Source organism: Amycolatopsis sp. NPDC041971, assembly GCF_055588925.1.
This window is the reverse complement of sequence record NZ_JBVJCE010000001.1, coordinates 215,513-270,315: the sequence shown is the minus strand read 5'-3', so window position 1 is coordinate 270,315 and position 54,803 is coordinate 215,513. Positions and strand designations below refer to the sequence as shown.

Annotated in this window: 57 protein-coding genes, 2 tRNA genes and 1 pseudogene (1 of these 60 cut by a window edge); 20 read left to right on the top strand and 40 right to left on the bottom strand. The window is 68.6% G+C overall.

The annotated features are described in order from the left end of the window. Positions 1 to 29: 29 nt before the first annotated feature. A complete protein-coding gene (locus ACZ6DT_RS01355; protein ID WP_007032561.1) occupies positions 30 to 215 on the bottom strand; it encodes a DUF3073 domain-containing protein in 186 nt (61 codons plus the stop codon). A gap of 207 nt (positions 216 to 422) precedes the next feature. On the opposite strand from ACZ6DT_RS01355, the gene ACZ6DT_RS01350 reads away from it, so the two are divergent. Further along, entirely contained in the window at positions 423 to 1,322 is a 900-nt protein-coding gene (locus ACZ6DT_RS01350; protein WP_465586942.1) for a DUF8083 family protein, read from the top strand. On the opposite strand, the gene ACZ6DT_RS01345 is transcribed toward ACZ6DT_RS01350, so the two are convergent. The 3 genes from ACZ6DT_RS01345 to ygfZ form a co-directional block, all read right to left on the bottom strand. Beyond that, a complete protein-coding gene (locus tag ACZ6DT_RS01345; RefSeq protein WP_465586940.1) occupies positions 1,319 to 2,266 on the bottom strand; it encodes an asparaginase in 948 nt (315 codons plus the stop codon). The two genes, ACZ6DT_RS01350 and ACZ6DT_RS01345, sit on opposite strands and share 4 nt — an antisense overlap. After that, complete coding sequence (locus tag ACZ6DT_RS01340) at positions 2,263 to 2,829, bottom strand: RsiG family protein (RefSeq protein WP_465586937.1); 567 nt, start codon at positions 2,827 to 2,829, stop codon at positions 2,263 to 2,265. Before ACZ6DT_RS01340 ends, ACZ6DT_RS01345 begins: the two co-directional genes overlap by 4 nt. A gap of 603 nt (positions 2,830 to 3,432) precedes the next feature. Further along, complete coding sequence (gene ygfZ / locus ACZ6DT_RS01335) at positions 3,433 to 4,560, bottom strand: CAF17-like 4Fe-4S cluster assembly/insertion protein YgfZ (RefSeq protein WP_465586934.1); 1,128 nt, start codon at positions 4,558 to 4,560, stop codon at positions 3,433 to 3,435. A 30-nt stretch (positions 4,561 to 4,590) separates the two neighbouring features. On the opposite strand from ygfZ, the gene ACZ6DT_RS01330 reads away from it, so the two are divergent. Further along, entirely contained in the window at positions 4,591 to 5,445 is an 855-nt protein-coding gene (locus tag ACZ6DT_RS01330) for an aminodeoxychorismate lyase (protein ID WP_465586931.1), read from the top strand. Here ACZ6DT_RS01330 and ACZ6DT_RS01325 read toward each other — a convergent pair. From ACZ6DT_RS01325 to ACZ6DT_RS01280, 10 genes are all read right to left on the bottom strand, one after another. Continuing rightward, positions 5,438 to 5,701, bottom strand: a complete 264-nt coding sequence (locus tag ACZ6DT_RS01325; protein WP_465586928.1) for a hypothetical protein — start codon at positions 5,699 to 5,701, stop codon at positions 5,438 to 5,440. The genes ACZ6DT_RS01330 and ACZ6DT_RS01325 overlap by 8 nt on opposite strands. A 158-nt stretch (positions 5,702 to 5,859) precedes the next feature. Continuing rightward, entirely contained in the window at positions 5,860 to 6,273 is a 414-nt protein-coding gene (locus ACZ6DT_RS01320; RefSeq protein ID WP_465586926.1) for a hypothetical protein, read from the bottom strand. After that, complete coding sequence (locus ACZ6DT_RS01315; protein ID WP_465586923.1) at positions 6,261 to 7,133, bottom strand: 5-oxoprolinase subunit C family protein; 873 nt, start codon at positions 7,131 to 7,133, stop codon at positions 6,261 to 6,263. Before ACZ6DT_RS01315 ends, ACZ6DT_RS01320 begins: the two co-directional genes overlap by 13 nt. Next, positions 7,130 to 7,741: a 5-oxoprolinase subunit PxpB gene (gene pxpB, locus ACZ6DT_RS01310; RefSeq protein WP_465586920.1), complete on the bottom strand. Its 612-nt coding sequence runs from the start codon at positions 7,739 to 7,741 to the stop codon at positions 7,130 to 7,132. The genes ACZ6DT_RS01315 and pxpB overlap by 4 nt, the downstream gene beginning before the upstream one ends. Before the next feature lie 10 nt (positions 7,742 to 7,751). Further along, the gene (locus ACZ6DT_RS01305) at positions 7,752 to 8,375 is read right to left on the bottom strand and encodes a heme-binding beta-barrel domain-containing protein (protein WP_034312615.1); all 624 of its coding nucleotides are present in this window, start codon (positions 8,373 to 8,375) and stop codon (positions 7,752 to 7,754) included. Positions 8,376 to 8,697: 322 nt separating this feature from the next. After that, the gene (locus ACZ6DT_RS01300; RefSeq protein WP_465586917.1) at positions 8,698 to 9,018 is read right to left on the bottom strand and encodes a DUF1416 domain-containing protein; all 321 of its coding nucleotides are present in this window, start codon (positions 9,016 to 9,018) and stop codon (positions 8,698 to 8,700) included. Continuing rightward, positions 9,018 to 9,854, bottom strand: coding sequence for a sulfurtransferase (locus ACZ6DT_RS01295; protein WP_465586914.1), 837 nt, complete (start codon positions 9,852 to 9,854; stop codon positions 9,018 to 9,020). Before ACZ6DT_RS01295 ends, ACZ6DT_RS01300 begins: the two co-directional genes overlap by 1 nt. Before the next feature lie 21 nt (positions 9,855 to 9,875). Next, positions 9,876 to 10,310, bottom strand: coding sequence for a DUF4395 domain-containing protein (locus ACZ6DT_RS01290; RefSeq protein WP_465586912.1), 435 nt, complete (start codon positions 10,308 to 10,310; stop codon positions 9,876 to 9,878). A gap of 242 nt (positions 10,311 to 10,552) precedes the next feature. Then, positions 10,553 to 10,975: a TlpA family protein disulfide reductase gene (locus tag ACZ6DT_RS01285; protein ID WP_465586909.1), complete on the bottom strand. Its 423-nt coding sequence runs from the start codon at positions 10,973 to 10,975 to the stop codon at positions 10,553 to 10,555. A gap of 37 nt (positions 10,976 to 11,012) precedes the next feature. Then, positions 11,013 to 11,906, bottom strand: coding sequence for an LmeA family phospholipid-binding protein (locus ACZ6DT_RS01280; protein ID WP_465586906.1), 894 nt, complete (start codon positions 11,904 to 11,906; stop codon positions 11,013 to 11,015). A gap of 143 nt (positions 11,907 to 12,049) precedes the next feature. Here ACZ6DT_RS01280 and ACZ6DT_RS01275 point away from each other — a divergent pair, with 143 nt between their 5' ends. From ACZ6DT_RS01275 to pstB, 6 genes are all read left to right on the top strand, one after another. Continuing rightward, positions 12,050 to 12,799, top strand: a complete 750-nt coding sequence (locus tag ACZ6DT_RS01275; protein ID WP_465586903.1) for a response regulator transcription factor — start codon at positions 12,050 to 12,052, stop codon at positions 12,797 to 12,799. Between the two features lie 66 nt (positions 12,800 to 12,865). After that, a complete protein-coding gene (gene mshD, locus ACZ6DT_RS01270; RefSeq protein WP_465586900.1) occupies positions 12,866 to 13,741 on the top strand; it encodes a mycothiol synthase in 876 nt (291 codons plus the stop codon). Between the two features lie 229 nt (positions 13,742 to 13,970). Continuing rightward, positions 13,971 to 15,098, top strand: coding sequence for a phosphate ABC transporter substrate-binding protein PstS (gene pstS, locus ACZ6DT_RS01265; RefSeq protein WP_465586897.1), 1,128 nt, complete (start codon positions 13,971 to 13,973; stop codon positions 15,096 to 15,098). A 212-nt stretch (positions 15,099 to 15,310) separates the two neighbouring features. Next, complete coding sequence (gene pstC, locus ACZ6DT_RS01260; protein ID WP_465588763.1) at positions 15,311 to 16,228, top strand: phosphate ABC transporter permease subunit PstC; 918 nt, start codon at positions 15,311 to 15,313, stop codon at positions 16,226 to 16,228. Between the two features lie 2 nt (positions 16,229 to 16,230). Next, positions 16,231 to 17,148, top strand: a complete 918-nt coding sequence (gene pstA / locus ACZ6DT_RS01255) for a phosphate ABC transporter permease PstA (RefSeq protein WP_465586894.1) — start codon at positions 16,231 to 16,233, stop codon at positions 17,146 to 17,148. Positions 17,149 to 17,158: 10 nt separating this feature from the next. Further along, entirely contained in the window at positions 17,159 to 17,935 is a 777-nt protein-coding gene (gene pstB, locus ACZ6DT_RS01250) for a phosphate ABC transporter ATP-binding protein PstB (RefSeq protein ID WP_465586891.1), read from the top strand. 700 nt (positions 17,936 to 18,635) lie between these two features. Here pstB and phoU read toward each other — a convergent pair. From phoU to dusB, 6 genes are all read right to left on the bottom strand, one after another. Continuing rightward, positions 18,636 to 19,298: a phosphate signaling complex protein PhoU gene (gene phoU / locus ACZ6DT_RS01245; RefSeq protein WP_125679662.1), complete on the bottom strand. Its 663-nt coding sequence runs from the start codon at positions 19,296 to 19,298 to the stop codon at positions 18,636 to 18,638. A gap of 80 nt (positions 19,299 to 19,378) precedes the next feature. Continuing rightward, positions 19,379 to 20,782, bottom strand: coding sequence for an LCP family protein (locus ACZ6DT_RS01240; protein ID WP_465588760.1), 1,404 nt, complete (start codon positions 20,780 to 20,782; stop codon positions 19,379 to 19,381). An 811-nt stretch (positions 20,783 to 21,593) separates the two neighbouring features. Then, entirely contained in the window at positions 21,594 to 22,322 is a 729-nt protein-coding gene (locus tag ACZ6DT_RS01235) for a GGDEF domain-containing protein (protein ID WP_465586888.1), read from the bottom strand. A gap of 65 nt (positions 22,323 to 22,387) precedes the next feature. Then, entirely contained in the window at positions 22,388 to 22,999 is a 612-nt protein-coding gene (gene idi, locus ACZ6DT_RS01230; protein WP_465586886.1) for an isopentenyl-diphosphate Delta-isomerase, read from the bottom strand. A 58-nt stretch (positions 23,000 to 23,057) separates the two neighbouring features. Continuing rightward, positions 23,058 to 23,891: an alpha/beta fold hydrolase gene (locus tag ACZ6DT_RS01225; RefSeq protein ID WP_465586883.1), complete on the bottom strand. Its 834-nt coding sequence runs from the start codon at positions 23,889 to 23,891 to the stop codon at positions 23,058 to 23,060. Positions 23,892 to 23,914: 23 nt separating this feature from the next. Next, positions 23,915 to 25,060 (bottom strand): tRNA dihydrouridine synthase DusB, encoded by a 1,146-nt coding sequence (gene dusB / locus ACZ6DT_RS01220; protein ID WP_465586881.1) that lies wholly within the window; start codon positions 25,058 to 25,060, stop codon positions 23,915 to 23,917. A 927-nt stretch (positions 25,061 to 25,987) separates the two neighbouring features. Between dusB and ACZ6DT_RS01215 the strand changes: the two genes are divergently transcribed. Both ACZ6DT_RS01215 and ACZ6DT_RS01210 read left to right on the top strand, forming a co-directional pair. Further along, positions 25,988 to 27,964, top strand: a complete 1,977-nt coding sequence (locus tag ACZ6DT_RS01215) for a DUF2339 domain-containing protein (RefSeq protein WP_465586878.1) — start codon at positions 25,988 to 25,990, stop codon at positions 27,962 to 27,964. A gap of 43 nt (positions 27,965 to 28,007) precedes the next feature. Continuing rightward, positions 28,008 to 28,409: a TIGR03667 family PPOX class F420-dependent oxidoreductase gene (locus ACZ6DT_RS01210; RefSeq protein WP_465586876.1), complete on the top strand. Its 402-nt coding sequence runs from the start codon at positions 28,008 to 28,010 to the stop codon at positions 28,407 to 28,409. A gap of 9 nt (positions 28,410 to 28,418) precedes the next feature. On the opposite strand, the gene ACZ6DT_RS01205 is transcribed toward ACZ6DT_RS01210, so the two are convergent. Then, a complete protein-coding gene (locus ACZ6DT_RS01205) occupies positions 28,419 to 28,970 on the bottom strand; it encodes a superoxide dismutase (RefSeq protein ID WP_465586874.1) in 552 nt (183 codons plus the stop codon). A gap of 123 nt (positions 28,971 to 29,093) precedes the next feature. Here ACZ6DT_RS01205 and ACZ6DT_RS01200 point away from each other — a divergent pair, with 123 nt between their 5' ends. The 4 genes from ACZ6DT_RS01200 to helR all read left to right on the top strand — a co-directional run bounded on the left by ACZ6DT_RS01200 (position 29,094) and on the right by helR (position 34,811). Further along, complete coding sequence (locus ACZ6DT_RS01200) at positions 29,094 to 30,068, top strand: DMT family transporter (RefSeq protein ID WP_465586871.1); 975 nt, start codon at positions 29,094 to 29,096, stop codon at positions 30,066 to 30,068. After that, positions 30,013 to 30,477 carry a DUF6328 family protein gene (locus ACZ6DT_RS01195; RefSeq protein ID WP_465586868.1) on the top strand — a complete coding sequence of 155 codons (465 nt, stop codon included), beginning with the start codon at positions 30,013 to 30,015 and terminating at the stop codon, positions 30,475 to 30,477. The genes ACZ6DT_RS01200 and ACZ6DT_RS01195 overlap by 56 nt, the downstream gene beginning before the upstream one ends. A 118-nt stretch (positions 30,478 to 30,595) precedes the next feature. Next, on the top strand, positions 30,596 to 32,410 hold the full coding sequence (locus ACZ6DT_RS01190) for a LamG-like jellyroll fold domain-containing protein (protein ID WP_465586865.1): 1,815 nt from the start codon (positions 30,596 to 30,598) through the stop codon (positions 32,408 to 32,410). 178 nt (positions 32,411 to 32,588) lie between these two features. Further along, positions 32,589 to 34,811 (top strand): RNA polymerase recycling motor ATPase HelR, encoded by a 2,223-nt coding sequence (helR, locus tag ACZ6DT_RS01185; RefSeq protein WP_465586862.1) that lies wholly within the window; start codon positions 32,589 to 32,591, stop codon positions 34,809 to 34,811. A gap of 163 nt (positions 34,812 to 34,974) precedes the next feature. On the opposite strand, the gene ACZ6DT_RS01180 is transcribed toward helR, so the two are convergent. The 9 genes and pseudogenes from ACZ6DT_RS01180 to ACZ6DT_RS01140 form a co-directional block, all read right to left on the bottom strand. Then, positions 34,975 to 35,469 carry an Lrp/AsnC family transcriptional regulator gene (locus tag ACZ6DT_RS01180; protein WP_034314503.1) on the bottom strand — a complete coding sequence of 165 codons (495 nt, stop codon included), beginning with the start codon at positions 35,467 to 35,469 and terminating at the stop codon, positions 34,975 to 34,977. Positions 35,470 to 35,637: 168 nt separating this feature from the next. Next, entirely contained in the window at positions 35,638 to 36,981 is a 1,344-nt protein-coding gene (gene lysA / locus ACZ6DT_RS01175) for a diaminopimelate decarboxylase (RefSeq protein WP_465586859.1), read from the bottom strand. A gap of 141 nt (positions 36,982 to 37,122) precedes the next feature. Further along, on the bottom strand, positions 37,123 to 37,281 hold the full coding sequence (locus ACZ6DT_RS01170) for a DUF6307 family protein (protein WP_465586857.1): 159 nt from the start codon (positions 37,279 to 37,281) through the stop codon (positions 37,123 to 37,125). 9 nt (positions 37,282 to 37,290) lie between these two features. Next, positions 37,291 to 37,470 carry an RGCVC family protein gene (locus ACZ6DT_RS01165; RefSeq protein ID WP_240596787.1) on the bottom strand — a complete coding sequence of 60 codons (180 nt, stop codon included), beginning with the start codon at positions 37,468 to 37,470 and terminating at the stop codon, positions 37,291 to 37,293. After that, positions 37,467 to 38,492 carry a fatty acid desaturase family protein gene (locus ACZ6DT_RS01160; protein ID WP_465586854.1) on the bottom strand — a complete coding sequence of 342 codons (1,026 nt, stop codon included), beginning with the start codon at positions 38,490 to 38,492 and terminating at the stop codon, positions 37,467 to 37,469. Before ACZ6DT_RS01160 ends, ACZ6DT_RS01165 begins: the two co-directional genes overlap by 4 nt. Continuing rightward, positions 38,489 to 39,340 carry a dihydrodipicolinate synthase family protein gene (locus ACZ6DT_RS01155; RefSeq protein ID WP_465586851.1) on the bottom strand — a complete coding sequence of 284 codons (852 nt, stop codon included), beginning with the start codon at positions 39,338 to 39,340 and terminating at the stop codon, positions 38,489 to 38,491. Before ACZ6DT_RS01155 ends, ACZ6DT_RS01160 begins: the two co-directional genes overlap by 4 nt. 289 nt (positions 39,341 to 39,629) lie before the next feature. Continuing rightward, a pseudogene (locus tag ACZ6DT_RS01150) lies at positions 39,630 to 39,872 on the bottom strand (dihydrodipicolinate synthase family protein); the annotation flags it as partial. A gap of 66 nt (positions 39,873 to 39,938) precedes the next feature. Further along, complete coding sequence (locus ACZ6DT_RS01145; RefSeq protein ID WP_465586849.1) at positions 39,939 to 40,409, bottom strand: heme-degrading domain-containing protein; 471 nt, start codon at positions 40,407 to 40,409, stop codon at positions 39,939 to 39,941. A 33-nt stretch (positions 40,410 to 40,442) separates the two neighbouring features. Continuing rightward, positions 40,443 to 41,672 (bottom strand): M20 metallopeptidase family protein, encoded by a 1,230-nt coding sequence (locus ACZ6DT_RS01140; protein WP_465586847.1) that lies wholly within the window; start codon positions 41,670 to 41,672, stop codon positions 40,443 to 40,445. Positions 41,673 to 41,748: 76 nt separating this feature from the next. Between ACZ6DT_RS01140 and ACZ6DT_RS01135 the strand changes: the two genes are divergently transcribed. From ACZ6DT_RS01135 to ACZ6DT_RS01125, 3 genes are all read left to right on the top strand, one after another. Further along, positions 41,749 to 42,231 carry a tRNA adenosine deaminase-associated protein gene (locus tag ACZ6DT_RS01135; protein WP_465586844.1) on the top strand — a complete coding sequence of 161 codons (483 nt, stop codon included), beginning with the start codon at positions 41,749 to 41,751 and terminating at the stop codon, positions 42,229 to 42,231. Between the two features lie 23 nt (positions 42,232 to 42,254). After that, positions 42,255 to 42,707 (top strand): nucleoside deaminase, encoded by a 453-nt coding sequence (locus ACZ6DT_RS01130; RefSeq protein ID WP_465588758.1) that lies wholly within the window; start codon positions 42,255 to 42,257, stop codon positions 42,705 to 42,707. Between the two features lie 84 nt (positions 42,708 to 42,791). Next, a complete protein-coding gene (locus ACZ6DT_RS01125; RefSeq protein ID WP_034314526.1) occupies positions 42,792 to 42,998 on the top strand; it encodes a CsbD family protein in 207 nt (68 codons plus the stop codon). Positions 42,999 to 43,044: 46 nt separating this feature from the next. Here the strand turns inward: ACZ6DT_RS01125 and ACZ6DT_RS01120 are convergent. Both ACZ6DT_RS01120 and ACZ6DT_RS01115 read right to left on the bottom strand, forming a co-directional pair. Then, positions 43,045 to 43,132: transfer RNA gene (locus tag ACZ6DT_RS01120), tRNA-Ser, on the bottom strand. A gap of 42 nt (positions 43,133 to 43,174) precedes the next feature. Continuing rightward, positions 43,175 to 43,720, bottom strand: coding sequence for a DUF305 domain-containing protein (locus ACZ6DT_RS01115; protein ID WP_465586841.1), 546 nt, complete (start codon positions 43,718 to 43,720; stop codon positions 43,175 to 43,177). 94 nt (positions 43,721 to 43,814) lie between these two features. Between ACZ6DT_RS01115 and ACZ6DT_RS01110 the strand changes: the two genes are divergently transcribed. Next, positions 43,815 to 44,312 (top strand): limonene-1,2-epoxide hydrolase family protein, encoded by a 498-nt coding sequence (locus ACZ6DT_RS01110; protein WP_465586839.1) that lies wholly within the window; start codon positions 43,815 to 43,817, stop codon positions 44,310 to 44,312. A gap of 95 nt (positions 44,313 to 44,407) precedes the next feature. On the opposite strand, the gene ACZ6DT_RS01105 is transcribed toward ACZ6DT_RS01110, so the two are convergent. Then, the gene (locus ACZ6DT_RS01105; protein WP_465586836.1) at positions 44,408 to 44,593 is read right to left on the bottom strand and encodes a hypothetical protein; all 186 of its coding nucleotides are present in this window, start codon (positions 44,591 to 44,593) and stop codon (positions 44,408 to 44,410) included. A 125-nt stretch (positions 44,594 to 44,718) separates the two neighbouring features. Further along, entirely contained in the window at positions 44,719 to 46,047 is a 1,329-nt protein-coding gene (locus ACZ6DT_RS01100) for a BNR-4 repeat-containing protein (RefSeq protein ID WP_465586833.1), read from the bottom strand. A gap of 215 nt (positions 46,048 to 46,262) precedes the next feature. On the opposite strand from ACZ6DT_RS01100, the gene ACZ6DT_RS01095 reads away from it, so the two are divergent. Next, positions 46,263 to 48,707 carry an endonuclease/exonuclease/phosphatase family protein gene (locus tag ACZ6DT_RS01095; protein WP_465588755.1) on the top strand — a complete coding sequence of 815 codons (2,445 nt, stop codon included), beginning with the start codon at positions 46,263 to 46,265 and terminating at the stop codon, positions 48,705 to 48,707. Between the two features lie 336 nt (positions 48,708 to 49,043). Here the strand turns inward: ACZ6DT_RS01095 and ACZ6DT_RS01090 are convergent, their stop codons facing one another. The 6 genes from ACZ6DT_RS01090 to ACZ6DT_RS01065 form a co-directional block, all read right to left on the bottom strand. Beyond that, positions 49,044 to 49,415: a hypothetical protein gene (locus ACZ6DT_RS01090; protein ID WP_465586831.1), complete on the bottom strand. Its 372-nt coding sequence runs from the start codon at positions 49,413 to 49,415 to the stop codon at positions 49,044 to 49,046. Beyond that, positions 49,408 to 52,149, bottom strand: coding sequence for an FtsK/SpoIIIE domain-containing protein (locus ACZ6DT_RS01085; protein WP_465586828.1), 2,742 nt, complete (start codon positions 52,147 to 52,149; stop codon positions 49,408 to 49,410). The genes ACZ6DT_RS01090 and ACZ6DT_RS01085 overlap by 8 nt, the downstream gene beginning before the upstream one ends. 15 nt (positions 52,150 to 52,164) lie before the next feature. Next, positions 52,165 to 52,410 (bottom strand): hypothetical protein, encoded by a 246-nt coding sequence (locus ACZ6DT_RS01080; protein ID WP_125784931.1) that lies wholly within the window; start codon positions 52,408 to 52,410, stop codon positions 52,165 to 52,167. A gap of 3 nt (positions 52,411 to 52,413) precedes the next feature. Next, complete coding sequence (locus ACZ6DT_RS01075; protein WP_005167132.1) at positions 52,414 to 52,674, bottom strand: hypothetical protein; 261 nt, start codon at positions 52,672 to 52,674, stop codon at positions 52,414 to 52,416. A 140-nt stretch (positions 52,675 to 52,814) separates the two neighbouring features. Continuing rightward, positions 52,815 to 52,899 (bottom strand) — tRNA-Ser (locus tag ACZ6DT_RS01070). Positions 52,900 to 52,970: 71 nt separating this feature from the next. Next, positions 52,971 to 53,717 carry a PP2C family protein-serine/threonine phosphatase gene (locus ACZ6DT_RS01065; protein ID WP_465586825.1) on the bottom strand — a complete coding sequence of 249 codons (747 nt, stop codon included), beginning with the start codon at positions 53,715 to 53,717 and terminating at the stop codon, positions 52,971 to 52,973. Positions 53,718 to 53,794: 77 nt separating this feature from the next. Here ACZ6DT_RS01065 and ACZ6DT_RS01060 point away from each other — a divergent pair, with 77 nt between their 5' ends. Further along, positions 53,795 to 54,803: the 5' portion of an N-6 DNA methylase gene (locus ACZ6DT_RS01060; protein WP_465586822.1), read on the top strand. It continues 647 nt past the right edge of the window; the window shows 1,009 of its 1,656 coding nt (coding positions 1-1,009); its start codon is at positions 53,795 to 53,797; its stop codon lies beyond the right edge, outside the window.

Genomic DNA, 54,803 nt, shown 5'->3' with positions numbered 1-54,803 from the left:
CGGATCCACCCTCGCGTGTCACGCGTTGCTCAGCGGCGGTATTCGTCGTACCCGTCGTACGGGTCGTCGTCATACCGCTTGTCGTCCTCGTGCCTGTCTTCCGAGGAACTACTGGACAGCTCGCGCTGCAAAGCATCGAAGTCGGTTTCGTGCGAGCTGTACTTGAGCTCGCGCGCCACCTTCGTCTGCTTGGCCTTAGCCCGGCCGCGCCCCATGGCTCGACCCCCTCGCACAGGGGCGGGGCGGCCGGGGGAATCGGCGGCCCCGCATCGTCTCGACAATTATTTCCTGCTGACACCGTACCGTGTCCGGGGGGTTGGATGCGACGTGGCACGGTGTGCCGGTGGCGACAGTGTTCATCGAACGCCGGTTACCGGCCGGTCGGTGGCGATAGTCGCAGGTCGGCGTGCCACGATGCTGGTGTGCCCCGTCCGTTCGCGGCTTATCTCCGCGTCTATGAGCCCCTGCTCGCGCTGGGGGATCCACCGGACGAACGCCTGCTCGAGGCCGTCGAAGCGGCCCGGCTCGATCGTTCGGCAGCGGGTGAGCGCGAGCAGGCACTGTGGCTCAAGTCACAGCACGTCGGACGGTTGTTGCCCGCCGAACTCGCGGACGGCAGGCCCGCACCCAGTCTCGTCACCGACGTTCTCGTCATGGATCCCGAAGACGTGCCCGAGGGCGAGCACGGCGATGCGGGGCCGGGACCGCTGATCTGCCCGATGGAGATTCGCGCCCGCTCGGCCGCGGCGCTGGTGACCTTCCTCGGCGACGCGCATCCGGCGCTGAAGAACGCGGTGCTCGACGCGGGTGGCGCGTCACTCGACACGATCCGTGCGCGGGCGAAGTCCGCCATCGGCGACTTGTCGGCTTCGGCTTCGCACACGCTCTCGACGACGTGGACCGTCCCGCTCCCGTGGTTCGTGCTGTTCGATCCAGGGATGCGCCGGGTCAAACTGGGCAAGGGCCGCGACGACCCCGAGCGCGAAGTGTCGTGGCGGGTGTCCATCGCGGACGCGCGGCATCGCGCCCGCGAGGTCGGAGACCTGCTCGAGGCGACTTTCGGCGACTCAGCGCCCGGCCGGTTGCTGCTCGAAACGCGACGCTGGCTTGACAGCTTCCACCCCGGCTCCGCGGTCGAACTCGACTACGGCGGTCTCGTACAGCTCTTCGCCGACCCGATCCTGCAGGCCGACACGACCGCCGAAGAAGTGCACGACATCCTCGACGCGCTTCGCACCGGCAACGTCGACGAGCTGGCGGAACTGTTCGCCGACCTGCGGGACTTCTGGGGCGACCTGGCCGCGCGGGAACGCGCGAATTAGCCGAAGAGGCCGGTGACGACCCTCAGCTCGCCGACCGGTTTCCCGCCGCCCAGGACCGCGTCGCGCGCGAGGTCCCCGGCTTCGTCGCCAGGGTCGATGCCGAGGTGGCGCAGGGTCGCGAGCAGCAGCGGGATCCGGGCGCGGGCGGCGCCGTCGTCGATCTTCAGCGCCAGCGCCGTGCCGTCCGGGAGGGCGAACGCGTGCACTCCCTCGGCGCCGCCCTTCGAAAGCAGGCCCTCGACGTTCCGCATCAGCACGGTGTCCTCGCGGCCGGTACCCGCGACATGCCACGGATGCGCGCGGACGGCGTCCGCGACGCGGCGGTCCGGCCCGCCCATCGCGGTGACCAGCCTGCCGAACGACCGGGCGAGGCCGGTGAGGGAGAACGCGAACAGCGGGGCACCGCAGCCGTCGACGCCGACCGTTTCGATCGTCTCACCGGTGAGGTCGGCGACCGTGGCCTGGATGATCTTTTGCAGCGGATGGGTCGCGGCCGCGTAGTCCTTGGTCGGCCAGCCGAGCTGGGTACAGGTCATGAGCATGGCGGCGTGTTTGCCGGAGCAGTTCATCGCGGCACGGCGTTTCCCGGCCGAGGCCACGGCCAGCATGCTCGGCTCGTGCAGTGGGAAGGCGGGTGGGCAGGCCAGCGCGTCCTCGGTCAGCCTCGCGTGGGAAAGCATCGACAAGGCGCCTTCGACGTGGCCGGGTTCGCCGTTGTGCGAGCCGCAGCCCAGCGCGAGTTCTTCGTCGCCGATGGTGAGGCCTGCGCGGAGCATCCCGACGGCTTGCAAGGGTTTGTTGGACGAGCGCGGGTAGACCGGCCGCTCGATGTCGCCCGCGGCGAACCGCACCGACCCGTCCGGGGCGGTGATCACGAGCGCGCCGCGGTGCGTGCTCTCCACGAAACCGGACCGGACGACCTCGACCAGGACGGGATTCGTCACTCGGAGCCGCCGCGTTCGGTGTCGAGCAGGTCGTCGACCGATGCCGTGCCCTTGCGGTAACGGGTCGCGATCTCGGCGTTGATCGTGTCCATCACGCCCTGCACCTCGCGGCGGTACGAAGAGACCGAGACCTCTTCGTCGGCGTACCGGTTGAGGGCGTTGACCAGCTTCTCGTCCGACAGCGTGCTGACGTCGGAAAGATCGGTGTCGCCGATGAGCGCCTCGGCGAACCGCCGATGCTCGCCGGCGCGCGACGGCTCCAGCCGCTGATGCCTGCCCGAACCCGTGGCCGGGCCGATCGCGTTGTCCGCCAGGATCGCGGCCAGCCGCTCGACGACGCTGCTCTCGTCGCCGCCCGAACTCCGGCGCTTCTGCTCGGCCCGCACGATGTCGATCCGCGCGTGCAACAGACGCCGCAGATACGACAGGTCGGTCTCCTCCTGCGCGGCCTCGTCACGGCGCTCGCGCAACACGGAAAGGGTCAGCTCGCCGAGGTCGCTGAGATACCCAGGGCCGAGCACGCGGTCGATACGACGGCGACCACCAGGCCGGACTTCGATCACCCGCGTAGCTTATCGCGCTCCAGCGAAAATGTTCCGCAGGGAGAGATACCACAAGGTTCTCCGCCCCTCCCGACACCCTCCGCCGCCGCGCTGCTCTTTCGGTTTCTTCCAGAGCGCGCCCCCCACCCGTCCCGGGGGCGGCCCCTGGTCCAGTCTACCGGGGGTGGGGGCGGAAAAGTGCTGGTCGGCGAGGTTGTCCACAGGTGGATGAGGTTGTGGACAACTTGTGGATGGGTTCGGCGGGCGGGCGAGGTGGGAAGTACATGAAGGCCCCCTTCATCGCGTCTAGCGCGATGAAGGGGGCCTTCATGTACCTGGGCCGCGAGTGAACGCCGAGGTTCCAGCGTTCGGCGGCCTTCCCGTTGTGACCAGTGAGGCCGCTGTGATCGGTGAGGTCAAAGTTACGCGCCGCAAGTCCGTGAAGGCCTCCTTGAGGGACCCAGAGTCCCTCAAGGAGGCCTTCACGGACCATGTCGCCAGAGCCGCAAGGCAGCGAAGGACCCCTCCCTACCCTCAAGGGAGGCAAGGAGGCCTTCACGGAACCGAGCGGGACCGGGACCGAACCCGACAGAACGCAACGCACCAGGACAGACCGGAGCCCGCTCAGCCCCGCAGCCGTTGAGCCGCTTCCCGGCCGGGAGCCGGAGCCTCGCCCGGCACGGAGTCCGGGTCGATGGCCGCCTGCACGACGCGGTCCTCGGCGCCGACCAGCAGTTCCGCGCCCGGCTGCGTGGAGCGCTTGACCAGCGCCAGCGCGATCGGACCCAGTTCGTGGTGCTGCACCACGCTGCCGACGCGGCCGACCGTCCGCTCGCCCAGCATCACCGGGTCGCCGGTTTCCGGCGTGATCTCCGGCGAACCGTCCAGGTGCAGCAGCGCCATGTACCGCGGCGGCCGCCCGACGTTGTGGACCTTCGCGACGGTCTCCTGCCCGCGGTAGCAGCCCTTCGCCACGTGCGCGGCGGAGTCGACCCAGTTCACCTCGTGCGGGATCGTGCGCTCGTCGGTGTCCAGGCCCAAGCGCGGGCGCAGCGATTCGACCCGCAGCGCGTCGAACGCCCAGCTGCCCGCCGGGCGGGCGCCCGCGTCGGTCAGGCGGCGCCACCAGTCGGCGAGTTCGGCGCGGGGCACGGCGAGGTCGACGCTGTGCCGTCCGGGCCACGGCATGCGTCGCGCGAAACCGCCGGGGATCGGCGCGACCGAGTACGGGTCCGAGCTCAAAGAAACATCCACGGCGGCCAGGACGCGGTCCGCGTCGGGGCCGAGGACGGTCAGCAGCGCCAGTTCGGCCGAGACGTCGCGGATGTCCACTGCTGCCCAGAACTTCATCGCTTCGAGGTAGTCACGCAGGGTCTGCTCGCCGCCGGACGGCAGCGCGCTGGTGGCCACCGCGCCCCTGTCGCTGTCCAGCCACACCGTGCCGTTCGCGTGCGCGACGACCATGTGGGTGTCGACGCGGCCATGGCTGTCCAGGACGAGCGCCTCGGTGCCGGTGCCTTCGGCGAGCCCGGTCACGTGTTGCGAGATCACCAAATGCAGCCAGGACAACCGTTCTTCGCCGGTCACGGCCAGGATCTCGCGGTGCGAACGGTCGATCACGACCGCGCCGCGCGCCGCCGTCCGTTGCTCGGCGAAGGGGTCTCCCCAATGCCACGGGACACCCTCTTCGGGATGCCCGTCGGGAGCCGCGATCGGTCCGGAAAGGTCGAGCAGGGGGGAGCGGTAGGGCATGAAACCCATGCTAGTGAGTACCGTGTCCCCATGCGCGTGCTTGCCTTTCTCGACGGAACCCTGGCCGACCCCGAAGCCGCTCACCTGCGGGTGGATGACCTCGGGCTGCTCCGTGGTGATGGCGTGTTCGAGACGATCCTCGTCGTCGACGGGCGTCCTCGTGAGCTCCGCCCGCATCTCGAGCGGCTGGCCCGTTCCGCGGCGATGCTCGACCTGCCGGAGCCGGACCTCGCGGACTGGGAGCGCGCCGCGCAGACCGTCATCGACAACTGGTCCGGCCCGGCCGAAATCGCGCTGAAGCTGGTGTACACCAGGGGAATCGACGGCGATCCGGAAGCGAAGCCGTTCGGGTTCGCGCTCGGTGTCGAGATCGACGAGAAGGTCCAGCGCGCCCGCGTCGAAGGTGTCGCGGCGATCACCCTCGAACGCGGTATCGAGCCCGACCTCGCCGAGCGCGCGCCATGGCTGCTGCTGGGCGCGAAGTCGATTTCGTACGGCGTCAACATGGCCGCGTTGCGGGAGGCGGGCCGCCGCGGCGCGAGCGATGTGATCTTCACCGCCGCCGACGGTTCGGTCTTCGAGGGGCCGACTTCGACGGTCGTCCTCGCGAAGGACAGGACGCTCTACACGCCGCCGGCGACCATCGGCATCCTGCCCGGCACGACGCAGGCGGCGCTGTTCCGGGGCGCCGAGCGGGTGGGCTGGTCGGTCAAGGTCGACCCGCTCAAGGTCTCGGATCTCACCCAGGGCGAGGGGCTGTTCCTCGCCTCGTCGGTCCGCAAGCTGACCAGGGTGCACACGCTCGACGGCGTCGCGCTCACCGACTCCAGCGCGATCCACGCCGAACTGGCCGCCGCGTACGAGAGCGAGTACGCGATCAGCTGAGCGTCGCGCGCGGCCTGGCGATGGTCCGCAGGACCTCGTCCCGGTGCTTCGCCGCCGTCATCCACGCGGGTAGCCGCGCGATCGAGGTCAGGCCGGGACGGTCCCCGAGCCCGCGTTCACGCAGCTTCGCCGCGACGAACCGTTCGATCAGGTCGAGATGCCGGGCGTGAAACGCCGAGAGGGTGTGCCCACCGCAGCAGTCGGCGCGCAGCCACAGAGGTTCGCGGAAGAACGGGTCGATCGGACGATTCCACATCCTGCGGTCCGGGCGGGGAGGATCACGTACCAGGGCGCAGGTCAGCCGTTCGGGGGTGACCGAGGCACGGCCGGCGCAGCGCGGACAGACGACGAGGATCGGCTCGTCCGCGAGGTCGTCGATCCGGGTCTGCGGGTCGCGGAACCGCGAGTACGCGATCAGCTGAGCGGGCTGATGATCAGCAGGTGCGGCAGGATCGCTTCTTCGCGGTAGGCCGCGATCTTGTGGTGCCCGTCGAGGATCACCGCCGCGCCGGTGGTCTCCAGCACGACGGCGACCGGCCGGTGCCCGCTCTTGATCGCCGTCCGGTAGTAGCCGACCCGGGAGGCGTCGGCGGGCGGCCAGTCGGCGCTCGGGGTCAGGTAGCGGTCCTCGGCGAGTCGTTCGGGTCCGGTGACCTCGTATTCGCCGTCGGCGAAGAGATCGAGAAGCGGGCGGAGCGTGTCGCCGAGCGGACGCCGCATCTGACCGGTGGCCAGCGCGATCCGCAGCGACTGCGGGAGTTCGGGTTGGACGGGGACCGAAGTTGTGTCGATGACACCCGTGCCACCGGCGACCGTTACCTGTTCCACATCTTCGTGGACGAGTGAAAGCGGAGAAGGGTTCCGGCTCGGGCCTGTGCGAGTGCCGGGAGTGACGCCTGTCTCACCACGGCCGCCACCGGGTAACCACCGGTAGTTGGATGATCCGCCAAGAACACCACCGGCAACCCGCTCGGCGGCACCTGGACGGCCCCGGTCAACAGGCCTTCGCTCGGCAATTCCCGCTCCGCGTATTCGTCCCCGCGAGTCAACGCGGGCCCGTCGAGCCGGAGCCCGACACGGTTCGATTCCGCCGTCACCGTCCAGGTCTTCGCGAGCCCGGCCGCCAGGTTTTCGAACCAGTGCGCGCGCGGCCCCGGATCGGCCAGTACGACCAGCTCCGCCGGAGCCATCGTGGGCAGTACGACGTCGGCGCCTCCGGACACGGAGGGCGCGCCGAGAGAGAGGACGTCGCCCGCCTTCAGTGGCGCGGGCCCGATCTCCGAAAGGACGTCCCGCGACCGGCTGCCGAGTTCCGCCTCGACCGTGATCCCGCCGGAAACCGCCAGATAGCACCGCAAACCGGTGGCGGGTGCGCCGATCGCCACGACCTGGCCCGCGGCCAGCCACACCGGCGCGTGCGAGCCGACGGCGTGTCCGTCGACCTCGACGGTGACGGCGGGGCCGGTCACCGCGACGGTGCAGGACGCCGACGCGCGCAGTCGCAGTCCGCCGAACAGGCACTCGACGCCCGCGGCGTCCTCGGCGTTGCCGACGAGCCGGTTGGCCAGTTTCAGCGCCGGGACGTCCAGCGCGCCGGACGGCGGGACGCCGAGATGCGCGTAGCCGGGCCTGCCGAGATCTTGGAGCAGCGCGAGCGGGCCGGTCTCGACCACTTCGAGCGCCCTCATCCGGCACTCCGGAACCGCACCCGGTCGCCGGGCGCCAGCAGCGCGGGCGGGTCGGCGCGCGGATCGAACAGGACGGTCCGGGTGTGGCCGATCAGCCGCCAGCCACCGGGCGAGACGCGCGGGTAGACGCCGGTGAACTCACCCGCGATCCCGACCGAACCCGGCGGCACGCGAGTGCGCGGAGTCGACAGCCGCGCCTGCCGGAGCGGCTCGGGAAGCCCGGTCAGGTAACCGAATCCGGGCGCGAACCCGGTGAACGCCACGGTGTAGACGGCGCCGGTGTGCAACCGCACGACGTCCTCGGTGGACACTCCGGCGTCCCGTGCGACGAGTTCGAGATCCTCGCCGTCGTAGGTGACGTCGAGAGTGAGCTCCCGGGGCTCGCCTTCGGGCGGATGTTCGAGATCGGCGCCCGCCAGCAGGTCACGGGCGGCCGCGAGGGCGCCGGAACCCGGGGTTTCCACCACGAGCAGACTGCGGGCGCCGGGGACGAGTTCGGCGATCCCGGGCGGGCGCGCGGACGAGATCGTGGCGTGTGCCGCGATCGTCTGTGCCAGGGAATCGCAGTCCAGCAGGGCGGCGTGCTCGCCGTAGGCACGCCACCGCACGGGAAGAGGCTCAGCCCACCACGCGACGCAGCAGCGCCGACGTGTGCGGCTGGAGTTCCTGGCCCATCATGGCGCGTTCCTCGACGTAGCCGAGTTCGCCGTTGACGATGCCGTAGAGCCGCTGCGACGCCGTGACGTCCTTGGCCGTCGACGTGCGGACGACCGCGTCGGTGCCCAGCTCCCAGGCGGGGACCGAGGCCTTGCCACGCGGCTTGCCGTAGAAGAGTTCCACGATGCCGGTGTTGTGGGTCAGCAGCAGTTCGATCGTGTCGTCCGCCTGCGGACGCCAGAACCCGGATTCCCGCGCGGCCGGACGGATGACCTTGCCGTCCTCGTCGAGCAGCCACGCGCGGGCCTCGTGCGTGAGGAACGGGCGGCCGTCGTGCGCGATGGTCAGCTGCATGCCGAACCGGTACGGGCCGTCGATGGTCGGGTAGTCGACCTCGCCCTCGCCGCGCCAGACGCCGACGAGCGGCAGAAGCGCCAGGCAGGCGTCGTTGAGGTTCGCTCCTTCGCGCAGGTTCGCCGTGTCGCCCGGGATGGGCATGTCGTCAAACTGCGGAAGGTTCCGGTCACGCGTGTTTTCCGCGCGCTTCTCCGCGGCCTGGATGGCCTCGTCGCCGCTAGCCGTCATCGGTCAGCGCTGGTCCGCGTAAAGGCGGTAGACGACGTACACGGCGAACCAGGTGATCGCGACGCCGGCGAGCACCAGCAGGGTCGTAAACAGGATCTCCACGCCACGGAGAATAGTCCCTGGCCTGACGCGCGGCCCCGCGAAGGGGTGGTGGTAGTGGCCACACGGTCTTCCAAAGGGCGCTTCGCGCCCGGCGGAGACTTCACGTCCCGCGCCTCTCTGGCCCGAAGGCCCACGGAAACGCGATGAAGGGGCGCCTTCCGCACTCACCGTGAGGTGGATGCGGAACGACGCCCCTTCGGCGCGTTTCCGTCAGCGCGACCTAAGACACAGCGATCGCCAGCTGGTGCACACCCGGTCCCTGGGCGGTCACCGAGGCTTCGCCGTTGCCGGAGCGGTGCAGCGCGCGCACCGTCCAGTCGCCGGGGGCCGCGTAGAAGCGGAAGTCGCCGTCGGCCGACGAGACCACCTCGCCGGTGAAGTCGCCGCCGCCGTCCAGCAACCGCACGAAGGCGCCGCCGACGGGTCCTTCCGCGCCGGTCACCTTGCCGGCCAGCACGACCTGGCCGCGGGTGTCGTAGTCGGCGGGCGTGGCCTCCTGGACCGGTGCGCCGCAGCTGTCAGTGTCGTTGCTCGCTGCCATCACTTAGCTCCCAACTCGACCGGCACGCCGACGAGCGAGCCGTATTCCGTCCACGAACCGTCGTAGTTCTTCACCTGGTCGTAGCCGAGGAGCTCGTGCAGCGCGAACCACGCGATGGACGAACGCTCACCGATCCGGCAGTACGCGATCGTGGACTTCGACTCGTCGAGGCCCTCGTCGGAGTACAGCTCCTTGATCTCTTCCTCGGTCTTGAAGGTGCCGTCCTCGTTCGCGACCTTCGCCCACGGGACGTTCAGCGCGCCCGGGATGTGGCCGGGGACCTGCGACTGCTCCTGCGGCAGGTGCGCCGGGGCGAGCAGCTTGCCGGAGAACTCGTCGGGCGAACGCACGTCGACGAAGTTGCTGGAGCCGATGGCCTGGACGACCTCGTCACGGAACGCGCGGATCGAGAGGTCCTGCTCCTTGGCCTTGTACTCGACCGGCTCGCGCTTGACCTCTTCCGAGCTCAGCTCGCGGCCGTCGAGCTCCCACTTCTTGCGGCCGCCGTCGAGCAGCTGCACGTTCTCGTGGCCGTAGAGCTTGAAGTACCAGTACGCGTACGCGGCGAACCAGTTGTTGTTGCCGCCGTAGAGGATCACGCGGTCGTCGTTCGAGATGCCCCTCTCGGACAGCAGCTTCTCGAAGCCCTCCTTGTCGACGAAGTCGCGGCGGACCCCGTCCTGCAGGTCCTTGCGCCAGTCGAACTTCACCGCACCGCGGAGGTGTCCGTTGTCGTACGCGGTCGTGTCCTCGTCGACCTCGATGAACACGACACCCGGGGTGTCCAGGTTCTCCTCGGCCCACTGGGTGGTGACCAGGACGTCTTCACGGCTCATGGAGCTGACTCTCTTTCTGGGTTAGGACGCGCGAGGGCTGGGGCTGAAACGTTTGATGAGCAGGTACATCTCGCAACCGAGACAGAAGTCGAACGCCGCGTTGAGGAAGGCCGCGAACAGCGCGAACGCCGTCGCGACGAATCCGAGCGCGGTCAGTCCGGCGGCGAAGCCCACCGTGCCGGCGACGGCGAACACGAACCCGACCGCCTGCGCGAACCGCAGCGGGGCGGCGTCCTCACGTTCGGTCGTCGGGCCGAGCCGCGGCGCGACCAGGTAGCGGTAGAGGAGGGAGTACGGCGCCGGCTTGAGCCCGATGAAGGCCCCGATCGCGAACACCACCGCCTGCGCCGCGAGCAGTGGCCACCACTGGGTGATGAGCACGACCGCGAGCACGATCGTCGTCAGGATGGCGGCGAAACGCGGACCACGGGGGTCGACGGCCGGTCCTGCGGACATGGTTCCTCCTGCGAACGAGAGGGAAGGTGCGTGCCGGGAGGGCACGCGCAGCGGCTTTGAAGACGCGTTCAGCGAACGCCGGGCTCAGCCGGACACAGACTGCTGCGAACGCGGCACAGATCCACTGCGCGGCGCTGGGTCAGCAAGGTTCGGGGCAGCCTGTTCACGGGCACGAGGGTACGCAGAGCTCCCTCAGGTTGGGAACCGTGTTCACACCTTGGGACGCTTCCCAAAATTCGGGATCAGACGTTCGCCAGATGGGGTTTCAGGGCTTCGAGAAGCTCCTGACCTCGGGGAACGCCGCCGACGCGGAAAACCTCCCGGCCGTCCGGCGTCAAGGCCAGCGTCGTCGGAGTCCGCAATATCGAAAGCGCCTTGGCGACTTCGGGCGTTTCGGTGACGTCCAGATCGACGTGCGTGAGGCCGTCGGTCTTGTCCGCGAGCGCCGACAGGATCGCGCGGGTGTGGCGGCACGGCGCGCAGAACGTCGTCGAGATCTGGACCAGGGTGACGCCTTCGGGCGCGAGGGCGGCGGAGACGCGCTCCGGCAGGTTCGCCACGTCAGAAGCCTTGGCGGCCCTGATGCGGCCGTTGCGCGCTCGCAGCAGCGCGCCGGCGACGCCGCCGAGCACCAGTACGCCCAGCAGCACCCACACCCCGGTCATCCGAGATCACCCCTGCGTCGAATCACCCTGCGTCAAATCAACCCTGTGGCTTCGCTCCGCTGAAGGCGACGTTCTTGCCTTCACCCTTGATGGTCACCGAGCCGCTGTTCACGCGTACCGACGTCGGCGTCACCGAGAACGGCATCGCACCGGTGTCGATGGCCGCGTTGAAGTTCGGCAGCAGCGCGGCCTGTACCGCTTGGGGAACGACGGTGGTCTCCTTGTCATTCCCGAATTGCAGCCGCTTCGGCTCGATGCTGATCTTCTGGCCCTTCAGTTCGATCATCGCGAAGCAGAAGATCTCCACCTTCTGCCCGGCGATCTGCACGTTGCCCGACAGCCGGATGCCCGCGCTGGAGCTGTCGATCGGCTCGCCCTGCGCGTTGGTGGTAGGCGGCGTCGTCTCGTCTTGGCCGCTCTCGCCGTTGCGGACGTAGTCCTCGGTGACCGGCTCGATCTTGAGGTTCTCGATCTTGTCGAGCGGGGCCTGCTTCGCGATGTCGGAGGCCTTGACGGTCACTTCGCCCTTGAGCGTGCCGATGACGATCGACTTCGTGTTGCCGGACGTCAGATCCGACAGCGGCGCCGTGACGTCGCTCATGTCCGCGTTGAAGTCCACGTCCCGCAGCCTCGGCGGGACGGCGACGCCTTGGGCGTTGATGGTGATGTGACTGTAGTCACCGGAAAGGGCCTGCGTCAGGAACGGGAAACCATGCACCGTGACGGCCGGATCGTTGGGGATCGCCAGCTGTTCGCGGGTCTTCTGGGAGATCGTGTGCTCGGCGTACGCCGCCGCCCCGAAATCGGCCCCGACCAGCAGCACCACCAGCACCGCGAGGGCGATGAGCCAGCCCCGGCCACGGCGCTTTCCTCGCTTGGCGGACCGGCCGGGGGACGGTCGGTCGTCATGCGCCACGGGCCTGCTCACCATTGCGTCGAATCTCCTTCGTAAACCTCTTTGGCCAGGTGTGATCGATCCAGCACGGGGTAGGTCCTCGGCTGTTCACCCGCTATTCTCACCAAGCACCGGCTGTAGCCACGTTCGAGGCGACCACGACTGAAGGCGGTGCGGCGATGAGCCTGGACCTTCTGGTACTGACCCCGGAAGCAGATGCCACCACGGTATTGCCGGCCCTGGATCTGCTGCCCCACACCGTACGCGTCCGTGCCCCGGAAGTGACCGCGCTGCTCGACGCGGGCCACCGCGACGTCATCGTCCTCGACGCTCGCAGCGATCTCGCCTCCGCGAAAAGCCTCTGCCGCCTGCTCAAGGGCGCCGGTGAGGACGAGACCTCCACGCCGGTGATCGCCGTCGTCGGCGAAGGCGGCCTGGTCGCGGTCAGCGCGGAATGGCGCACCGACGACATCCTCCTCCCGACCGCGGGTCCCGCCGAGGTCGACGCGCGGCTGCGGCTGGTCACCACCCGCGACGGCGCTTCGGCACAGGTGGACGCCGAGCTCCGGGTCGGCGAACTGGTCATCGACGAGGCGACGTACACCGCGAAGCTGCGCAAGCGCACTCTCGAGCTCACCTACAAGGAGTTCGAACTCCTCAAGTACCTCGCGCAGCACGCCGGCCGGGTGTTCACCCGCGCCCAGCTGCTGCAGGAGGTCTGGGGTTACGACTTCTTCGGCGGCACGCGCACGGTCGACGTCCACGTCCGGCGCCTGCGCGCGAAGCTGGGGCCGGAGCACGAGCAGATGATCGGGACCGTGCGCAACGTCGGCTACAAGTTCGAGCGGCCCGCCAAGAACGCGGCCAAGCAGCAGGCCATCGCCCCGGACGCGAGCGTCTACGAGCCGAGCGAGCTTTCCGCGCACTGAGTCCCCTCTCCTCCTGCCTGGCAAGACGCCCGGGCGCTCGCCGGGTTCCCCGGTAATGTCGGTTTCATGCTCGAACTGCGGTGGACCGGTGAACCGGGAACGGAAGAGATCCGTCATTTCCTGCTCGCCGTGCGCGAGGCCGACGGCGATCCCCTGGACACCGGGTTCGCCGGTGGACGGCATCTCTTGGGACATGTCGACGGCGAGTTGGTCGCGTACGCGCACCTGGACACCAAAGGCGACTCGCAGGGAAACCAGGTCGCCGAACTGTTCGTCCATCCCGCGCACCGCCGCTCCGGGTACGGCAGAGCGCTCACCAAGGCGCTCGTCGAGCACGTCGCGGGGAAGCCGCTGCGGATCTGGGCGCACGGCGATCACCCCGCCGCCGTCCACCTCGCCGGTACCGAAGGCTTCGCGCGTGCTCGGGAACTGCTGATCCTGCACGCGGACGTCGAGACAGCCGATTGGCCGGAACCGGTGACACGCGAAGGCGTCACGCTGCGCACCTTCGTACCCGGCCAGGACGAGGAGGCGATGGTCCGCGTCAACGCGCGTGCCTTCGACTGGCACCCCGAGCAAGGCGCCCTGACCGCCGACGACGTCCGCGCGACCGAGACCGAGGCCTGGTTCGACCCCGAAGGCTTCTTCCTCGCCGAGGAGAACGGTGAGGTCGTGGGCTTCCACTGGACGAAGGTCCACGAGGCCGTTCCCGGCCGGTTCGGCGGCGAGCCTGCCGGCGAGGTCTACGTCGTCGGCATCGATCCGGACGCGCAGGGCGGCGGTCTCGGCAAGGCGCTCACGCTCGCCGGGCTGCGGTATCTCCGCGATCGCGGACTGGGTCAAGTGATCTTGTACGTCGAAGGCGACAACGCCCCCGCGCTCGCCGTTTATGCGAAGCTCGGCTTCACTCGATACGAGGTCGACGTCCAATACGCTCGGTAACCGCGTTCACACGTGCGGCACTTGACCGGTCACGGAGATCGGACGCGCAGGTCACGGGCGGGACACAGACCCCTTTCGGAGTAGTCGCGCTGCTCACATCGGCTGCCTTGTTCACTTGCCGTTCACCCTCTGACGGTCGCCTGTCCACTGTCGGTGCTTAGTGTCCGGGTCCGGAAGGAACGCTCCCGTTCCACCGATCCGGCGAAAGTCTCCCAGTGGAGGAAATGCAGTGAAGATCATGCGGCCCGCGGGCGCGATCGGCATCGTGGCCACCGCCGCCCTCGTGCTCGGCGCCTGTGGATCCGACCCGGCGGCGACCAAGCCCGACAGCTCCGGCGCCGCCGCCGCTCCCAGCGGCACGGCCGACGTCGAATGCGGCGGCAAGAACCCGCTTTCGGCCGAGGGCTCGTCCGCGCAGAAGACCGCGATCGACATCTTCGTGCAGGCCTACGCCGCCAAGTGCTCCGGCCAGAAGGTGAACTACAACCCCAGCGGTTCGGGCGCCGGCGTCAAGCAGTTCAACGGCAACCAGGTCGACTTCGCCGGATCCGACTCGCCGCTCAAGTCCGGTGAGGAAGCCGAGAAGGCCAAGGCCCGGTGCGCCTCCGACGCCTGGAACCTCCCGCTCGTCATCGGTCCGGTCGCGGTCGCGTACAAGGTCTCCGGCGTCGACAAGCTGACCCTGACCCCCGAGGTCACCGCCAAGATCTTCAACGGCGGCATCACCAAGTGGAACGACCCGGCCATCAAGGCGGTCAAGGGCAACGAGGGCGTCAACCTGCCGGACAAGCCGATCCAGGTCATCTCCCGCACCGACGAGTCGGGCACCACCGACAACTTCCAGAAGTACCTGAAGGTCGCCTCGAAGGGCGCCTGGACCCAGGGCGACGGCAAGAAGTTCAACGGTGGCGTCGGTAACGGTGCCGAGAAGTCCAACGGTGTGGCCAGCGCGGTCAAGGCCACCGACGGCGCCATCACCTACGTCGAGTCCGCCTTCGCGAAGGACGGCCTCAACTCCGCCCTGATCGACAGCGGCTCTGGCGGTGTCGAGCTCAACGCGGCGAACGTCGCCAAGTCCCTCGACGCGGCGAAGTTCAAAAAGGAGGGCTCCAACGACCTCGCCCTCGACCTCGACGCGATCTACGGCAGCAACGTCGCCGGCGCGTACCCGGTCATCCTCGCCACCTACGAGATCGTCTGCTCGAAGTACGCCGACGCCGAGGTCGCGAAGGCCATCAAGGCCTTCCTGACCGTCGCCGCCACGGACGGCCAGAAGCCGCTCGCGGACAAGGGTTACGTGCCGATCCCGCAGAGCCTGCAGGACAAGGTCCTGACCGCTGTCAAGGCCATCGCCTGACCCTGTTGCCAACCTTCAGGTTGATCAGTACAAGACAGGCTGGACAGAAGTAGTCGATGAGCGATTCATCTTCGCCCAGAACGCCCACCGGCGACCCCGGTGGGCGTTCTGGCGTCCGCGAGACCTTCACGGAGGACCCGATTTCGGAGCAACCTGCCGCGTCACCGCCCGAGAAGTCCTCGGTGCCGCTCGCGAGCCCCAATTCCAGGACGGTGCGACCCGGTGACCGCATCTTCCAGTTCCTGACCACCGGTGCCGGCGTCTTCGTCGTCGCACTGATCGGCCTGATCGGACTGTTCCTGCTGGTGCAGGCCATTCCGGCGCTCCAGGCCGACAACGCGAGCTTCCTCACGAGCCAGGTCTGGCAGACCGATCCGGGCGACATGCGGTTCGGCATCATGGGCCTGCTGCTCGTCACGGTCTACTCGTCGCTGCTGGCCCTGATCATCGCGATGCCGATCTCGCTCGGCATCGCCCTCTTCCTGACCCAATACGCGCCGAAGCGGCTCGCGCGGCCGTTCGCCTACGTGATCGACCTGCTCGCCGCGGTCCCCTCGATCATCTACGGCCTGTGGGGCCTGATGGTCTTCGCGCCGACGATCGAGCCCTTCTCCCAGTGGGTCAACGACACCTTTTCGTGGATCCCGATCTTCGCGGCGGGCAACGTCTCGCCGGACATGCGCGGCACGATCTTCACCGCGGGCATCGTGCTCGCCGTGATGATCCTGCCGATCATCACCTCGCTGTCCCGTGAGGTGTTCGAGCGGACCCCGACCCCGCATATCGAAGGCGCGCTGGCGCTGGGCGCCACCCGCTGGGAGGTCATCCGCACCACGGTGCTGCCGTTCGGCAAGGCGGGTTACATCGGCGCCTCCATGCTCGGCCTCGGCCGCGCGCTGGGCGAGACGATCGCGCTCGCGATCATCCTGACCGGCGCGGTGGGCCGCGAGTTCACCTGGAGCCTCTTCGACGGCGGCGCCACGTTCGCCTCGAAGATCGCGGCGGACTACGCGGAACTCAACAACGAGATCTCGGCGGGCGCGTACATCGCGGCCGGCCTCGTGCTGTTCCTGCTGACGTTCGTCGTCAACTTCGCCGCGCGATCCATCATCGCCAAGAAGGGGGACTGAGCATGTCCACCACGCTCGAGAAGACCCCCGCCACCACCCCCGCCTTCCAGCAGGTCAGCCTCGCGAGGAAGGCCAAGGACGGCCTCGCCACGGTCCTGATCTGGCTGTCGTTCCTCATCGCCGTCGTGCCGCTGGTGTGGCTGCTCGCCACGGTGGTCATCAACGGCGTCAAGCGGATCCCCTACGTCAACTGGTGGACCGAGGACTTCGGCTCGGTGCTGTCGGACGAGGTCGGCGGCGGCGTGGCACACGCCGTCATCGGCTCGGTGCTGCAGGGCGTGGTCTGCGCGATCATCGCGGTCCCGATCGGCATGCTGGTCGCGATCTACCTGGTCGAGTACGGCCGCGGCAAACTCGCGAAGGTCACGACGTTCATGGTGGACATCCTCTCCGGTGTCCCCTCGATCGTCGCGGCGCTGTTCATCTACGCGCTGTGGATCACCACGTTCGGCCTCCCGCGCAGTGGTTTCGCCGTGTCGCTGGCCCTGGTGCTGCTGATGATCCCGGTGGTCGTGCGCTCCTCGGAGGAGATGCTGCGGATCGTCCCCGATGACCTGCGCGAAGCCTCCTACGCCCTCGGCGTGCCGAAGTGGAAGACGATCATGAAGATCGTCCTGCCGACCGCGCTGTCCGGCATCATCGGCGGCATCATGATGGCCCTCGCCCGGGTCATGGGCGAGACCGCGCCGCTGCTGGTCCTCGTGGGCTATTCCGCCTACGTGAACTGGGACATCTTCGGTGGCGAGCAGGCCGCTCTGCCGCTTCTGATGAACAACGAACGGGTCAGTAACCCGTTCGACGAAGGCACCGTCGCGTTCGACAAGATCTGGGGTGCCGCGCTCACCCTGGTGCTGATCATCGCGATCGTGAACCTTCTCGCCATGCTCTTTGCCCGTCTTGTCGCCCCGAAGAAGAAGTGAGCTGTTTGAGATGGCCAAACGAATCGACGTCAAAGACGTGGACATCTACTACGGCAAATTCCACGCCGTGGACGGCGTCACCCTCTCGGTGCCGCCGCGGAACGTCACCGCGTTCATCGGCCCTTCGGGCTGCGGCAAGTCGACGGTGCTGCGCACGCTGAACCGCATGCACGAAGTCATCCCCGGCGCCCGCGTCGAGGGCGAGGTGCTGCTCGACGGCGAGGACATCTACGGTGCCGGCGTCGACCCGGTGCAGGTCCGCCGCACCATCGGCATGGTGTTCCAGCGCCCCAATCCGTTCCCGACGATGTCGATCCGCGACAACGTCGTGGCGGGCCTCCGCCTCGGCGGTGCCAGGGGCAAGAAGGAACTCGACGAGGTCGCCGAGCGCGCGCTGCGCGGCGCGAACCTGTGGAACGAGGTCAAGGACCGGCTCAACAGGCCGGGCGGCGGCCTCTCCGGCGGTCAGCAGCAGCGGCTCTGCATCGCGCGGGCGATCGCCGTGCGACCCGACGTGCTGCTGATGGACGAACCGTGCTCCGCGCTCGACCCGATCTCGACGCTGGCCATCGAGGACCTGATCGGCGAGCTCAAGAAGGAGTACACGATCGTCATCGTGACCCACAACATGCAGCAGGCGGCGCGGGTCTCGGACCAGACCGCGTTCTTCAACCTGGCGGGCGTCGGCCAGCCGGGCCGCCTGGTGGAGCTGAACGACACCGAGAAGATCTTCTCGAACCCGGACGAGAAGGCGACCGAGGACTACATCTCGGGCCGCTTCGGCTGAGTCTTTGCCCGCACTTGGGGCCCTCTTCCCTCGGCTCAACCGCGGGAAGGGGGCCTTTCCCGCGCTTTGGGGCCTGGAGCGAAGGGCGCTGGGTGGGGCAGGCTGAGGCGGGTGTCGCGAAAGCCACTTTCGCACCCTTCACTGTTGCGAACGTGGCTTTCACATCCTCCCCGGCCCCCCGGCCCCCCGGCCCCCCGGCTCCCCGGCCCCCCGGACCGCCCGGCCTCCCCGGACCACCTGACCGCCCGGACCACCTGCGCACTTGGGCTACCCGGACCACCTCCGTCACCTGAGCCACCCGGACCACCTGGGCCAGGCGCGCGCGCCGGTGCGGGTGGTCGTGAGTGGCGATTCGGGTTCTAACCCGAACCGCCACTCACGAGTCTCCAGGCAGTCTTGAGGCCCGGTTCGGCCTGGCGCCCGCGCCTGTGGTGTCCGTGAAGGCCTCCTTGAGGGACCCAGGGTCCCTGAAGGAGGCCTTCACGGACATTGGGCTGACCGCGAGCCACATCCAGTAGGTGCGTGAAACACCGTTGGCACAACCCGAATCGCCACTCACGACCCGCGCGAGGTCGGCCCCGTGCTGCCCGACATGCTCACAGGCGGTCGTGAGCGTCTGGGTCGCTGACGTGACGAAGGGGCCTTCACCGCGTCACAGGCGGTGAAGGCCCCTTCGTCACGTCCTATGCGGGGTAAGTCCCTACAGCTCGTCAGGTCCGTAGCCGGGCATCTTGCCGGTCACCACGAAGATCATCCGGCGCGCGACCGAGACGGCATGGTCGGCGAAGCGCTCGTAGAAGCGGCCAAGCAGGGTGACGTCCACGGCCGCGGCGACGCCGTGGTCCCAGTTCCGGTCCATGATGACGGTGAACAGGTGCTTGTGAATCTCGTCGACCTCGTCGTCGTCCGACTCGATCGTGCGGGCGGCCTCGACGTCCTTGGACTTGATGACCTGCTCGACCTGGCGGGCCAGGCTCACCCCGACCTCGCCCATCTTGGCGAAGTCGGCCTTCACCTCGTCGGGCAGCACCGGGTCCGGGTGGCGGCGGCGCGCGGCCTTGGCCACGTGCAGCGCCAGATCGCCCATCCGTTCCAGGCTTTCCGCCGCGTGGATCGCGGCGAGGACGGTCCGCAGGTCGGTCGCGACGGGTGCCTGCAGTGCCAGCAGCGCGTACGCCTGCTCCTCGCATTCGGCGCGCGCGTCGTCGACCTTCGCGTCGTCGCTGATGACCTGCTCGGCGAGTCCGAGATCGACCTCGAGCAACGCCCGGGTCGCCCGCTCCATCGCGTCGGCGACCTGGAGGGACATGCTCGCTAGGTTCTCGGCGAGCTGTTCGAGTTCGACATGGTAAGCCTCACGCATGGCCCAACCCTACGGGGAACAGGCACCAAAAGTCGCATCCCAGAGTGAACCCGACGTGAACCCGGACTAACGAATGATCCTCAGCCTGAGCTGGTGCTCTTCTTGGCGCCGCCGGACTTGGCGGAGCTGGTCGGAGGGGCCGCCGTCTCGCTCGCCGGAGGAGCCGGCGCCTTCTCTTCCAACGGGGTGTTGTTGATCAGCGCGTCGAAGACGGCCTTCGCCCTGCTCTGCACCAGTACCTCGTTGCCGCGTTTGTTCGCCTCTTCGGTGGTGGGCACGGTGAGGAACTTGACCTTGTCCGATCCCATCCCGCGCATCGACTTCGCCAGCGTCATCATCTGGTTGATGCCGAGGTTTTCACCGAAGGTGGCCTTGGCGAACGCGTCGATGAAACCGCTGAGCTTGCCGGTGTCCAGGATGACGTCCTTCGACATCACCGTCTTCAGCAACGCGCCGAGGAAGGCCTGCTGCCGTTTGATCCGGCCGTAGTCCGACGTCGGGTCGCCCTTGACGTGCCGCGCCCGGACGTAGTTCAGCGCCTGGTCACCGGAGATCCGGACCTCGCCCGCCTGCGGGATGATCATGCCGAGCGTGGTGTCGTCGACCGGCTTCTCGTTGTACACGGTGACGCCCTGCACGGCGTCGACCATGGATTTGAAGCCGTTGAAGTCGATCCCGACGAAGTGGTTCATCTTCATGCCGGTGATCTGCTGAATGACCTTCGTGACGCACTGCGGGCCGCCGACCGCGTAGGCGGTGTTCAGCTTCGCGATCTTCTGCGCCGGCGAGGTCTCTTCCGAGTACGACGACGTCGCCGGGTCCCACCGCTTGCATTCGGGACGGCTGATCTCGAGGTCGCGCGGGAAGGACACCATGACGACGCGCTGCCTGTCGGCGGGGACGTGCGCGATCATGACCGTGTCCGAACGGGCGCCCGGGGTGCCGTCCGCGTCGCCGACGCCGTCTTCGGCGGCCGCGCCGTCACGGCTGTCGGAGCCGACCATCAGGAAGTTCTCGTCGCCGGTCTGACCGGCGGCGTCCTGGATGTCGGCCGAGTCTTCGTCGAGCGAGGCGACGTTGTTGAACTTCGCGTCGAACCAGGTCTGGGCACCCCAGGCCGAACCGAGGGAGAGGAACACGAGCGCGGCGACGACGACGGCCGCGATCCGGCCCGCCTTGGCCGTCTGCTTGGTCTTGCGTTCCTTCTTCTCCTGCAGGCGGGTCTGCGGCGACGCTTCCCCGGAGGCCTCGGCGGGCTCGGAATCGGTGGTCGTGACCACGCGCTGCAGTGCCGTGCGGGTCTGCTCCAGCAGTGCGGCGGGACGGGAAGCGAGCCGTTCCCGGCGCTCGCGCTTCTTGGCCTCTTCGGCTTCTAGTTCGTCGTGCGCGGCGGAGAACCGGGCGAGCGTGTGGTCGATCTTGCGCTTGGTGATCGTCGCGTCGTCGATCGCTTCGAGCTCGTCGGTCATCGTGAGCCGGTCCATCTCGGACCGCGGCGGGACACCGGGCGAAAGAGACGGCGGCTGCGGGACCGGGGGCTGCTGCACCGGCCGCTGCGGCGGGCGGCGGGGACGACGCGGAGGCGCCGGGACCGCGGGCTGCTGCTGCGCGCCCGGGTTCACCACCGGCGGACGGCGCTGCGTCGGAGCTTCGGGGCCGGGCGCGGCCTGAGAGGTGCGGCGCGGCTGGCGCGCCCGAGGCGGGCGCGGTATCTCAGCGGGCGGTGTCGGTGCCGGCGGTGCGGCGGGGTTGGCCGCACGAGGCGCGGGCGCCGGGCCTTCGGTGGGCACGGCCGGACGAGGCTGACGCGGCCGACGCGGTGCGGGCGGCTCCACCCGGGCGGCACGCGCGCCGGGTCTCGGAGGCTCGGGAGACGGCTCAGTCTGCCGAAGACGGCGAGGAGTGGGCGCCTCGGCGGCGGGGTCGAAGATCGGGCGCTCACCGGTATGACGTGCGACGACGTCGGAAACGCTGATCCCGCCGTGGGTGTCCATCGAGCGGCGTCGAGCCCCGCGGCCGCGCTCGCCGGAACTTCTTTCCGTTTGGCTGTGGCGACCGGTTCCCGGGTTGTGGTGCTCGTCGGGCACTCGGTCTCCTTTCACGAATCGGTTGAAGCTCTTTCGTTATCGTACGGACACCTCGGGTTCGTGGCGACAACCATCCCGGAATTTTCTTCACCCAAGGTACCGAGAAGCGCCGAACGGTCCATGCGATCGGGTGAGCGGTCGTGGTTAAAGCTGCGTTAAAAGGTATGAAACCGCTACGCAGAGTGCGAGTGTTGGTCGAGTGAGTGGCCTAGCCGCCGACGGGGTCCGCAGCGTTCATCGGATGCGGAATCGTCCGTGAAGATTCCGCGTCGTGATAGGCGACTTTGTTCCGTCCTGCCCGTTTCGCCATATACAACAAAGCGTCGGCACTGCGCAACTGTCGTTCCGGTTCCACCGCGAGATTCGGTTCCGCACGGCTCTCGTGCGCGAGTCCCACGCTGATCGTCACCGAGAGACCGGGCCGGATCCGGCGCCACGGATGGCGGGCGACCCGGATGCGGGCGGTGTCCGCGATGCGCACGGCGCGGGCGGCGTCGACGTCCGGGATGACGAGCGCGAACTCCTCGCCGCCGTAGCGGGCGCAGAACGCCTCCGGCGGCAACCCTTGCTGCAGCAGGTCGGCCACTTCGCGCAGCACCCGATCACCGACGAGATGCCCGAAGGTGTCGTTGACGCCCTTGAACAGGTCGAGGTCGACCAGCGCGATCGCGATCCCGGGCGGACCGCGGTGGTCGACCGCCGGACCGTGCAACCACTGGTCGAGGTAGCGGCGGTTGTAACTGGACGTCAGCGTGTCCCGCAGGCTGCCGGCGCGGGCGAGGTCGAAAGCGGATTTGAGGTGGTGATAGGCGCGGCGCCAGTCGCCCTGGGTGGCGAGCACCCCGGCGATCGACTCGTGGAGGCTGAGCAGATCGGTGGCCGGCGCGCCCGATGGGAGCGCGGCCTCGTCGTCGGCTGCCACGCTCACCTCCGCCACGAATTGGTTTTCGTCGTACAGGAGGGATCTCTTGAGGTGTGAGTACGGTTCAAACCGAATATCGCTCAAGTGGACGACGGTCGCGCACCATTGTCACGCACCGAAGTGCCGTTCTGTAAGCCCGAAAATGGCTCGGCGTCTTTGAGCTGCGAAAACTGATCTTTCGCCCAGTAACTCACGTCAGTCACATCGTCATTCAGCAACAGTGCGTAATCATTCCAGTTCACCCAGCGCCAGTCGCCGACCTCGTCCGGATGCGGTTCCGGATCGTCGTCCACCCAGGCGACGAAGACCGGGCAGAACTCGTTCTCGACCACTCCGTCGAATGGCGGCGTCGAGTAACGGTACGCCGGAAGGACGCACCGGAGCCCGTTCAGCCGGGGCAAGCCCAGCTCGAAAGCGGCACGGCGCCGGACGGCCTCCTCGATCGGCTCACCCGGTGCGGGATGCCCGCAGACGCTGTTGGTCCAGACCCGGGGCCACACCTTCTTGGTGGCGGCGCGGCTGGTGATCAGCAGGGCCTGGTCGCTGCTGCGCAACAGGTAACAGGAGAACGCCAGGTGCAGCCGGGTGTGCTCGTGGTGCGCGGCCAGTTTGGGCGCGGTTTCGCCGGTCGGCTCGCCGTCCTCGGTGACATAGACGATGCGTTCAGTGTCCACTTCGGTCGTTTCGTTCACCGGACCCACTGAACCAGCAGGCTCGCTGTAACCGGTACCGCGACCAGAGTTACCCCTGTTAGTGGGACGAAAGGTGCTCCACGAGCAACGAAGTGACGGCCTCGGGTGCCTCTTCCACCACCCAGTGGGAGGCGTCCTCGATCATCTCGAAGCGGTACGGGCCGGTGACGCGGTTCGCGGTGTCGAGCGCGGCCGTCGACCCGAAGGCGGCGTCCTCGGTGCTCCAGATGTAGAGCGTCGGAACTTCGATCGGCCCGATCTTCCCGCCGGGACGGCCGGCGCGGTACCAATTGAGCGCGGCGGTCAGCGCGCCTGGTTCGGTGAGTCTCGCGACGTACTCGTCGACCTTGCTCGGCGGCAGCTTCCAGTCGAACATGCGGCGCAGCGCGTCGGCGTTGTTCTCGAGCATCCGCCGTTCGGTGACGCGGGTCTGCCGCCATTCGGTCATGTACCCCGAACGGAGGTGCTGGTCCTCGTCGGTCTTCATGGCCTCCGCCAGCGCCGTCGGATGCGGCGTCGAAATCACGGCGAGACCGCGGAGCCTGCCAGGGTGCGCGTCGGCCGTCCACCACGCGACGGCACCGCCCCAATCGTGCCCGACGAGATCGAATTCGTTCCACCCCAAGCGATCCGCGATCGCGATGACGTCACCGACGAGATAGTCGATGTTGTACTCGGACGCTTGTTCCGGCCGGACGCCCGGCGAGTAACCGCGCTGATCCGGTGCCACCGCGCGATAGCCGAGCACGCCGAGCGTGGCGACCTGGTGCTCCCATTCCACGGCGGCCTCGGGGAACCCGTGCAGCAACAGGACGGGGCGGCCGTCTTCGGGGCCCGCCGCGATGGCGTCGAAGGAACCGGCGTCGGTGGGAATGGTCAGCTGCTCGATCACGACGCCGACTTTACGGGGGACGGTCAGCCGCCCGAGTGCATGTCCTCGGCTTCGGGAACGCAGTCGTCGTCGGGGTCGTCGAGCCAGCCGTGCGGCAGCGTGACCTTGCCCGGCGAGCCCTGCCGCCCGCGCGGCCCGGTGGCGGCGCTGGGGAACGGGGCGTCGTGGTCGAGCTTGGCGATGAGATCGTCGAGTTCGTCCATACTGGACAGCATCGCGAACCCGCGACGAAGTTCGGAGCCGACCGGGAAACCCATGAAGTACCAAGCCATGTGCTTGCGGATGTCCCGCATCGCCTTGTCGTGACCGTCGTGTTCGACGAGCAGTTCCGTGTGGCGCCGTAGAACCTTCGCGACCTCGCCGAGATTCGGCGGCGTCGGCCGCGGACGCCCGGCGAAGGCGGCTTCCAGTTCCCCGAACAGCCAAGGCCTGCCCAGGCAACCGCGTCCGACCACGACACCGTCGCAACCTGTTTCGTCGACCATGCGAAGCGCGTCCTCGGCGGAGAAGATGTCGCCGTTGCCGAGCACCGGAATGCCGGTGACCGCTTCCTTGAGCGCCGCGATCTTCGTCCAGTCGGCCTGGCCCGAGTAGCGCTGCGCGGCGGTGCGCGCGTGCAGGCTGACCGCCGCCGCGCCCTCCGCCTCGGCGATCCGCCCGGCGTCGAGGTACGTGAGGTGGTCGTCGTCGATGCCCACCCGGAACTTGACCGTGAACGGCACGCCCGCCTCGGCGGCGGCCTTCGCCGACTCGCGCACGATGTCGGCGAACAGCCTGCGCTTGAACGGCAGCGCCGCGCCGCCGCCCTTGCGCGTCACCTTCGCCACCGGGCAGCCGAAGTTACTGTCGATGTGGTCGGCGAGCCCCTCGCCGGTGATGATGCGGACGGCCTCGGCCATGGTCTTGGGGTCGACCCCGTAAAGCTGCATGGACCTGGGTTTTTCGTTCTCGCCGAAGGTCATCATGTGCATGGTGCCGGGATGGCGTTCGACCACCGCGCGGGCGGTGATCATCTCGCAGACGTAGATGCCCGCGCCGTACTCCTGGCACAGCTGCCGGAACGCGACGTTGGTGATGCCCGCCATGGGAGCGAGCACGACCGGCGGATCGACCTCGTAGGGGCCGATCTTCAAGGCGGGCTTGCTCAAGGTGGCTGTCACGTCCTCCATTGTCGCCTGTGGTGTCTGTCACTCGCAGGTGGGCCAAGCGGATGACGTCGATGGGGGCGGTTCCGGAGCGGCGGGCGGCTAGGTCGCTTGACGCAAAGTGTGGGTTCGGAAACACTGTGTATATGGAGGGGAGTATTCCCTCGCGCCACTATCGTCAGCACGGAACGAAAGGTCTTGCCCGATCAACCCGGCGTTGAACGGACAAGGTTGTTCCCGGTAGTGCGGTCGCCTTCGGGCGGCGGAAGAGACCTCCGACACCACTAGCGCGACGGCTTGACGCCAGAAATCAGCAGTACACGATACAGATCTCATCTGAGTACTTTCGCCGGGCAGGTTACTCAGCTTTGCCAGTAGTCACTGGTTGAGCTGACGCCTGCGCGCCCTGCTCGACCAGAGCGAGGGACGTGAGGTAAGTGCGTGAGTCTGCCAACCCTGGGTCTGTGGATCGTCGCCGCCGCCGCGATACCGGCATGCGTCGTCATAATCGTCAGTTTGGCCGCGCTTCGGGGCAGTGTGCCCAGTGAACGGCCGGAGATTCTCCGTGCTTTGGCGGAATTGGTGCGGGCGTCCAGGCGACGCCGGGATCTGCCTAGGCTGAATCGCCGCCCGCCGCGAAGGGAAATGAGGGCGGGTGAGTTCGGTAGCCCATTGCTGATGAGCTTGAGCGATGAGGGCGGTTTGGGCGGACTCGGCTGGACGGTGGTGCATCGTCGCAGGAGGGAACATCCCCGCAACGATGTAGGAATCGGGACAGTGAACGTCCCGATTCCTACATCGTCATTCGCGGCCCGGCTGGGCGTAGACAGGCAATGCAGGCCTTCTCGAAGCGCCCTCCTCTCTCGCAAAGTGCGATGATCTTGCAGGTCGCGACCACATCGTCATCACGATTGAGTAGTGCTACGGATCCATCGGCGGGTCCCAGGCCGCATGCTGATCGCCATGACCACCGATGGGGATGTGCTCCTCAGGCTCGCCGGGGAGATCGACGACCTTGGGGCCCGCCTCGCGCGGGTCGGTACGGAGCTGCGGACCGTCCAGTCCGGAGCGGAGCCGACGCACGAAGAGGCACCTGAGCAAGCGCCCCAAGAGCAGGCCCAGCCACCCGCGCCCCAGGCCGAGCAGGCCCAGCCGCAGGTGCCACAAGCCGAGCAGCCGCAGGCCGAGCAGTCGCAGGTGCCGCAGCAGCCCCAAGCCCAGCAGACGCCTCAGCCCCAGGTGCCGCAGCAGCAGTACCCCCACCCCCAGTACCAGCAGCACCCGCAGTACGGCCACTATCAGCAGCAATACCAGCAGGCCCAGTACGCGCAGTGGCAGCAGCAGTACCGGCAGCAGCACTCGCCGCAGCAGCCCTACCGCCCGTACCAGTCGGCCCCGAAGGTCACGCTCGGCGAGAAGCTGAGCAGGGACGGCGCCGGCAGCAGGCTGCTGGCGTGGATCGGTGGCGCGGTCACGCTGCTGGGTGTCGTGCTGTTCCTCGTGCTCGCGATCCAGCGTGGCTGGTTCGGCCCGTTGCCGCGGGTGCTCGGCGGTGCCGTGCTCGGCGCGACGCTGGTCGGGATCGGACTTCGCCTGCACCGCACGCCGGCGGGCCGCACGGGTGCGTTCGCGCTCGCCGCGACCGGGATCGGGGCGTTGTACCTCGACGCCATCGCCGCCACGACGATGTACGAGTACCTTCCGGCCTACGCCGGTCTCGCGATCGGGCTCCTGATCGCGGTCGGCGGGTTGCTGCTGGCCGTGCGGTGGAAGTCTTCGCCGCTCGCGATGGCCGTCGTGCTCGGCTGTGTGGTCTGCGCGCCGATCATCACGCAGGGTTTCACTCCGCAACTGGTCGCGTTCCTGCTGGTGGTCCAGGTCGCTTCGACGCCGGTGCAGCTGCGGCAGTCGTGGCCGTCGGTCGCGGTCGCGGCCGGAATCCCGCCGTTGGTCGCGTCGGTCTTCAGTACGGCGTTCACCGGTTTCGGCGGGAGCACGGCCAACACCGCCGCCGCGCTGGCCGCGGGAGGCGTCGGGCTCGCGCTGGCCCTGATCGTCACGGCCAAGCGGCCGGGGGACGCCGCCGCGCTCGCCCTGCTGGCTGTCGCGCCGGCACCGTCGTTGCTCGCCGCGTTGTTCCTGCCGAAGACCCCGGCCGTGCTCGTCACCGCGTCGGTGGCGCTGGTGCTGCTCGGGGTGTGGGCGGCCGGGCAGTGGCTCGACGGCTGGACGGGTGACCTCGCGGGTGCCGCCGGGCTCCTCGCGGCCCTGCAGACGACGATGACGCTGTTCGACGGCAGTGCTCGTTCGGCGATCCTCATCGGCGAAGGCGTTCTGCTGGCGCTGGTCGCGCTGTGGACGAAGAAGCATGTGGCGCTCTTCGGCGGGCTGGGTTTCGCCGTCATCGGCGGCATGATCGCGCTGGCCTTCGACGTCCCGCCGACGCTCTTCTTCCTGATCCGGAACCGTCCGGACGCCCACCTCGCCGCGTCCTTGCTGGTGGCCGTCGCGATCCTGGCCGTTTCGATCACGCTTCCGTGGGTCGCGCACCGGCTCGGGCTGTTCAAGGCCGCGTCGGAGAACGTGGTGCCGTGGCTCTTCGCCGGGGTCTGCGGGCTCTACGGCGCGGGCGCGATGGTGCTGTGCGGCGCGCTGCTGGCCGTTCCCGGCCGCTCGGGTTTCCTGGTCGGCCACGTGGTGATCACGGTGTCCTGGACGGTCGCCGCGCTGGTGCTGCTCATCCGCGGCATCTCCGCGGTCAGCCTGCGGGTGATCGGCTTCGTGCTGGTCGGGGCGGCGGTGCTGAAGCTGGTGCTGTTCGACCTCTCCGCGCTCGACGGTCTCGCCAGGGTCGCCGCGTTCCTCCTCGCCGGTCTTGTGTTGCTCGGCGCCGGGACGCGCTACGCGAAACTCGTCGCGTCTCGCTGAGCGAACGAGGAAGAAATGCCGCCGGGTCGTGGTTGGTCGGTTCATGACCTACCGACCCGACCCGCGGCTCGCCGAGCGGGCGAAGGAGAACGTCGCCTGGCTGACCACGATCAGTCCGAAGGGACGCCCTTCGCCCCGCCCGGTGTGGTTCGTACTCGACGGTGACGACATCGTCGTCTTCAGTCAGCCGGACACGGCGAAGACCCGGCACATCGAGGCCGATCCCGAGGTCAGCCTCCACTTCAACAGCGACGAGCACGGCGGCTCGATCCTGGTGATCGGCGGCAAGGCCGAGATCCTGCCGGACGGTCTCGCGTCGGAGCAGCCGGGCTTTCTCGAAAAGTACGAGAAGCACTACCCCGCGATCGACTACGACGTCCCGAAGTTCGATCGGGAGTACCACGTCCGGATCAGGATCCGGCCCGAGCGCACCTGGGGGTTTTAGGAAACACCGCTAGAAGCCGACGGTCACACAGGCCAGCCGGGCGCCCGCGGTTCCGGCGTGGCCCGGGTGGGTGTGCGTATGCGTTTCGTGGATCACGATCGAGTTCGCGCGCCGGTCGGTGAACGTCCAGTCCACTTTGGACACGGCGGCACCGCGGCCGGCGGCGTCGGTGGTGAGGTCGAGCCAGATCTCGTTGCGGGGGTTGGCGTAGGCCGGATCCACCGACGGCTTCACCGGGTCTTCGACGTTCTGGTAGTGCGGACCGGCGAGGTCTCCGGTGGCACCGCACGGCTTCGTGTGGGCGTGGGCGCCGTATTCGCGGTTGGGGAGCAGACCGGTCACGAGAACCGCGGTCGAGGTGCCGTAGGCCTTGGACGTCAACCCGAAGACGTGCGCGCGGGCGCCGGGCGGCACCAGTTCCGGTTTGTAGCTCGTGAGGCCGCTCTTGGCGGTGATCACGTGGACGCGGGAGCCGGGGATGGCGGTGGCCGGCCCGGCGCCGGCGGTCAGGGCCAGTGCGGCCGCGGACAGGACGAGGGCGAGTGTGGGGACGGGGCGCATGCCCCCTGCCTAGTCCGCCTGGATCGGACACGCCAGAGCGGTCACTCCGTCGGGCGATCATTCTCAAACTATGAGCAGAGTGCGCGCGCAGCGTGTCCGTTGAGGGCGGCGGCGGGGGCATGGATGGAAGGACAAGTGAGTACTAACCCTCCGGATCGCACTTGGCTCGTCGCGGTCGCCGCCGCTCTTTGGGGCACCGACGGGCTTCTGCGGCTTCCTCTTGCCGAGGCGCTCCCGGCGGCCACGGTCGTCTTCTGGGAGCACCTGCTCGTGGTGCTCGTGCTGAGCCCGTTCATCCCCGGCGCCTTCCGGGCGTTGCGCCGATGCGGTCCGCGAGAATGGCTGGCCGTGCTCGCGATCGGCGGCGGCTCGTCCGCGCTGGCGACGGCGATGTTCACCGCGGCCTTCAAACTGGGTGACCCGGTGACGCCGTTGGTGCTGCAGAAGCTCCAGCCGGTGTTCGCCGTTCTCGCGGCATATTTCGTGCTCCGGGAACGGGTCCGCCCGGGCTACGCCTTCTTCGCGATCCCGGCGCTGCTGGGCGCTTGGCTGCTGGCGTTCAAGGACCCGCTGAACATCCAGCTCGCCGCGGCGAAGGCGGCGCTGCTGGCGATCGGCGCGGCCGCGTTGTGGGCGGCGGGAACGGTGCTCGGACGGCTGCTCTCCACCGAACTGGCGCCGAAGGAGGTCACCACCCTGCGGTTCACCGTCGGGCTCCCGGTCGCGGCGGGCATCGTGGCCTTTCAGGGCGGCGAGTTCGCGGTCGGCTGGGACAACGCGCTCGGGCTCGCTCTGCTTGCGCTGGTCCCCGGTCTGCTGGCGTTGAGCCTGTATTACGTGGGCCTGCGGTCGACGCCCGCGGCCAGGGCGACGTTGGCCGAGCTGGCGTTCCCCGTCACGGCCGCTGTCATCGGCGTATTGTGCTTGAACGCCGATTTGTCGGGTACTCAGTGGCTGGGTCTCGCCGTGGTGGTCGTGTCGGTGACGTCGCTCGGTTGGCACGAAAAGGTCAGGCGTCAACCGATGGTCTTGGAGCCGCTGAATGGTCGAGCACACCGGCGAGACGAAGAACGAACGCCTGACCCGCAACGTCAATGAGCTCCTGCAGGAGCTGCGGGTCGCGCAGGCGGGCGTCCAGATCCTCTTCGGGTTCCTGCTCACGGTGGTGTTCACCGACGAGTTCCACGAGGCGAGCGGGTTCGAGAAATCCGTGCACATGACCGCGGTGCTGCTCACGGTCTGCTCGACGGTGCTGCTGACCGCGCCCGCCGCGTGGCACCGGCTGCTGTTCCGCACCGGCAACCGTGAGCGGATCCTCACCGTCGGCAACCGGTCCGTCTTGGTCGGACTCGCCTGCCTCGCGGCCGCCATCATCACGACCGTCGCGCTCATCGCCAAGGTCGTCTTCGGCCCGATCGCGATGACGATCCTCGGTGTGGTGTCGGCGGTGCTGTTCTTCGTCATGTGGCTCGTCGTGCCGAAGAGGATCGACCGCGACGGCGACTGAGCACCGGACGGCGCGCTCCGGCGTTCCTTCGGGCGGGCCGTGCGACGAAGCCGCCGATCGGGGCAAGTGTTCACCCGCGGTTCGGGACGCGTTGCCTCCGCGACCGTAGGTTGCGGCCGTGAACGACTCCTCCAGACGGACCTTCCTGCGCGGCGCGGGCCTGCTCGGCGCCGGTGCGGCGGTGTCCGCGTTGCCGGCACTCGGTGCCCCCGCGGCTTCGGCGACCTTCGGCCACCACGGCCCGGACGCCGAAGACGGCCGCTTCACCCTCGCGGTCCTGCCCGACACCCAGTACCTCTTCGACGCCGACCGCGGCGATCCCGCGCCGTTGGACGCCACGCTGCGGTACGTCACCGGCGGTGACGAGAACATCGTCTTCCTGGCGCATCTCGGCGACCTCACCGAGAACGGGCAGCCGGGCGAGTTCGACCAGATCAGCCGGTCGTTCCAGCACCTGGACCGGCGCCGGTTCCCGTACAGCACGCTGGCGGGCAACCACGACGTCAAATCCTCGACCGACGACCAGCGCGGCCGCACGCCGTATCTGGACGCGTTCGGACCGCGACGGCAACGGGGTTCGCGGACCTTCCGCGGTGCGAGCCCCGACGGCTACAACAGCCAGCACGTTTTCCGTGCGGGCGGACGTGAGTGGCTGTTGCTCGCGCTCGACTGGCGGCCGTCGGCGGGCGGGCTGGAGTGGGCGCGTTCGGTCCTCGCACGGAATCCACGGCTTCCGGCCATCCTGACCATCCATGAATTGGTATGGGCCGACGAGGCCGGACAGGCTCGGTTCTCGGAGTTCGGGCAGAAGGTGTGGGACGAGCTGATCGCCGGGAACGACCAGATCTTCCTGACCCTCAACGGGCACTTCTGGCCGCCGGGCCGCGCGGTGAAGCGGAACGACGCGGGCAACGACGTCCACCTCCACATCACCAACTACCAGGACCGCTACTACGGCGGCAGCGCGATGATCCGGCTCTACCGGTTCGACCTGGCGCGGAACGTGATCGACGTCCGCACGTTCTCGCCGTGGCTGGCGGACCAGGCGCCGCGGCTGAACGAACTGCAACGGCGGGAGATCGAACGCACGGGCCCGGCGGACTACTTCAGCCTGGAGATCGACTTCGAGTCGAGGTTCGCCGGTTTCGCGCCGGTCCCGGTCCCGCCGGGGCGGCCTGCCGAACGGCAGCTGATCCGCGGGACCGTCGCCTATTGGCGGTTCGAAGGCCGCGATGGCAGCGCTGTCGGCGGGGTGCGTGACCTTTCGGGCCGGGGCAACGACCTGGTCCGGGTGACCCTGCCCGGCAGCGCGCCCGAGACGCTGCGGTTCTCGGGCGAGTTCTCCGGGCGGCAGCCGTCGAGATCGAGCCTGCGGTTCGACGGCGGCAAGAAACCGGCCCGCGGAGGGTATCTGCGCACGGCGGACACCGCGCCGATGAACGCCGAGACGTTCGCCCGCGGGTACACCGTCGAGGCGTTCGTGAAACTGCCCGCGGATTTCAAGGACGGCAAGCACTCCTGGGCCGCGATCTTCGGCAGGCAGGGTTCCGGCGGCAAGGCGGGCAAAACCGGTGACGACCCCGGCGAACCGTCGGCCACACTGTCCCTTTCGGACGGTGCGGCGTTCCAGTGGGCGGTCTTCCCGGTGAACCAGAATGGAATCTCCACCTGCTGGGGGCACGAACTGGCGTTGCAGGAGTGGATCCACGTCGCGGCCGTCAACGACGGCAGGCGGACGACGCTCTACGTCGACGGCTGCCCGGTGCTGCGGAACCCGAAGACGCCGGCCGCGGGGATCGCGAACCCCGGCGGCTCTTGGCTGATCGGTGCCTACGCCTACGACTCGATCGTCGAGCAGGCGTTCCACGGCTGGCTCGGCGACGTCCGGGTGGTGGGGCGGGCGCTGGAGCCGCGCGAATTCATGCTCGGCTGAATGCTCCGGACGGTGCGCGGTAATGGTGGATCTTCGTCCCCATTATCGCGCACTGTCGTTTCCGGCGGAATGCCGGGGTCCCTCTTGACAAGCGGTGGACAATAGAAAATCGGCGCCCGATCAAGAATGCTGATCAGTGCGCCGAATGTGTTGTCAGTCTAACCGCTGTGAGGGGAACTTGTCAAATCAGGGGTACGACGAGGAATTGCGGTCCGAGCGGCAGTATGTCGCGGCGCTCTACGGGCGGCTGGACACCGAACGCGCGCGGGTGAAGGAGGCGTATGCCGGTGCGCTGCGGGGAGAAGGCTTCGCGCTTTCCGACCGCGAGGTCTCCGTCGGCGCCAAGGCGCGTGAGATGGCCAGGCTGAAGATCGCCGACGAGGGCCTTTGTTTCGGCCGTCTGGATGCCCTTTCGGGAGAGCGGAGGTATGTCGGCAGGATCGGCCTTTTCGACGAGGAGAACGACTACGAACCGTTGGTGCTGGACTGGCGGGCGCCGGCGTCGCGCGCGTTCTACTGCGCGACGGGCGCGTCCCCGGAAGGAATGTCCCGGCGCCGTCAATTCCGCACTCTCGGACGTGACGTCCTCGACTTCACCGACGAGGTCTTCGGCCGTCCGGAATCGGCGGGGGAACGCGGTGACGTCGCGCTGCTGGCCGCGGTCAACGCGCCGCGCGGCGAGGGGATGCGGGACATCGTCGCGACCATCCAGGCCGAGCAGGACGAGATCATCCGGCTGGACCACACGGGCGTCGTCGTCGTGGAGGGCGGCCCCGGCACCGGGAAGACGGCGGTGGCACTGCACCGGGTGGCGTACCTGCTGTACACGAAACGGGAACGCATGGAACGCCGCGGTGTGCTCGTGGTCGGGCCCAGCAGCGGATTCCTCGACCACATCGGCCGTGTCCTGCCGTCGCTCGGCGAGACCAGTGTCGTCTTCGCGACCCCTGGGGACCTCGTCGCCGGTCTGCGCACCGAACGCGAGGATCCGCCGCCGGTCCAGCGGCTCAAGGGCTCGCTGGGGATCCTGGACGTGCTTTCGGCGGCGGTGGCGGACCGGCAGGAACTGCCGGCCGAAGCCGAGCCGATCGCACTCGACGACGTCACCGTGCCGTTGGACGCCGAGGTCGTGGCCGCCGCGCGTGTGGTGGCCAGGGAGAGCGGTCTGCCGCACAACGAGGCGAAGCCCGTCTTCGACCGGGAGGTGATCGCCGCGCTCGCCACGCGCGCGGTCGATCGGCTCGGCGCGGGCTGGCTGCCGCGGGACGACGAGCACACGCGCCCGGAGATGCTGAAGAACGCTCGGCGCGACCTGGAAGCCGGCGAGGAGTTCCGCGCGGTGCTCGATCGCCTCTGGCCGGTGCTGACGCCGCGGCGGCTGCTCGCCGACCTCTACGCCTCACCGGAACGGTTGCGGGCGGCCGGCGCCGATCCGGCGCTGTTCCGCGAGGACGCCGACGCGTGGACGGTGTCCGACGTGCCGCTGCTGGACGAAGCCGTCGAACTGCTCGGCCGGGACCGCACCGCCGAACGCCGGGCGGAGGAACGGGAGCGGCTGGCACGGAAGGAGTACGCCGAGCGGGTGCTGGAAATCGTCGAGGTCGAGGACGACCACGACGATTACGAATTCGCGCTCCGGCCGACGGACGTGCTGATGGCGGAGGAACTGGCGGACCGGTTCGCCGAACGCGACGAACGGGATCTGGCCGAACGCGCCGCCGCCGACCGGGAATGGACCTATGGCCACGTCGTGGTCGACGAGGCGCAGGAACTGTCCGAAATGGACTGGCGAGTGCTGATGCGGCGCTGTCCCAGCCGGTCGTTCACCGTGGTCGGGGATCTCGCGCAGCGCCGGTCGCCGTCCGGCGCGCGATCCTGGGACGCGATGCTCTCCCGATACGTCGCCGACCGGTGGGTGTACCGGAAACTGACCGTCAACTACCGGACGCCGTCGGAGATCATGGCTGTCGCGGCCTCGTTGCTGGCGAGCTTCGCGCCCGGGGCCGTTCCGCCGGACTCGGTGCGTTCATGCGGAGTCCGGCCGTGGGCCCGACGACTGTCCGAAATAGACACTGTAGACACTGTGGACACCGAAGAGGCCATCGCCGAGTTCGTCCGCGAGGAAGCGGGACGTGAGGGGACTTCGGTCGTGATCGGGCCGCCGGGGGTCCCGGGGGCGATTCCGCCGTCGGCCACCAAAGGGCTGGAGTACGACGCCGTCCTGGTGGTGGAGCCGGAGCGGATTCTCGCGGACGGCCCGAACGGCGAGGCGGAGCTGTACGTCGCGTTGACGCGGGCGACGCAGCGGCTCGGGGTCTTGTACAGCGGGGCGTTGCCCGCCGTCCTGCGCGGGCTCGACGCCCGGCGGCGGACTCCGGACGCGTACCTGCGCTGTGTCTGACGCCTCCGCTAGTGCATTGGAAGGTCCCTTCCTTGCAAATTCTGCGAGGAAGGGACCTTTCGTTGCGCCTTCGGTCCTTGATCCATGAGCCCGTGAGCACGGGGTTCGTGCGTGGTGAGGTTTCGTGGTCTGGGGTTCGACGCGGGCCACCGATCGAGGTCCGCTAGCGGGTCAAGTTACCCCAGGCGTACGTCTGTTTCGCCAGTTTCAGGTAGACCAATGTTTCGGTGCTGACGACCCCCGGAATGGGCCGGATGTCGTCGTTCAGCACACTCAAGAGGTGTTCGTCGTCCCGGCAGGCGACCTCGGCGAGCAGGTCGTAACCCCCCGCGGTCAGCACGACGTAATGGACGTCCGGCAATCCGGAGAGCTGGTCGGAGACCGCTCGCGGATCGCCATGGACCCTGATCCCGACCATCGCCTGACGGCCGAGCCCGACGTTCGCCGGATCCGTGACCGCGACGATCTGCATCGTCTCGTCCCGCAGCAGCCGCTGGACCCGCTGCCGCACGGCGCCCTCCGACAGTCCGACTGCCTTGGCCAAGGCCGTGAACGAGGCCCGGCCGTCGACTTGCAGTAGGGCGATCAGAGTGCGATCGGTATTGTCCAAACCTCTAGGTGTGCGCTGCTCCATCTGCGCGCGTGGTTCGTCACCCATGCCGTCCCTCCCTTTGTTTCGGCATGCGATTCTTGTCGCGCAGCGTATCGATCAATGTCCAGAATGCTACCGCCGTTAAGTTGTTTGTTGCGATTCTCTTTCACGGCGCCTTCGCGCCAAGGATTCTGTCGTACGACAGGCCGGGTGCCGAGGTTTTCGGACGGCGAGTCAGCCGAGGTCGCGTTTCAGCAGGTCTTCTTCGGTTTCCCGGCGGACGAGCAAGGTCGCCGTCCCTCGGGAGACGCCGACCATCGGCGGCCTGCCGACGAGGTTGTAATTCGACGCGAGCGAGTGATGATATGCCCCGGTGCACGGAACGGCGAGCAGATCGCCGGGGTGGACGTCGTCGGGGAGCGAGAGCCCGTCGGCGAGGACGTCTCCCGATTCGCAGTGCCGTCCGACCACCGTCATCGGCCGCCGTGCCGCCCGGCTGCGCCTGCCGATCAGGCGCGCGGTGTACGCCGCCCCGTAGAGCGCGGGCCGCGCGTTGTCGCTCATTCCGCCGTCGACGGCGACGAAGGTGCGCGAACCGCGTTTCACCGCGCAGACCCGGTACACGGTGATCCCCGCCGGGCCGACGATCGCGCGGCCCGGCTCGATCGTCAGTTTCGGCGGCGGGAAACCGTGCGAAGCGCATTCGTAAGCGAGCGCGACACGCAGGCGGCGCACATATCCGTCGATGTCGAAACCCGGGTCGCCGGGCAGATAACGCACGGCGTGCCCGCCGCCGAGATCCAGTTCCCGCAGGGTGACGCCGTAAGTTTCGCGAAGCGCGACCAGCACGCCGATCATCTTTCGGGCGGCCAATTCGTAGAAATCGACCCGGGACACCTGCGAGCCGATGTGGCAGTGCAGACCGGCCAGGCGGAGCCCGGGTTGCGCGAGGACGGCGGAAACGGCCCGGCCGAGGTTGTCGCGGACCTCCTCGCGCAGCGAGAAGCCGAACTTCTGACCTTCGGTGCCGGTGGTGATCGACGCGTGCGTCCCCGCCGCGACGTCGGGCGTCACGCGGATCAGCACCTGCTGCGCGCCGGTGGCCAGCGCGCCGAGCTGCTCGATCTCGTCGAGCGAATCCACCACGATCCGGCGGACGCCGTAGGACAGCGCCGCCTTGAGATCTTCAGGGGTCTTCGCGTTGCCGTGCAGCAGGATCCGTTCGGCGGGGAAGCCGACCGACCGTGCCACCGCGATCTCGCCCGCCGAGCAGGTGTCGAGGGAAAGCCCTTCTTCGGCGATCCAGCGCAGGACGGCGCGAGTGCACAGCGCCTTGCTCGCGTACGCCACCTCGGCCTCCGGCAGCGCCCGGCGATACGCGCGGGCGTTCTGGCGGACCTCGTCCTCGTCGAGCAGGTACGCCGGTGTCCCGAACCTCGCGGCGAGGTGGGACACCGGCGCGCCGGCGAACAGCAGTTCCCCACCGGCCCCGAGCCGGGTGCTCCGTGGCCAGATCCCGGGTTCGAGGTGGTCGGCGGCCTCGCAGCCGAGGCTGGGCAGGAGCTCGCTGAGCGTCACGGTTACCTCCGCGTCGATCGGTCAGTGCCTCATCAGCACAACTCCGATCGACCCGGCCCGGCCGCTCCGGCAACGTCTCCCTGACGGCTTCCGGGGCCTCACTGACGCCTTGTTAACGCGCGGGTAACCGTCGCCACAGTCTCAGCGGACGGGCTCCGGGACGGTGTCGAGCGCCCGCACCATGTGCACGGCCAGCGCGAACGCGGCCTCGTTGTCGAGGCCGGTGTGTTCGTTGACGATCTTCTTCACGGTGTCGACCCGGATCTCGTAGCGGGAGACGGGGACGGTGTCGGCGTTCATGGTGATCCTTTATTCGGTTGTTTCGGGTTTCGTGGCGCAGGTGCAGCCGCGGCTGAACCCGCCGGCCGCGGTCGCGGTGCAGAAGCGGCGGGCGATCGCGTCGTGCGCGGACATCGGATGCGGGCAGCTCGGGCAGCGGTCGTCGGCGGCGGGTTCGGCCACGTCGCCGAGGGAGCGGATGGAGGTCATCGTGCGGCCACCGGCTGGCCGCGCAACGGTGCCCCGACCGCGTGCAGATGCCGCAGGACGTACCCGTAGGACGCCGCCCAGCCGCACTGCGCGTAGTCGATGCCGTGCTTCGCGCAGAACTCCCGCACGATCACCTGCGCGTGCTTGAGGTTCGGCCGTGCCATGTTCGGGAAGAGGTGGTGTTCGATCTGGTAGTTGAGCCCGCCGAGCGCGAAGTCCACGACCGGACCGCCGCGCACGTTGCGTGAGGTGAGTACCTGCTTGCGCAGGAAGTCGAGCTTGTGCCCGGCCGACAGCGTCGGCATGCCCTTGTGGTTCGGGGCGAACGAGCAGCCCATGTACACACCCCAAAGGCACTGGTGCACGGCGATGAAGACGAAGCCGACACCGGGCGAGAGGACCACGAACACCGCTGTCAGGTACGCGGCGATATGGGCCAGCATCAGCGCCGATTCGAGCTTCCGCCGTTTGAAGCCGCGCTGGAAGAACGCCGTCACGCTCGAGACGTGCAGGTTCAGGCCTTCCAGCAGCAGCAGCGGGAAGAACAGGAACGCCTGGTATTTCGCCATCCAGCCCAGGAAACCACGTCGTTCGGCGCCCTGGGCCTTGGTGAAGATGAGTGCGGCGAGGTTGACGTCCGGGTCCTCGTCCTCGTGGTTGGGATTGGCGTGATGGCGGTTGTGCGTGCCGATCCACCAGCCGTAGCTCAGCCCGGTCAGTCCACCGTGGACGAAACCGGTGATGTCGTTCGCCTTGCGGCCACCGAAGATCTGCTTGTGTCCCGCGTCGTGGCCGATGAAGGACAGCTGCGTGAACATCATCGCGAAGAACGCGGCGAGGAACAGCTGCCACCAGGAGTCCCCGAGGTGCACGAAGGCGACCCAGCCGCCCGCGAAAGCAAGCAGGTTCAAGGAGATCTTCAGCGCGTAGTACTTGCGCCGTCGATCGAGGAGTCCGGCGTCTTTGACCAATTTGGACAGTTCAGCGAAGTCGCTGCCCTGTCTCGTCTGTGTGGAGGTCATGGGGGATCACACCGTTCTGGTTCGTGAAAGTGGGGGATCCAGCAACGGGTTTCAGAACACCGAAGGGGTCTGGTTCGGCCGAGAAAAGGCACTGGTACCACAACACGCCACGGTCGCTCCGTGGCCTGCTTCCAGTCTCCCACGACGGCGGAGCGGAAGCAATTCACCAAAACAGCAAAATCCGGCGTACAGTCGAAGACATCGAGGGAAATTTCCCCCGGTTCCATCCGGTCGTGAGACTCGACCGGAGACAGGAGCACCGGCCAGACATCGTTCTTCGCGCTCATGGTCCCGCCGGCTTCGACCGGTGAGCAGCCGCCCGCCGCGCTACAGCGCGCCCCGAGGCGCCCATCAGGGCCACGCCGCGATCGTCGATGGCCACGACCTCTGACCTGTCGCCGTGTCCGCACCCGCCTCTGGTGGGTGCGGACACGGTCCGAAAATTCGTTGGGGCAGGCCCCATTTCTCGAGCAGCCCCGCGACTTCCCGCGTTCGCCGTCGGTCGGCGCGCGGCTCGGCGGGCGGACGTCGGGGCGGCACAAAACCAGCTGTGCCAACGCTTCCTTCACCACGCTCACGTTGTTGGCGTCGCCGTCCGCGGTCCGCAGCTCCTCGAACGGCCGGACGTGTTCCCAGCAGGCCGGCGCGCCGCGGAAGTCGCCGTCCCGCAGTGAGCGGAACATCTCCAGCTGGAGCGACGGCGCGACGTTCATCAGCCCCGGCGTGACCCCGGTCGCGCCGACGGCGAAACAGCCCGGTGCCGAGAGTTCCGCCAGTCCGGCGATCCACCCGAAGCGATCGATCCCCGCGTCCCGCGCCACCGAAGCGAAACGAACCGGATCCGGCACGGCGTACTTGACCCCGATGACGTTTTCCGCCGCGTCGGCGAGCCCGGCGAGCTGCCCGCCTTCGATCTTCGGATCACGCACCTACGGCACGACACCCAGTTCCGGGACCGCGGCCGCGATGGCGCGGTGGTACTCGACCCAGCCTTCCGCCGAGACGTACGGGTGCACGGGTCGATGGATCATGATCAGCTCCGCGCCCGCCTCGCGCGCGTGCCGTGCCGCGCCGTCCGGACGTCGTGCCCGACACCGGCGCCACACTCGCCCGGCCCGCCGCGGCCTGGACCGCCAACTCGAGACAGTGCCGCGTCTCGGCCTCGTCCAGTGCGTAGAACTCACCGGTGTTCCCGTTAGGTGTCACGACGTCGACGCCGCCGGTGATCAGCCTGTGCACCAGTTTCAAGTAGGACTCCGGAGCCACGGCGCCGTCGGCGTCGAACGGGGTCACCGGGATGGCCACGACCCCGGCCGCCGTTTCCGCTCGTCGAACGGGGGAGGGACACTGGCATGTCCGATCTGATATATGATGCGACATCCCAGCTTCCAAAGACGGAGTTGTCCACACGTGGACAACCTGTGGACAACTCCGTCGAATGTCTACTTAGGACAGTGTGGTGAGGAAGGTTTCCAGCTGCTCGACGACGAACGCGTGATCGTCGGCTTGGGGCAGTCCCGAGACGCCGACGGTGCCGACCGGCCCCACGCCCTCGACGATCACCGGGAACACCCCGCCGTGGGCGGCGTACAGATCCGGGTCCAGCCGGGAAGCGGCTTCGAAGGTCGTGCCCTTCGCGCGGAACTGTTCGCCGACGAGGAACGAGCTGTGCCCGTAGCGGTCGACGACGCGGCTCTTGCGGTCGATCCACGCGTCGTTGTCGGCCGAGGTCCCCGGCAAGGCGGCGTGGAAGAGCCGCTGGCCACCGCGGCGCACGGAGACCGTCACCGGGAGGGCGCGGTCCCGTGCCGCCGCGAGCAGGTGGGCGCCCAGCCTCAGCGCGGTCTCGTGGTCGAACCGGCGGAAGACCAGGCGCTCCTCCTGTGCGGCCAGGACGGTCAAGGTGTCATCGCTCATGGCACCCATTAAATCAACACTGTTGTGTAAAGGCTACCGAAGCGCGTCCAAGGCGAAAGCGGCGTACATCGCGACGCCGTTGGCCATGGCGTCCTCGTCGAAGATCACGCGGTTCGAGTGGTTCGCCTCCGCCTTGTCCGGGTCGACGTCGGCCGGGCGGCCGCCGAGGAAGGCGAACGCGCCGGGAATCCGCTGCAGGACGTAGGAGAAGTCCTCCGCGCCCATCACCGGGTTGTCCATGGCCTCGGCGTTGCGGGCGCCGAGCACCTCGGCCGCCAGCTCCAGCACGCGTGCCGCGACCAGCGGATCGTTCACCGTGACCGGGTAGCCGGGGACGACTTCGGCGCTCACGCGGACGCCGTGCGCGGCGCCGACCGCTTCGCAGACCTTCGGCAGTTCCTCGCGGACGTACGCCTGCGTCCGGTCGGACAGCGTGCGGATCGTGCCCTCCAGGAACGCCGTCTCCGGGATGATGTTCGTCGTCGTGCCCGCCTCGATGCGGGTGACCGAGACCACCGCGGGCTCGAACACGCTCACCTTGCGGGTCACCATCGTCTGCAGCGCGCTGACCATCGCGGCCGCCGCCGGCACCGGGTCGATCGCCTGATGCGGCGCCGAGCCGTGCCCGCCCCGGCCGGTGACCTTCACGTGGAAGCTGTTCGCCGACGCCATGATCGGGCCCGGCCGCGTCTGGACGACGCCCGCTTCGACCTGCGAGAAGATATGCAGGCCGAACGCCTTCTCGACGCGCTCTCCCGCGGCTTCGAGCACGCCCTCGTGGATCATGTGGCGCGCGCCGTGTTCGCCTTCCTCGCCGGGCTGGAACATGAACACCACCGAACCGGCCAGCTCGTCGGCGTGCTCGCTGAGCAGCCGCGCGGCCGACGCCAGCATCGCGACGTGGGTGTCGTGCCCGCAGGCGTGCATCACGCCGTCTTCGTCGGAGGTGAAGTCGACGCCGGTGTCCTCCTGCAGCGGCAAGGCGTCCATGTCACCGCGGAGCAGGATCGCCGGACCGGGCTTCCCGCCGCGGAGGACGGCGGTCAGCGAGGTGGTCGATCTGCCCTCGATGATCTCCAGCGGCAGTCCTTCGAGGGCAGCCTTGATCGAGGCCTGGGTTTTCGGCAACTGGAGGCCGATCTCCGGATTCCGGTGGATCTCCCGGCGGAGCTCTACGGTTTTCGTCTGGAGCGCGCGGGCTTCCGCCAGCAATCCGGCGAAGCGCGCATCGGGGAGGGTGGGCAGGTCGGTGGGTCCGGTCATGTCTCGATAGTGGCGCATGCGGCGCTTCGGGCGCACCGTGCGTGCGTTCCGAAAGCGGGCGGAATACGGTGTGCGCATGGCGGTGCAAGAGCCGATCACGGGGTTCGCGGTGGCCGTGGTGCGGGAGGACGGTCGATGGCGGTGCAGCTCTCTTGATCCTGGGGCGCTCGCCGAACTCGACGCTGCGATCACTGAGCTCGGAAAACTGCGTTCGACCGGGGCCGCCTTCGGGCTGCTCGCGGTCGACGACGAGTTCTTCGTGATCGTCCGGCCGAGTCCCAGAGGGCCGGCGCTGCTGCTGTCCGACGCCGCCGCGGCGCTCGACTACGACATCGCCGCCGACGTCCTCGACGTGCTGAGAGTCGACCCGCCGGACGAGGACGACGACGCGGTCTGGCCGGAAGGCGATCTGGAGATCCTGGCCGATCTCGGACTGCCGGGGGCCGAACTCCAGGTGATCGTCGGCGAGGTCGACCTCTATCCGGACGAACAACTCCAGATGGTCGCGCAACGGTGCGGATTCGCCGCCGAGTTCACCAAGATCCTGGACGAGATCTGAGCCCCGCCGCCTCCGCCGCCGACATCGCCGCCGTCCGGGCGGCGATCGACGCGGCGCGAGGTGCGGGCGACGACGTGCCGATCGGGGCCGTCGTCCTGTCCCCGGACGGGATCCCGCTCGCCTCGGCGCGCAACGCCCGCGAAGAACTCGGCGACCCGACGGCGCACGCGGAGATCCTCGCGCTGCGGGCCGCGTCCAAGCTCTACGGCGACGGCTGGCGGCTCGAAGGCTGCACGCTCGCCGTGACGTTGGAACCGTGCACGATGTGCGCCGGCGCCCTCGTGATGGCCCGGGTCGCGAAGGTCGTCTTCGGCGCCTGGGAGCCCAAGACCGGGGCCGTGGGGTCGCTGTGGGACGTCGTCCGCGACCGGCGGCTCAGCCACCGCGCGGAAGTCGTCGGCGGCGTCCTGGAGGCCGAATGCGCGGCCCTGCTCGAAGGCTTCTTCCACGGGCAACGGGGTAACCGCACCGGGTGATGGATGTGTCGGATCCGGTGTGGTGGGTAACCCGGAGACAGGCGGCCGCAAACGGCGGCCGCAGTCGAAGGAGGAACGTCCGCCATGAGCGTTTTCGACAAGGCGAAGGACAAGGCCGAGCAGGCCATCGGCGCCGCCAAGGAGAAGCTCGGCGAGAAGACCGACAACCAGGACCTCGCGAACTCGGGCCGGGCCGACCAGACCGAAGGCCAGGTCAAGGAGACCGGGCACGACCTGCGCGACCGTGCCGAGGGTGGCGTGCAGGACCTCAAGGACAAGTTCAACAAATAGTCCGTACGCAGAAGAGCCGGTCTCCGTGGAGACCGGCTCTTCGCTGCGGTGGCGGTGGGATTTGAACCCACGGACGGTTATTAGCCGTCACACGATTTCGAGTCGTGCTCCTTCGGCCGCTCGGACACGCCACCGCCGAGAACAATACCGGAGGGTGTCGGCGGGCCTTCAGGGGGTCAAGAAAGCTGCGCGGTGATCTCGTCGATCGCCGCCGTCTGGTTCTCGACGATCTCCCGGGCGAGCGCCTTCGTCTCGGAGTGCTGTCCTGACGACAGCACGGTTTCGGCCATCGCGACGCCGTTGCGCAGGTGCTCCGCCATCAACGGGAGCCACGTCTTGTCGAACTCCGCGCCGGTCAGGTTCCGCAGCGAGGCGACCTGCCCGGCGGTGATCATCCCCGGCATCGTGTGCCCGGCGTGGCCCGCCGCGGGCAGCACGGCCGCGTTCCACGCTCGCAGCCAGCCCGTCATCGTCTGGACCTCGGCCGACTCCGCCTTGACGATCTTGGCCGCGGTGGTCTTCACGTATTCGGAAGCGGACCGTTCCGCGGCCAGGTTCGCGACCTGGATCGACTGCTGGTGATGCGGGACCATCTGCTGGGAGAAGGTGATGTCGGCCTGGTTGGCGCCCGGCGTCGCGGGTGCGGCACCCGTGGCCGTCGAACAGCCCGCGAGCACCCACACGACCAGCCCGAACAGTGCCATCGGCAGTCGCCGTCGCATCGATACCTCCGTAGTCAGGGGAAACCGGCCCCTCCCCTCCTGTGATACGGCTGTGACCTTCCGGCGGTTCAAAATCGGATTAGCCTTGGCGGGTATGACGGATCCGAAGACCGTGGTGACCGGTTTCCTCAAGGCCCTCGAAGAGTTCGACATCGACCGCGCGCTGGGCTTCGTCGCGATCGACATCGTCTATCAGAACGTCCCGCTGCCCCCGGCCCGTGGTCTTTCGGCGGTGGAGAAGCAGTTGCGCGCCATGGCCCGCTACGGAAGCGGGTTCGAGGCGCGCACCCACCACATCGCCGCGGACGGCCCGATCGTGCTCACCGAGCGCACCGACGTCCTGCGACGCGGTTCGTGGGAGGCCGAGTTCTGGGTGTGCGGCACGTTCGAGGTGCGCGACGGCCGGATCGTGCTGTGGCGCGACTACTTCGACTGGACGACCTTCCTGGCCGCCAGCGCGAAAGGCGCCGGCAAGGCGGCGGTCGCCGGGGCGAAGTCGCTCATCGGGAAGTACAAGGCCCGGCGGGAACTCGGGAGCGGCGAGGACGGTGATGAACCCACCCCGTCCTCGCCACTCACGAGGCGGAAATGACACACCGCCGGTATACGGGCTCCGTCCTCCCCCGACGGGTCCCGTGTACCGGCGGTGCACCCCCAGTTCCCCCTGCTCGCCCTCCCCGGCGAGCGTCAGAAGGTCAGGTGGCGGTCCGCGAGCCGCTCGCCCAGGTCGGCCTCGCGCAGCACGGTGTCGAGCCGTGCCCCGCCGAAATGGGCCACCGGGCGTCCGCCGCGTTTCCGGTCGCGCAGATCGACGGTCAGCGCGATGCTCAGCAGCAGAACCAGTGTCGTACCGACGACGGTGAGCCAGTTCATCGGACACCTCCTCCGGCGACGTGAGGGAGGAATCGTGTCCTCGCTCACGTCGTCAAAGGTAGCTCCGGAAATACCGGGTTGTACCCGGACTTGAGGTTCATTTAAGGCAGGGGAACCCCAATGGACTATTTGCGCGGGGCTCCCGCGACATAAATGTCACCGTCGGCCACGGAGACGTCACGCGCACTGGACGCGCCGGTCGCGAGAATGCGCGCGGGATCCCGGAAACCGGTGATCATTTCCACGCGCTGGACCGGTTTCGGTGTGGTGATCACGGTTTCCGGCTTCCAGACACGGCCGTTCTCGAGCAGGAACGTTTCGATGCCCGGTTGTCCGTCGCGGGTGCCGTAAACGCGCCAAGTGCCGCCATTGAGCTGTTCGATCTCGCGCAATCGGAGTCCGTTCGCGACTTCGCGCACTTCCCAGTCCCGCCCGTTCCACGCGCCCGCGAAATCGCGCGGCGAACCCGCGGCGTCGAACCGGAACCACGTGACGAACGGTTTGCCGTCGCGTTGGGTGCCGACCTGCAGGATGTAATCCGGCGATTTGAGCCCGCCGGGGAGTTCGAGCGGGGTTTCGGCGACTTTGAGGTACCGCTCCTGCTCGGCGTCGTCGACCTGCGTGCCGAGATCGCGGCCCGCCGCGGAGAAGAAGCGCAGGGTGCGGACGTCGAACGACAGGTAGTAGACGTTGCGGTGGTAGACGTCGTGCTTGTGCTGCGAGGGCCCGCCACCCGCGAGTGTGTAGACGAACTGGATCCGCCCGGAAGACGGCAGGTACCGCAGCTGCCCGACGTAGATCTCGTCCATGTGGTCGGTCCTGCCCAGCGAGCCGAACGCCCACTGCTTTCCGGTCAGCCGCACGGAGTTCTTCCATGTCTTCCCGTGGTCGCGGGAGACGAGGTACTTCATCGGACGGAAGTCGGAATTCGCCGCCGGATCCAGTTCCCTGGTCGTCTCGCGGTAGAACAGGAACAACGTGCCGTCGGTGGTCTTGACCGGCATCGGGTAGCTCGCCGCGTCGCCCTCGGGGACCTCGGTGTCCGTCCAGGTGCCCTCGAGGGAATGGGCGCGCGGCGCACGGCTGAGCACGGTCCGCGTGTTGTGCATGCCGCGGAAGATCAGCAGATGCCCGTCGCCCGCCAGCAGCATCGTCGGGTAGTTGTGCGGGTCGGATTCGCCGTCGGCGATCTTCTTCGGCGCGGTCCAGACGCCGGTCCGGTGGTCGTAGGCCTGGACGTAGGTGTCCGCGGCCTTGCCGGACCACGAGATGAACGTCTTGCGTGCGACCGGGTCGAAGATCGCGCCCGCGTTCGGCCGCCGGTCGGTGCGGGACGCGACCGTGCTCGCCGGGGTCATCACCTCGAACGCGGCCTTCTCCGGTGGCTTGGCGGCCGCTTGGGGAACCGGGGTCACGAGACCCGCCGCGATGAGCGCGCAAAGCAGTCTGCGCATGAGGACGCCTCCTGGTGCGTTACAGGCGGCGGAGTTCGATCTTCTCACGGGAGAACACGGCGGATCCAGGGTCCGAACGGGCTAGCGGTGACGAATCGTTGTCTTGTCGTCTTCCTCATTTCACTTGCCCGGGGGAGTATTCCTCGACCGATCCGGTGAAGAGGGGACTCAGCGTGACCACATCCCGACGTGCTGCTCGAAGACGTGCCCTGACCATGGCCGTCGCCTCCGGGCTGGTCGTGAGCGGTACTGCCATCACAGCCGCTCCGGCCGCGCTCGCCGCGCCCAGCGCCGACGCCGTGATCGCCGAGGTCTACGGCGGTGGCGGCAACTCGGGTGCCACGCTGACCAACGACTTCGTCGAACTCGCCAACCGCGGCGCGGCCGCCGTGCGCCTCGACGGGTTCAGCGTCCAGTACGCGCCCGCTTCAGGAAACAGCTGGCAGGTCACGCCGCTGACCGGCGGTATCGCGCCGGGCGCGCGGTACCTCGTGGCGCAGGCGAAGGGCGCGGGCGGCACCGTCGCGCTGCCGGCGCCGGACGCCACCGGTTCGCTGGCCCTGTCCGCGACCGCCGGCACCATCGCGCTCGTCCAGGGCACCACGGCGCTGACCTGCAAGACGGCCGCCGACTGCGCGGCGGACACCCGCATCAAGGACCTGGTCGGCTTCGGCTCGGCCGCCACCGTCCGCGAGGGCACCGCGGCGCCCGCGCCGTCCAACACCGCGTCGGTAGCCAGGGGGACGACGCTCGCGGACACCGACGACAACGCCGTGGACTTCATCTCCGGGGCGCCCACCCCGACGAACGGCAAGGGTGAGACACCGGGCGAGACCGGCCCGCCGCCGGTGACCGCCAAAATCCACGAAATCCAGGGCACCACCCGGATCTCGCCGTTCAAGGACCGCAAGGTCGCCGGGGTCACCGGTGTGGTGACCGCGATCCGGAGCTTCGGTTCGGCCCGCGGGTTCTGGCTCACCGGCACCGCTCCCGACGCCGACCCGCGCACCAGCGAGGGCCTGTTCGTCTTCACCGGCTCGACCACCCCCGCCGTGGTCGTCGGCGACGCGGTGACCGCCGCCGGTACCGTCCGCGAGTTCTACCCGGACGCGCCCGCGACCTCGCCGTACCAGTCGCTCACCGAGCTGACGAGTGCACAGTGGACGGTTGATTCGAGCGGGAACGCCTTGCCCGCCGCGACCGTCGTCACGCCGGAAACGGTCCCGGACACCGTCGCCCCCGCGCCCGGCGGCAGCATCGAGCCGTTGCCGCTGGAGCCGGCGAAGTACTCGCTGGACTTCTGGGAGACGCACGAAAGCGAGATCGTCAGTGTCTCCGACGCGCGCGTCGTCGGCCCGACGTCGAGGTTCAACGAGCTCTACGTGACCACCAAGCCGAAGCAGAACCCGAGCGTCCGCGGCGGCGCGGTGTACCTGGACTACGACCGGCTCAACACCGGCGTGCTCAAGGTCGCGTCGCTGATCCCGTTCGCCGAGCAGCCGTTCCCGACGGTCAACACCGGTGACGTGCTCACCGGTGAGACCTCCGGTCCGGTCGAGTACGGCAACTTCGGCGGTTACACGCTGTTCGCGACGAAGCTCGGTGCCGCCAAGGACAACGGGTTGCGGCGTGAAAGCACCCGCGCGCAGCGCGGCGGTGAGCTTTCGGTGGCGACCTACAACGTCGAGAACCTGTCCGCTTTGGACGGTGCGGAGAAGTTCGGCGAACTCGCCAAGGCGATCGCCACCAACCTGGCGAAGCCGGACATCCTGAACCTGGAGGAGATCCAGGACAACAACGGGCCGGCGAACGACGGCACCGTCGCCGCCGATCAGACGTTGCGGAAGTTCGCCGACGCGATCGTCGCCGCCGGTGGACCGCGCTACGAATGGCGCCAGATCGACCCGGTGAACGGCGAGGACGGTGGCCAGCCGGGCGGCAACATCCGCGTCGGCTTCCTGTTCAACCCGGCCCGCGTGTCCTTTGTGGACCGACCGGGCGGTACCGCGACCACTCCCGTCGACGTGGTCAAGGAACGCGGCAAGACCCACCTGACCGTCTCGCCCGGCCGCGTCGACCCGGCGAACGAGGCCTGGGAGTCCAGCCGTAAACCGCTGGCCGGCGAGTTCGTCTTCCAGGGCCGCACCGTGTTCGTCATCGCGAACCACTTCAACTCCAAGGGCGGCGACCAGCCGACCCACGGCCGCAACCAGCCGCCGGTCCGGAGTTCCGAGGTGCAGCGCGTCAAGCAGGCGACCGTGCTCCGCGGTTTCGTCGACAAGCTGCTCGCGTCGGACAAGAACGCGAACATCGTGGTCGCCGGTGACATCAACGACTACCCGTTCTCGCCCGCCGTGCGGACGCTGACCGCCGGTGGCGCGCTCAAGGACATCATCGCTTCGCTGCCCGAGAACGAGCGGTACAGCTACGTCTTCGAGGGTCAGTCGCAGGTGCTGGACCACATCCTGGCGTCGAAGGCGCCACGCGGACTCGACTACGACGTCGTCCACCTGAACGCGGAGTTCGCGAAGCAGGCGAGCGACCACGACCCGCAGGTGCTGCGGTTCCGGCCGAGCGCCGGCAACCCCGTCCTGGACGCGTTCCACGACCTGGCGGACTACCTGGAGAAGGTGCTCGGCCCTTACCTGCCGAAGCCCTGATCCGCCGGCAAGCACGTGAGTTCCGGCTCCAGTCACGCGTGATCCGCCGGCAAGCACGCGTGTTCCGGCTCCAGTCACGCGTGTTCCGGCTCCAGTCACGCGTGTTCCGGCTCCAGTCACGCGTGATCCGGCTCCAGCCACGCGTGATCCGGCCCTGATCACGCGTGTCGTCCCTCTGCTCACGCGTGCCGTCCCGACGCGCAGGCGTGATCAGAGGGCGCACACGCGTGATTGGGGGCGTAACTCGCGTGACTGGGGACGTAATTCGCGTGATTGGGGGCGTGCCTCGCGTGATTGGGGGCGTGCCTCGCGTGGCTGGGGGCGTGACACGCGTGATCAGGAGCGTTTCGCGCGCCAGCCCAGCGAAAGCACGGCCTGTACGAGTTCCTGGTAGCTCGGCTTGACCTCTTCCAGGTACTTCTCCAGATACCCGGGCCGCGCGGTCGGCACCGGCCGCGGGTCTTCGTCGTCGGGCAGCCACGAGAGCCCTTCGACGTTGTGCTGCGCCATCTTCCACCAGCGGGTGCACCGGTCGACGGCGCGCTGCTCGCGTTCGGCGGCGTTCGCGACGGCCTGATGCGCCTCGGCGAGCCGGGCCTCCAGTTCGTCCGCGCGGCCGATCTCCCAGTTGCGGAGGTTCTCCGCCGAAGCGCGCGCGCGGCCGACGATCTCCTTGTACCGCATGGCCGCGGTGATGCCGTCATCCATCGAGAAGCCCTTCCGGACGCTGGAACGGGATGATCACCTCAGGGGCGCCGTGGGTGGTGCGGTCGAAGAACAGCGCCCGGCCCGGTCGCGGCGACCAGTGCACGACCTGTCCCGCGGCGAACGGCGAGAGTTCGTTGCCCTGGACGTCCAGAGCCGCCCAGGTACCGATGTCGTCGGTGCCCGCGAACCCGAGGGTGTCCTTCAGCCGGGCGATGCTGCGCCACCACCCGATGGTGTGGACGCCGTGCGTCGGCCCCTGCTTCAGCAACACCCTCAGCTGATCCAAGCCGCTCTTGAGCTGACCGGGTGCCTTCGCCTCCAGCGCGGGGATCGAGGCGTCGACGCCGTACAGAAGCAGCACCTGCGCTTTGTCCAAAGAGGACAAATTCTCCGCGATATCGATTACCCGGGCGGGCAAATCGTCGACCAGTGTCGCTTCGTGTCCCTCCGCGCGCAGGCGCTCGGCAAGCTCGGCCACCGCGGGGACGGAGGCTTCGATGGGACACGAGAGCACGAACTCCACCGACGCGTAGCGATACTGGCGGGCCAGCGATCGAGCGGCGGAGTCCATGATGGACAGTGCCTCCGCCGTGGCCGCGCCGAGGACGGCGACGTTCCGGCCCGGTGCCTTCGGCAGATCGACCCCGCAGGGAGCCTCGTCGACGTCGATGGACTGGCCGAGCAGCGCTCGCGGTTTGTCCGTCGGCTTCAGTTCGGTGAACGCCGGGAACCGTTCCAGCACCGGGGAATGCGCGCCGTCGAACAGCCGGGGCCGCTTGAACGACTCCGAGTACCGTTCCCAAAGCCGGTGCTGCAGCTTGTTGAAGACGTCCTTGCTGCTCGCGTCCGGTACGTGGGCGAGCTGATTCCCGTGTGCCACACCGGAATCGTGGTTGATCACCGCGTGCCACTTCGGCGCCGAGACCGCCGCGTTGTTGGTCTCGGACAGCACTCGCCGCGCCTTCGGCATCGCGATCCGCAGCGTGCACTGCTCGAACACCGCCGGTTTGCCCCAGAAGGCCTCGATCCCGGCGACGTCCTGGCTCGCCAGCACCAGGTGGATGCCTTGGGACCGGCCTCGCCGCGCGATGTCCTCCAGCAGCTGGGTCGCGGTCGCCGTCACGCCGTCGCGGCCGGCGAACAGGTACTGGAATTCGTCGATCACCGCGACGATCCGCGGCCAGTGGCCGCCGGGGTCCTGTTCGCGCAGGTCCGCGAGGTTGGTGACCTCGTGCAGTTTCGCCGCGGCGGACCGGCGGCGCAGCTCGTCGGCGAGGAAGCGCAGCAGCGCCAGGCCGAACTCGCGGTCGGTGTTGACGTTGACCCCGATGAGTTTGGCGTGCGGCAGCCAGCTGGCGTCCCGCCGCCCCGGCGCGAGCCCGGCGAACGACACGCCTTCCTTGAAGTCCAGCAGGTACAGCGCGAGCTCGTCCGGCGAATACCGCGCCGAGAGGCTTCCGAGCAGCGAGTACAGGAAGTTCGTCTTCCCCGAACCGCTCGGTCCGCCGATGAGCACGTGCGGGCTGGCGTCACCGATGACGACCTCCACCGGCTCGCCCTCGAAGAACCCGACGGGCGCCCGCAGTTCCCGCGCCGAACTCTCCTTGCCCAGTTCGGTGGGCAGCAGATCGGCGAACGCGCGGGGCCCGCCCTGTTTGGCGATCAGCGCCTCGGCGATCCGCCCGGCGGCCCGGATGACCTGCCCGGACGGCATCGGCGGATCGAGGTCGACGATCAGGTCAGGGCCGGTCATGCTGCTCGTCGCGTGCCGGTCGTCGTGCAGGCTCAGCGATTCGACCGACGTCGACAGCATGGTCGGCACGTCGATCAGGATCAGGCAGATCCCGGCCGCGAGCGCCCCGGAGGCGACGCGTTTCAGCTCGCGGGCACGTTCCGGCTCGAGGGTCTCGCCGTTGCCGTAGAGCACCGCGACGCGGAACGGTTCGACGCGCTGGCCACTCGCCCGCCGGATCTCCCGCAGCGACGTGTGCCCCGCCTGCATCCCGGTGGCGTGGATGCGGCGGATGTGCCCGGCCAGCTCGTCGAGGAGGTCCTCGAGCCGTCCGGGGTCGTACAGGGTGAGCGCGCTCGTGCGGCTCAGCGGATACAGGTCGGGCAGGATCGCGGTCAGCTGCCCGACGTCCCACAGATGGACGCGCACCGCGCCGGGTTCGAACGTGCTCAGGATCCGCGTCAGCAGGTTCTGCACGATGCCGTCCACCGCGGCGCGGGTCTTCGGTGCCGAGGTGATGGACAGATGTGACTCGTCGAGCAGGGGCACCGCGACGTCGAACGTGCGCGGCACGTCCCTGCCCTGCACGGTCGCCGAGCCGACGCGCCACAGCCCTGGCGCGGTGATGCCGGGATTTCCGCCGACGCGGCCGAGCCAGTTGCCCGGCGGCTGGCTCGCGGGACCCGGCGCGTTGTGCGCGACGAGTTCGCGCAACTCGTTCGGGCCCGCTTCCCAATCCGCGTAGAACTGGCCGCGCACGGTGCCGAGCAGGCCGAACACCTCGTTCGCGGCGGGGTGCCGCGACCATTCGGTGTACTGCTCCGAGGTGGAGTTGTTCATCCCCACCCGGACTATGTGCTGTTCCAGTTCCAGTTTGGCCAGTTCCGCCTCGGCGGACCCGCGGGCGCCGGCGGCGGCGCCGAGGACGAGTCCGATCTGGTGCCGGACCCGCTCCAGCGCCGTAACGACGCGATTGCGCTGTTCACTCGCTTTGCTGCCCATACCGGCTCGCCGATCTCAGAGGCGTGATTGGTAACCGCTGACCAGGTCGTCAGCGGCGGAAAGGCGCGTCAGGAGGTTTTCGATCCCCTCGTCGGCCTGCGCCAGCTGCGACGGCACCCATGGAACGGCTTGGGCCTGTGGTTCCACAAGAGCGCGCCGGGATTCCTCGAGCAGGCTTCTGGCCCGCTCGGCATGGGCACGTCCGTCGGCGAGGCCGGTTTGGACGGCCGTCAACAGCTGATGCAGTTCTTCGAGGTACATGCGCTACAGGCGGGTCGAGTAGGACTCGGCCGACGAAATGCCCGCCTGGATGGTGCTCTGCATACCGGTGATGCCCTGCAGTGCCTCGGCGAGAAGCCCGTGCGCCTGGCTCACCTCGTGCTGGGTGCTGCCCTGGGTGGCCTGGGAAAGCGAAAGCTGTGCTTCTTCGAGAGACTGCGCTGCCTGCTGAAGTGCGGCGATGCTCGCGGATGCCTTCTCGTTCGCGAGCGCGATACCAGCGCGGATCTCTTCGACTCCGGCCATCTTGGCGGACTCCTTGGGACGTCGGGGGCTGGAACGACCACTGTTAAACTTAGCGTGATCAACTGACTCTGTTAAGTGAAGGTCCTGCTAACTAATCAACAAGGCCCCGGACGTCGGAACGTCCGGGGCCTTGCTGACGGCGGAGGATACAGGATTCGAACCTGCGAGGGCGTGAACCCAACACGCTTTCCAAGCGTGCGCCTTAGGCCGCTCGGCCAATCCTCCGTGGGGAACTTTACCGGATGCCCTTTCGTCTCCGCGAAGGCGGGTCTGACCTGCGTTCGCGGCTTTCGGGCTCAGGCGGGCGCGGAAGCGAGAACGTCGGCGACGACGCAGGTGATGTTGTCCGGTCCGCCGCCTTCGTTGGCCAGGTCGATCAGCCTCGGGACGGTCTCGGCGGGCTCTCGGAAGGCGCCGAGGACGTCCTTGATAACGGTTTCGACAACCGTTGCCGTTAACCCGTCCGAGCACAGCAGGAGACGGTCCCCGGGGGCGGCGTCGAAGGCCCAGATGTCCGCTTCGCCGCTTCCGGTGCTCAGAAGTGCCTTCATCAACAGCGAGCCACGAGGGTGTCCCTCGACCTCCGACGGGTCGATGCGGCCGTCGTCCGCGAGCGCCTGCGCGAGGGTGTGATCGCGGGTGAAGCGCTGGAGCGTTCCTCCGCGGAGGAGGTACCCCTTGGAGTCGCCGATGTGGGCGGCCGTGAAGTGCGAGCCGTCGAACAGCAGCGCCGTCAGGGTGGTGCCCATGCCCCGCGTCTCGGGCTCCTGCTCGGCCGTCGCGGCGAGCCGTTCGTCGATGGTGCGCAGGCCGCCGGAGAGCACCTCGGCCAGGTCGACCCGCGCGAGGTCGAAACCGCCGAGGTCGGCGTCGAGCCGGGACAGGACGCCGACCGCCTCGGCGCTGGCCACCTCGCCGTGCGGCTGGCCGCCGATGCCGTCGGCGACGGCCAGCATCCTGGCGCTGGCGTAGACCGAGTCCTGGTTGACCTGGCGGCGCCGCCCGACGTCCGAGCCGGCGGCGTACCGAAGGGTGTGCCTCATGGACCCCAGTAAAGCAGTTGTGTACTGAGTTCACAAACAAAGGGTTGGAATGCTCAGCTGTCGGTTAAGATGCGCCGATGGAGGAGCAAGCCACCGTCAGCGCGGCGGACATCGCGCGGATCGCCGGCGTCGGCCGCGCCGCGGTGAGCAACTGGCGTCGACGTTACGGCGATTTTCCGCCGCCCGTCGGCGGGACGGCGTCGAGCCCTCTCTTTTCGCTGGTCACCGTCGAGAACTGGCTGCGCGAGCGGGGGAAGCCGTTCGAGATCTCCCTCGGCGACCGGATCTGGCAGCGGCTGCGGAACCTCGGCGACGACCTGTCGCTGGGCCTGCGGGTCGGCCGGGTGGGGTCGTACCTGTCGCGGCCAGGCGAGTGGATTGTTTCGTCCCGCTACGACGACGCCGAACTGCTCGGCCTGCTGGACCGCTTCGCCGACGAGCGGGGCGCGCGCGAGGCCTACGAGTTCCTGTGCGAACGCTACGTCGAGGCGCACTCGCGTCAGCTGTCCGTCACCCCCGAGCCGATGGCCGCGCTGATGTCCCGCCTCATCGGTCCCGCGCCCGGCGTCGTGCTCGACCCCGCGTGCGGGCTCGGGACCCTGCTGCTCGCCTCCGGCGGGACCCGGCTGCTCGGTCAGGTCGACGATCCGGCGACCTCGTGCATCGCCGCGCACCGGCTGCTGCTCGCGGGGGCCGACATGGAGATGTACGGCGCCGACGCGCTGTCGATGGACTCCTACGAAGGGGTTCTCGCGGACGCCGTTGTCTGCGATCCGCCGTTCAACGAACGCGAATGGGGCTACGACGACCTCGTCGGCGACCCGCGCTGGGAGTACGGCCAGCCGCCGCGCGGCGAACCGGAACTGGCTTGGGTCCAGCACTGTCTCGCCCATGTGAAGCCCGGCGGGCTGGTCGCGATCCGCATGCCGCCCGCCGCCGCCGGCCGCCGCACCGGACGGCGGATCCGCGGGAACCTGTTGCGGGCCGGGGCTTTGCGCGCGGTGGTGACCGTCGGCGGTGCGGACCTCTGGCTGTTGCGGCGTCCGGAACCCGGGGAGCGGCCCCCGTCCCGTCTTCTCCTGTCGG

Coding starts and splice junctions, on each gene's coding strand:
- ACZ6DT_RS01140 (WP_465586847.1), bottom strand. CDS start 41,672: ATGACCGGACCCACCGACCTGCCCACCCTCCCCGATGCGCGCTTCGCC.
- ACZ6DT_RS01075 (WP_005167132.1), bottom strand. CDS start 52,674: ATGGCCGGAGTCGAAGAGATCCGCGCTGGTATCGCGCTCGCGAACGAG.
- ACZ6DT_RS01095 (WP_465588755.1), top strand. CDS start 46,263: ATGGCCGTCGCCTCCGGGCTGGTCGTGAGCGGTACTGCCATCACAGCC.
- ACZ6DT_RS01325 (WP_465586928.1), bottom strand. CDS start 5,701: ATGTGGAATCGTCCGATCGACCCGTTCTTCCGCGAACCTCTGTGGCTG.
- ACZ6DT_RS01160 (WP_465586854.1), bottom strand. CDS start 38,492: ATGACCTCCACACAGACGAGACAGGGCAGCGACTTCGCTGAACTGTCC.
- ACZ6DT_RS01205 (WP_465586874.1), bottom strand. CDS start 28,970: ATGCGCCCCGTCCCCACACTCGCCCTCGTCCTGTCCGCGGCCGCACTG.
- ACZ6DT_RS01240 (WP_465588760.1), bottom strand. CDS start 20,782: ATGGACCGGCTCACGATGACCGACGAGCTCGAAGCGATCGACGACGCG.
- ACZ6DT_RS01085 (WP_465586828.1), bottom strand. CDS start 52,149: ATGGGCAGCAAAGCGAGTGAACAGCGCAATCGCGTCGTTACGGCGCTG.
- pstA (WP_465586894.1), top strand. CDS start 16,231: ATGTCCACCACGCTCGAGAAGACCCCCGCCACCACCCCCGCCTTCCAG.
- ACZ6DT_RS01125 (WP_034314526.1), top strand. CDS start 42,792: ATGAGCGTTTTCGACAAGGCGAAGGACAAGGCCGAGCAGGCCATCGGC.
- ACZ6DT_RS01090 (WP_465586831.1), bottom strand. CDS start 49,415: ATGGATGACGGCATCACCGCGGCCATGCGGTACAAGGAGATCGTCGGC.
- ACZ6DT_RS01355 (WP_007032561.1), bottom strand. CDS start 215: ATGGGGCGCGGCCGGGCTAAGGCCAAGCAGACGAAGGTGGCGCGCGAG.
- ACZ6DT_RS01115 (WP_465586841.1), bottom strand. CDS start 43,720: ATGCGACGGCGACTGCCGATGGCACTGTTCGGGCTGGTCGTGTGGGTG.
- ACZ6DT_RS01315 (WP_465586923.1), bottom strand. CDS start 7,133: ATGAGGGCGCTCGAAGTGGTCGAGACCGGCCCGCTCGCGCTGCTCCAA.
- ACZ6DT_RS01195 (WP_465586868.1), top strand. CDS start 30,013: ATGGTCGAGCACACCGGCGAGACGAAGAACGAACGCCTGACCCGCAAC.
- ACZ6DT_RS01290 (WP_465586912.1), bottom strand. CDS start 10,310: ATGTCCGCAGGACCGGCCGTCGACCCCCGTGGTCCGCGTTTCGCCGCC.
- ACZ6DT_RS01145 (WP_465586849.1), bottom strand. CDS start 40,409: ATGAGCGATGACACCTTGACCGTCCTGGCCGCACAGGAGGAGCGCCTG.
- ygfZ (WP_465586934.1), bottom strand. CDS start 4,560: ATGCCCTACCGCTCCCCCCTGCTCGACCTTTCCGGACCGATCGCGGCT.
- ACZ6DT_RS01200 (WP_465586871.1), top strand. CDS start 29,094: ATGGAAGGACAAGTGAGTACTAACCCTCCGGATCGCACTTGGCTCGTC.
- ACZ6DT_RS01080 (WP_125784931.1), bottom strand. CDS start 52,410: ATGTACCTCGAAGAACTGCATCAGCTGTTGACGGCCGTCCAAACCGGC.
- ACZ6DT_RS01330 (WP_465586931.1), top strand. CDS start 4,591: ATGCGCGTGCTTGCCTTTCTCGACGGAACCCTGGCCGACCCCGAAGCC.
- dusB (WP_465586881.1), bottom strand. CDS start 25,060: ATGGAGGACGTGACAGCCACCTTGAGCAAGCCCGCCTTGAAGATCGGC.
- ACZ6DT_RS01110 (WP_465586839.1), top strand. CDS start 43,815: ATGACGGATCCGAAGACCGTGGTGACCGGTTTCCTCAAGGCCCTCGAA.
- ACZ6DT_RS01135 (WP_465586844.1), top strand. CDS start 41,749: ATGGCGGTGCAAGAGCCGATCACGGGGTTCGCGGTGGCCGTGGTGCGG.
- ACZ6DT_RS01275 (WP_465586903.1), top strand. CDS start 12,050: ATGAGCCTGGACCTTCTGGTACTGACCCCGGAAGCAGATGCCACCACG.
- mshD (WP_465586900.1), top strand. CDS start 12,866: ATGCTCGAACTGCGGTGGACCGGTGAACCGGGAACGGAAGAGATCCGT.
- ACZ6DT_RS01295 (WP_465586914.1), bottom strand. CDS start 9,854: ATGAGCCGTGAAGACGTCCTGGTCACCACCCAGTGGGCCGAGGAGAAC.
- pstB (WP_465586891.1), top strand. CDS start 17,159: ATGGCCAAACGAATCGACGTCAAAGACGTGGACATCTACTACGGCAAA.
- ACZ6DT_RS01300 (WP_465586917.1), bottom strand. CDS start 9,018: ATGGCAGCGAGCAACGACACTGACAGCTGCGGCGCACCGGTCCAGGAG.
- ACZ6DT_RS01180 (WP_034314503.1), bottom strand. CDS start 35,469: ATGGGTGACGAACCACGCGCGCAGATGGAGCAGCGCACACCTAGAGGT.
- ACZ6DT_RS01100 (WP_465586833.1), bottom strand. CDS start 46,047: ATGCGCAGACTGCTTTGCGCGCTCATCGCGGCGGGTCTCGTGACCCCG.
- ACZ6DT_RS01210 (WP_465586876.1), top strand. CDS start 28,008: ATGACCTACCGACCCGACCCGCGGCTCGCCGAGCGGGCGAAGGAGAAC.
- phoU (WP_125679662.1), bottom strand. CDS start 19,298: ATGCGTGAGGCTTACCATGTCGAACTCGAACAGCTCGCCGAGAACCTA.
- ACZ6DT_RS01285 (WP_465586909.1), bottom strand. CDS start 10,975: ATGACCGGGGTGTGGGTGCTGCTGGGCGTACTGGTGCTCGGCGGCGTC.
- ACZ6DT_RS01165 (WP_240596787.1), bottom strand. CDS start 37,470: ATGACCTCCATCCGCTCCCTCGGCGACGTGGCCGAACCCGCCGCCGAC.
- ACZ6DT_RS01280 (WP_465586906.1), bottom strand. CDS start 11,906: ATGGTGAGCAGGCCCGTGGCGCATGACGACCGACCGTCCCCCGGCCGG.
- ACZ6DT_RS01215 (WP_465586878.1), top strand. CDS start 25,988: ATGCTGATCGCCATGACCACCGATGGGGATGTGCTCCTCAGGCTCGCC.
- ACZ6DT_RS01170 (WP_465586857.1), bottom strand. CDS start 37,281: ATGAACGCCGACACCGTCCCCGTCTCCCGCTACGAGATCCGGGTCGAC.
- ACZ6DT_RS01065 (WP_465586825.1), bottom strand. CDS start 53,717: ATGAGGCACACCCTTCGGTACGCCGCCGGCTCGGACGTCGGGCGGCGC.
- ACZ6DT_RS01105 (WP_465586836.1), bottom strand. CDS start 44,593: ATGAACTGGCTCACCGTCGTCGGTACGACACTGGTTCTGCTGCTGAGC.
- ACZ6DT_RS01305 (WP_034312615.1), bottom strand. CDS start 8,375: ATGACGGCTAGCGGCGACGAGGCCATCCAGGCCGCGGAGAAGCGCGCG.